This is a genomic window from Citrobacter sp. Ce129 (genome assembly GCF_030334545.1).
GTDB lineage: Bacteria > Pseudomonadota > Gammaproteobacteria > Enterobacterales > Enterobacteriaceae > Citrobacter > Citrobacter europaeus.
Genome location: NZ_JAOWDS010000073.1, coordinates 227,562 through 285,232, shown reverse-complemented (window position 1 = coordinate 285,232; position 57,671 = coordinate 227,562). Strand labels below are relative to the sequence as shown.

The 57,671-nt window shown below is 51.9% G+C and carries 53 protein-coding genes (2 of these 53 cut by a window edge); 29 read left to right on the top strand and 24 right to left on the bottom strand.

Features of this window, described 5'->3' with window-relative positions:
- Together OGV77_RS20990 and OGV77_RS20985 are read right to left on the bottom strand one after the other, a co-directional pair.
- Nucleotides 1-516, bottom strand: the 5' portion of a protein-coding gene (locus OGV77_RS20990; RefSeq protein ID WP_047409913.1) for a CobW family GTP-binding protein. 471 nt of this gene lie to the left of the window's left edge; only the first 516 of its 987 coding nucleotides appear in the window; its start codon is at nucleotides 514-516; the stop codon falls past the left edge of the window.
- A gap of 119 nt (nucleotides 517-635) precedes the next feature.
- A complete protein-coding gene (locus OGV77_RS20985; RefSeq protein WP_087052513.1) occupies nucleotides 636-2,102 on the bottom strand; it encodes a mannitol dehydrogenase family protein in 1,467 nt (488 codons plus the stop codon).
- Between the two features lie 202 nt (nucleotides 2,103-2,304).
- Here OGV77_RS20985 and uxuA point away from each other — a divergent pair, with 202 nt between their 5' ends.
- The gene (uxuA, locus tag OGV77_RS20980) at nucleotides 2,305-3,495 is read left to right on the top strand and encodes a mannonate dehydratase (protein ID WP_043016983.1); all 1,191 of its coding nucleotides are present in this window, start codon (nucleotides 2,305-2,307) and stop codon (nucleotides 3,493-3,495) included.
- A 42-nt stretch (nucleotides 3,496-3,537) separates the two neighbouring features.
- Here uxuA and pdxR read toward each other — a convergent pair whose 3' ends face one another.
- Nucleotides 3,538-5,013 carry a MocR-like pyridoxine biosynthesis transcription factor PdxR gene (gene pdxR, locus OGV77_RS20975; protein WP_080624910.1) on the bottom strand — a complete coding sequence of 492 codons (1,476 nt, stop codon included), beginning with the start codon at nucleotides 5,011-5,013 and terminating at the stop codon, nucleotides 3,538-3,540.
- 165 nt (nucleotides 5,014-5,178) lie between these two features.
- On the opposite strand from pdxR, the gene torC reads away from it, so the two are divergent.
- The 3 genes from torC to torD are packed head-to-tail and all read left to right on the top strand — an operon-like array spanning nucleotide 5,179 to nucleotide 9,442.
- Nucleotides 5,179-6,312, top strand: coding sequence for a pentaheme c-type cytochrome TorC (gene torC, locus OGV77_RS20970; RefSeq protein WP_087051317.1), 1,134 nt, complete (start codon nucleotides 5,179-5,181; stop codon nucleotides 6,310-6,312).
- 9 nt (nucleotides 6,313-6,321) lie between these two features.
- Nucleotides 6,322-8,820 carry a trimethylamine-N-oxide reductase TorA gene (gene torA, locus OGV77_RS20965; RefSeq protein WP_286502973.1) on the top strand — a complete coding sequence of 833 codons (2,499 nt, stop codon included), beginning with the start codon at nucleotides 6,322-6,324 and terminating at the stop codon, nucleotides 8,818-8,820.
- The gene (torD, locus tag OGV77_RS20960; protein WP_286502972.1) at nucleotides 8,810-9,442 is read left to right on the top strand and encodes a molecular chaperone TorD; all 633 of its coding nucleotides are present in this window, start codon (nucleotides 8,810-8,812) and stop codon (nucleotides 9,440-9,442) included. Before torA ends, torD begins: the two co-directional genes overlap by 11 nt.
- A 462-nt stretch (nucleotides 9,443-9,904) precedes the next feature.
- Here the strand turns inward: torD and yeiP are convergent, their stop codons facing one another.
- Nucleotides 9,905-10,477 carry an elongation factor P-like protein YeiP gene (gene yeiP, locus OGV77_RS20955; protein ID WP_005129255.1) on the bottom strand — a complete coding sequence of 191 codons (573 nt, stop codon included), beginning with the start codon at nucleotides 10,475-10,477 and terminating at the stop codon, nucleotides 9,905-9,907.
- 157 nt (nucleotides 10,478-10,634) lie between these two features.
- On the opposite strand from yeiP, the gene OGV77_RS20950 reads away from it, so the two are divergent.
- Nucleotides 10,635-10,889, top strand: coding sequence for a YkgJ family cysteine cluster protein (locus OGV77_RS20950; protein WP_016153739.1), 255 nt, complete (start codon nucleotides 10,635-10,637; stop codon nucleotides 10,887-10,889).
- Here the strand turns inward: OGV77_RS20950 and setB are convergent.
- Nucleotides 10,886-12,067 (bottom strand): sugar efflux transporter SetB, encoded by a 1,182-nt coding sequence (gene setB, locus OGV77_RS20945; RefSeq protein WP_043016978.1) that lies wholly within the window; start codon nucleotides 12,065-12,067, stop codon nucleotides 10,886-10,888. The genes OGV77_RS20950 and setB overlap by 4 nt on opposite strands.
- Nucleotides 12,068-12,435: 368 nt before the next feature.
- Between setB and fruB the strand changes: the two genes are divergently transcribed.
- From fruB to OGV77_RS20925, 4 genes are all read left to right on the top strand, one after another.
- On the top strand, nucleotides 12,436-13,566 hold the full coding sequence (gene fruB, locus OGV77_RS20940) for a fused PTS fructose transporter subunit IIA/HPr protein (protein WP_087051319.1): 1,131 nt from the start codon (nucleotides 12,436-12,438) through the stop codon (nucleotides 13,564-13,566).
- Nucleotides 13,566-14,504 carry a 1-phosphofructokinase gene (gene fruK / locus OGV77_RS20935; protein WP_003834544.1) on the top strand — a complete coding sequence of 313 codons (939 nt, stop codon included), beginning with the start codon at nucleotides 13,566-13,568 and terminating at the stop codon, nucleotides 14,502-14,504. The genes fruB and fruK overlap by 1 nt, the downstream gene beginning before the upstream one ends.
- 16 nt (nucleotides 14,505-14,520) lie before the next feature.
- The gene (gene fruA, locus OGV77_RS20930; protein ID WP_043016975.1) at nucleotides 14,521-16,209 is read left to right on the top strand and encodes a PTS fructose transporter subunit IIBC; all 1,689 of its coding nucleotides are present in this window, start codon (nucleotides 14,521-14,523) and stop codon (nucleotides 16,207-16,209) included.
- Nucleotides 16,210-16,355: 146 nt separating this feature from the next.
- Nucleotides 16,356-16,592, top strand: coding sequence for a YgdI/YgdR family lipoprotein (locus OGV77_RS20925; protein WP_075145905.1), 237 nt, complete (start codon nucleotides 16,356-16,358; stop codon nucleotides 16,590-16,592).
- Nucleotides 16,593-16,653: 61 nt separating this feature from the next.
- Here OGV77_RS20925 and OGV77_RS20920 read toward each other — a convergent pair whose 3' ends face one another.
- Together OGV77_RS20920 and cuyB are read right to left on the bottom strand one after the other, a co-directional pair.
- Complete coding sequence (locus OGV77_RS20920; protein WP_043016973.1) at nucleotides 16,654-17,952, bottom strand: anaerobic C4-dicarboxylate transporter; 1,299 nt, start codon at nucleotides 17,950-17,952, stop codon at nucleotides 16,654-16,656.
- A gap of 76 nt (nucleotides 17,953-18,028) precedes the next feature.
- Nucleotides 18,029-18,748 carry a cysteate racemase gene (gene cuyB / locus OGV77_RS20915; protein ID WP_043017952.1) on the bottom strand — a complete coding sequence of 240 codons (720 nt, stop codon included), beginning with the start codon at nucleotides 18,746-18,748 and terminating at the stop codon, nucleotides 18,029-18,031.
- Nucleotides 18,749-19,092: 344 nt separating this feature from the next.
- Here cuyB and hypT point away from each other — a divergent pair, with 344 nt between their 5' ends.
- The 4 genes from hypT to OGV77_RS20895 all read left to right on the top strand — a co-directional run bounded on the left by hypT (nucleotide 19,093) and on the right by OGV77_RS20895 (nucleotide 23,528).
- Complete coding sequence (hypT, locus tag OGV77_RS20910; RefSeq protein ID WP_256145798.1) at nucleotides 19,093-20,013, top strand: hypochlorite stress DNA-binding transcriptional regulator HypT; 921 nt, start codon at nucleotides 19,093-19,095, stop codon at nucleotides 20,011-20,013.
- Nucleotides 20,014-20,316: 303 nt separating this feature from the next.
- Nucleotides 20,317-21,258 (top strand): pseudouridine kinase, encoded by a 942-nt coding sequence (locus OGV77_RS20905; protein ID WP_047409937.1) that lies wholly within the window; start codon nucleotides 20,317-20,319, stop codon nucleotides 21,256-21,258.
- Complete coding sequence (locus OGV77_RS20900; RefSeq protein ID WP_043016971.1) at nucleotides 21,246-22,181, top strand: pseudouridine-5'-phosphate glycosidase; 936 nt, start codon at nucleotides 21,246-21,248, stop codon at nucleotides 22,179-22,181. The genes OGV77_RS20905 and OGV77_RS20900 overlap by 13 nt, the downstream gene beginning before the upstream one ends.
- Nucleotides 22,182-22,277: 96 nt before the next feature.
- Nucleotides 22,278-23,528 carry a NupC/NupG family nucleoside CNT transporter gene (locus tag OGV77_RS20895; RefSeq protein ID WP_043016970.1) on the top strand — a complete coding sequence of 417 codons (1,251 nt, stop codon included), beginning with the start codon at nucleotides 22,278-22,280 and terminating at the stop codon, nucleotides 23,526-23,528.
- A 43-nt stretch (nucleotides 23,529-23,571) separates the two neighbouring features.
- On the opposite strand, the gene OGV77_RS20890 is transcribed toward OGV77_RS20895, so the two are convergent.
- The 3 genes from OGV77_RS20890 to OGV77_RS20880 form a co-directional block, all read right to left on the bottom strand.
- A complete protein-coding gene (locus OGV77_RS20890) occupies nucleotides 23,572-24,660 on the bottom strand; it encodes a sugar kinase (RefSeq protein ID WP_075145907.1) in 1,089 nt (362 codons plus the stop codon).
- Between the two features lie 2 nt (nucleotides 24,661-24,662).
- Nucleotides 24,663-25,520: a deoxyribonuclease IV gene (gene nfo / locus OGV77_RS20885; protein ID WP_043016968.1), complete on the bottom strand. Its 858-nt coding sequence runs from the start codon at nucleotides 25,518-25,520 to the stop codon at nucleotides 24,663-24,665.
- A 71-nt stretch (nucleotides 25,521-25,591) separates the two neighbouring features.
- Nucleotides 25,592-26,641 carry a YeiH family protein gene (locus tag OGV77_RS20880; protein ID WP_043016967.1) on the bottom strand — a complete coding sequence of 350 codons (1,050 nt, stop codon included), beginning with the start codon at nucleotides 26,639-26,641 and terminating at the stop codon, nucleotides 25,592-25,594.
- Nucleotides 26,642-26,885: 244 nt separating this feature from the next.
- Between OGV77_RS20880 and yieE the strand changes: the two genes are divergently transcribed.
- Together yieE and lysP are read left to right on the top strand one after the other, a co-directional pair.
- Complete coding sequence (gene yieE / locus OGV77_RS20875) at nucleotides 26,886-27,767, top strand: DNA-binding transcriptional regulator YeiE (RefSeq protein ID WP_043016966.1); 882 nt, start codon at nucleotides 26,886-26,888, stop codon at nucleotides 27,765-27,767.
- Nucleotides 27,768-27,961: 194 nt separating this feature from the next.
- Nucleotides 27,962-29,431 (top strand): lysine-specific permease, encoded by a 1,470-nt coding sequence (gene lysP, locus OGV77_RS20870; protein WP_003027419.1) that lies wholly within the window; start codon nucleotides 27,962-27,964, stop codon nucleotides 29,429-29,431.
- Nucleotides 29,432-29,503: 72 nt separating this feature from the next.
- On the opposite strand, the gene OGV77_RS20865 is transcribed toward lysP, so the two are convergent.
- The 3 genes from OGV77_RS20865 to serB form a co-directional block, all read right to left on the bottom strand.
- Nucleotides 29,504-31,489, bottom strand: coding sequence for a ligand-gated channel protein (locus OGV77_RS20865; protein WP_047409946.1), 1,986 nt, complete (start codon nucleotides 31,487-31,489; stop codon nucleotides 29,504-29,506).
- A 333-nt stretch (nucleotides 31,490-31,822) separates the two neighbouring features.
- The gene (locus OGV77_RS20860; protein ID WP_047409949.1) at nucleotides 31,823-33,145 is read right to left on the bottom strand and encodes an MFS transporter; all 1,323 of its coding nucleotides are present in this window, start codon (nucleotides 33,143-33,145) and stop codon (nucleotides 31,823-31,825) included.
- A 31-nt stretch (nucleotides 33,146-33,176) separates the two neighbouring features.
- On the bottom strand, nucleotides 33,177-34,064 hold the full coding sequence (gene serB / locus OGV77_RS20855) for a phosphoserine phosphatase SerB (protein ID WP_087051320.1): 888 nt from the start codon (nucleotides 34,062-34,064) through the stop codon (nucleotides 33,177-33,179).
- Nucleotides 34,065-34,280: 216 nt separating this feature from the next.
- Between serB and OGV77_RS20850 the strand changes: the two genes are divergently transcribed.
- Nucleotides 34,281-35,645: an L-serine ammonia-lyase gene (locus tag OGV77_RS20850; RefSeq protein ID WP_087051321.1), complete on the top strand. Its 1,365-nt coding sequence runs from the start codon at nucleotides 34,281-34,283 to the stop codon at nucleotides 35,643-35,645.
- Nucleotides 35,642-36,031 carry a helix-turn-helix domain-containing protein gene (locus tag OGV77_RS20845; protein WP_043016962.1) on the top strand — a complete coding sequence of 130 codons (390 nt, stop codon included), beginning with the start codon at nucleotides 35,642-35,644 and terminating at the stop codon, nucleotides 36,029-36,031. The genes OGV77_RS20850 and OGV77_RS20845 overlap by 4 nt, the downstream gene beginning before the upstream one ends.
- Here OGV77_RS20845 and fghA read toward each other — a convergent pair whose 3' ends face one another.
- Nucleotides 36,032-36,868, bottom strand: coding sequence for an S-formylglutathione hydrolase (gene fghA, locus OGV77_RS20840; protein WP_087051322.1), 837 nt, complete (start codon nucleotides 36,866-36,868; stop codon nucleotides 36,032-36,034). It lies immediately after the preceding gene.
- A gap of 321 nt (nucleotides 36,869-37,189) precedes the next feature.
- On the opposite strand from fghA, the gene folE reads away from it, so the two are divergent.
- The 6 genes from folE to mglC all read left to right on the top strand — a co-directional run bounded on the left by folE (nucleotide 37,190) and on the right by mglC (nucleotide 44,110).
- Entirely contained in the window at nucleotides 37,190-37,858 is a 669-nt protein-coding gene (gene folE / locus OGV77_RS20835) for a GTP cyclohydrolase I FolE (protein ID WP_003027410.1), read from the top strand.
- Nucleotides 37,859-37,872: 14 nt separating this feature from the next.
- The gene (gene yeiB / locus OGV77_RS20830) at nucleotides 37,873-39,030 is read left to right on the top strand and encodes a DUF418 domain-containing protein YeiB (RefSeq protein WP_286502971.1); all 1,158 of its coding nucleotides are present in this window, start codon (nucleotides 37,873-37,875) and stop codon (nucleotides 39,028-39,030) included.
- A gap of 144 nt (nucleotides 39,031-39,174) precedes the next feature.
- On the top strand, nucleotides 39,175-40,200 hold the full coding sequence (gene galS, locus OGV77_RS20825; protein WP_043016959.1) for an HTH-type transcriptional regulator GalS: 1,026 nt from the start codon (nucleotides 39,175-39,177) through the stop codon (nucleotides 40,198-40,200).
- A 293-nt stretch (nucleotides 40,201-40,493) separates the two neighbouring features.
- Nucleotides 40,494-41,492 (top strand): galactose/glucose ABC transporter substrate-binding protein MglB, encoded by a 999-nt coding sequence (gene mglB, locus OGV77_RS20820; RefSeq protein WP_043016958.1) that lies wholly within the window; start codon nucleotides 40,494-40,496, stop codon nucleotides 41,490-41,492.
- Between the two features lie 71 nt (nucleotides 41,493-41,563).
- Nucleotides 41,564-43,084 (top strand): galactose/methyl galactoside ABC transporter ATP-binding protein MglA, encoded by a 1,521-nt coding sequence (gene mglA / locus OGV77_RS20815; protein WP_003027396.1) that lies wholly within the window; start codon nucleotides 41,564-41,566, stop codon nucleotides 43,082-43,084.
- 15 nt (nucleotides 43,085-43,099) lie between these two features.
- Nucleotides 43,100-44,110, top strand: coding sequence for a galactose/methyl galactoside ABC transporter permease MglC (mglC, locus tag OGV77_RS20810; protein ID WP_005129205.1), 1,011 nt, complete (start codon nucleotides 43,100-43,102; stop codon nucleotides 44,108-44,110).
- A gap of 58 nt (nucleotides 44,111-44,168) precedes the next feature.
- Here the strand turns inward: mglC and preA are convergent, their stop codons facing one another.
- The 8 genes from preA to OGV77_RS20770 all read right to left on the bottom strand — a co-directional run bounded on the left by preA (nucleotide 44,169) and on the right by OGV77_RS20770 (nucleotide 51,167).
- Complete coding sequence (gene preA, locus OGV77_RS20805; RefSeq protein ID WP_075145910.1) at nucleotides 44,169-45,404, bottom strand: NAD-dependent dihydropyrimidine dehydrogenase subunit PreA; 1,236 nt, start codon at nucleotides 45,402-45,404, stop codon at nucleotides 44,169-44,171.
- Nucleotides 45,398-46,639, bottom strand: a complete 1,242-nt coding sequence (locus tag OGV77_RS20800; protein ID WP_087051325.1) for an NAD(P)-dependent oxidoreductase — start codon at nucleotides 46,637-46,639, stop codon at nucleotides 45,398-45,400. The genes preA and OGV77_RS20800 overlap by 7 nt, the downstream gene beginning before the upstream one ends.
- 233 nt (nucleotides 46,640-46,872) lie before the next feature.
- Nucleotides 46,873-47,112 carry a DUF2542 family protein gene (locus tag OGV77_RS20795; RefSeq protein ID WP_047409976.1) on the bottom strand — a complete coding sequence of 80 codons (240 nt, stop codon included), beginning with the start codon at nucleotides 47,110-47,112 and terminating at the stop codon, nucleotides 46,873-46,875.
- Nucleotides 47,113-47,114: 2 nt separating this feature from the next.
- Complete coding sequence (sanA, locus tag OGV77_RS20790; RefSeq protein WP_043016954.1) at nucleotides 47,115-47,834, bottom strand: outer membrane permeability protein SanA; 720 nt, start codon at nucleotides 47,832-47,834, stop codon at nucleotides 47,115-47,117.
- A gap of 169 nt (nucleotides 47,835-48,003) precedes the next feature.
- Nucleotides 48,004-48,888, bottom strand: a complete 885-nt coding sequence (cdd, locus tag OGV77_RS20785; RefSeq protein ID WP_043016953.1) for a cytidine deaminase — start codon at nucleotides 48,886-48,888, stop codon at nucleotides 48,004-48,006.
- Nucleotides 48,889-49,036: 148 nt separating this feature from the next.
- Complete coding sequence (locus OGV77_RS20780; protein WP_043016952.1) at nucleotides 49,037-49,732, bottom strand: CidB/LrgB family autolysis modulator; 696 nt, start codon at nucleotides 49,730-49,732, stop codon at nucleotides 49,037-49,039.
- On the bottom strand, nucleotides 49,729-50,127 hold the full coding sequence (locus OGV77_RS20775; protein ID WP_043016951.1) for a CidA/LrgA family protein: 399 nt from the start codon (nucleotides 50,125-50,127) through the stop codon (nucleotides 49,729-49,731). The genes OGV77_RS20780 and OGV77_RS20775 overlap by 4 nt, the downstream gene beginning before the upstream one ends.
- Nucleotides 50,128-50,258: 131 nt before the next feature.
- Nucleotides 50,259-51,167 carry a LysR substrate-binding domain-containing protein gene (locus tag OGV77_RS20770; RefSeq protein ID WP_043016950.1) on the bottom strand — a complete coding sequence of 303 codons (909 nt, stop codon included), beginning with the start codon at nucleotides 51,165-51,167 and terminating at the stop codon, nucleotides 50,259-50,261.
- Nucleotides 51,168-51,293: 126 nt separating this feature from the next.
- On the opposite strand from OGV77_RS20770, the gene mhbT reads away from it, so the two are divergent.
- The 6 genes from mhbT (at nucleotide 51,294) to dusC (ending at nucleotide 57,285) form a co-directional block, all read left to right on the top strand.
- On the top strand, nucleotides 51,294-52,652 hold the full coding sequence (gene mhbT, locus OGV77_RS20765) for a 3-hydroxybenzoate transporter MhbT (RefSeq protein WP_043016949.1): 1,359 nt from the start codon (nucleotides 51,294-51,296) through the stop codon (nucleotides 52,650-52,652).
- Nucleotides 52,653-52,663: 11 nt separating this feature from the next.
- Entirely contained in the window at nucleotides 52,664-53,701 is a 1,038-nt protein-coding gene (gene gtdA, locus OGV77_RS20760) for a gentisate 1,2-dioxygenase (protein ID WP_043016948.1), read from the top strand.
- Between the two features lie 15 nt (nucleotides 53,702-53,716).
- Nucleotides 53,717-54,418, top strand: a complete 702-nt coding sequence (locus tag OGV77_RS20755; RefSeq protein ID WP_286502970.1) for a fumarylacetoacetate hydrolase family protein — start codon at nucleotides 53,717-53,719, stop codon at nucleotides 54,416-54,418.
- A gap of 8 nt (nucleotides 54,419-54,426) precedes the next feature.
- Nucleotides 54,427-55,071 (top strand): maleylacetoacetate isomerase, encoded by a 645-nt coding sequence (gene maiA, locus OGV77_RS20750; protein ID WP_043016946.1) that lies wholly within the window; start codon nucleotides 54,427-54,429, stop codon nucleotides 55,069-55,071.
- Nucleotides 55,072-55,085: 14 nt separating this feature from the next.
- Nucleotides 55,086-56,279, top strand: coding sequence for a 3-hydroxybenzoate 6-monooxygenase (locus OGV77_RS20745; RefSeq protein ID WP_043016945.1), 1,194 nt, complete (start codon nucleotides 55,086-55,088; stop codon nucleotides 56,277-56,279).
- Nucleotides 56,280-56,340: 61 nt separating this feature from the next.
- The gene (gene dusC, locus OGV77_RS20740) at nucleotides 56,341-57,285 is read left to right on the top strand and encodes a tRNA dihydrouridine(16) synthase DusC (protein WP_043016944.1); all 945 of its coding nucleotides are present in this window, start codon (nucleotides 56,341-56,343) and stop codon (nucleotides 57,283-57,285) included.
- 103 nt (nucleotides 57,286-57,388) lie between these two features.
- Here dusC and yohP read toward each other — a convergent pair whose 3' ends face one another.
- Nucleotides 57,389-57,472, bottom strand: coding sequence for a small membrane protein YohP (gene yohP, locus OGV77_RS24925; RefSeq protein ID WP_015572324.1), 84 nt, complete (start codon nucleotides 57,470-57,472; stop codon nucleotides 57,389-57,391).
- 70 nt (nucleotides 57,473-57,542) lie between these two features.
- Nucleotides 57,543-57,671: the final stretch of a class I SAM-dependent methyltransferase gene (locus OGV77_RS20735; protein ID WP_087051326.1), read on the bottom strand. 606 nt of this gene lie beyond the right edge of the window; 129 of the gene's 735 nt are visible here — the last part of the coding sequence; the start codon falls outside the window, past its right edge — the gene reads right to left on this strand; the stop codon is at nucleotides 57,543-57,545.

The window sequence follows — 57,671 nt, the reverse complement described above, 5'->3', positions numbered from 1 at the left end:
GTAGTGTTGCCACCAGCTTTGCAGGGCATTTTCGCTTTCCATCGTGGCCCGGTCGGCTTTGTTGGCAACAATGATATCTGCGGCGGCCAGCTGATCGCGGAAATTGTCATTGGCGACGCTTTTTTCATCCAGCAACAGGCGGGGGTCAAGGATACAGAGAGTTGCGCGCAAGTCGATCCACGGCTCGTAAACCGGCGCGGTGAGTAAATCCAGAATCTGTTTGGGATGTCCGAGGCCGGTGGGTTCAATCAGCAGACGGTCGGGTTTTCCCTGACGCAGCAGCGTATTAAGGCCTACCTGCATTGGCAGACCGTTAACGCAGCACATACAGCCGCCGGGGATCTCTTTTAGCAGTGCGCCGCTGTCGGCCAGCAGTGCGCCATCGATGCCTACTTCGCCAAACTCATTGACCAGCACGGCCCACTTCTCTGCGGGATCTTTGTTCGCCAATAGATGAAGAATAGAGGTGGTTTTGCCACTGCCGAGAAAACCAGTGATGAGATTGGTTTTAGTCACATTTACTCCAGAATCATAAATTACCGTAATGGCATTTAACAATCCTGGCGAAAAACGGGGAAAAAGAGAAGGGGTGGGAGGACGAAGACGTGCTTCGTCCTGCTTAATGGCAGAAATCGTTAATTTTTTAACGTTTCAATGACAGCCTGATGCGCGCCGTATTGGGCAATACGCTGCCAGGCCTGCTGAATGGCCGCGACAAACTGCGGATTCTGTACGAGATCGGCGGCGAAAATCTCATGCAGTGAAAGCAGGGCGCTGACGCGTTCTGATTCAGTGCTCTGTTTAACCAGAGCGGCAATTTTCTCACTTAACGGGTCACGAATATCAATCGCAGTGCCTGAATCATCCACGCCGCTCACGTAGCGCATCCAGCCTGCGACGCCGAGCGCCAGCAGCGGCCACTCGCTTTGACGTGCTAAATGTACGCGGATCCCTTCCAGCATGCGCTGGGGTAATTTCTGGCTACCATCCATCGCTATTTGCCAGGTTTTGTGTTTCAGCGCCGGGTTGGCAAAGCGTTCCAGCAGGCTTAAAGCATACTGGTCTAAATCCACATCGGTAATTTGCAGCGTGGGGGCCTGTTCATTGAGCATCAGCCGGTAAGCGGCTTCACGAAATGCGCTGTCCTGCATACAGTCGCTGATGTGCTGGAATCCGGCCAGATAGCCGAGATAAGCAAGGAACGAATGGCTACCGTTCAGCATCCGCAGTTTCATTTGTTCCCACGGCAACACGTTTTCGACCATCTGGACACCCGCGGTTTCCCATTGCGGACGACCACACACAAAGTTGTCTTCAATCACCCATTGGATAAACGGTTCGCAACTGATTGCGCAAGGATCGGCAACACCCAGCTCGTGGGCGATTTCAGCCAGCGACTCGTCGGTGGCGGCGGGAACAATCCTGTCCACCATGGTTCCCGGAAAACTGACGTGCTCCTGGATCCAGTGCGCCAGCTCAGGTGAGCGTTTTTCCGCCATTCCCAGTACGGCATTTTTTACCACATGGCCATTGTCCGGGATGTTATCGCAGGAGAGGACGGTAAATGGTTGCAGCCCGCGTTCACGTCGGCGGTGCAGCGCTTCTACAATTATTCCGGGCGCGGAGTGCGGTTCAGCCGGCGTCTGCATATCGTGAATAATTCGCGGATTAGAGAGATCCAACGATCCCGTCGCCGGATCGATACAGTAGCCTTTTTCGGTGATAGTTAACGAGACAATCGCCACCTGAGGCTCGCAGAATTTTTCAATAATGGCCGCCAGCGAATCCAGCGTGGCGTTCAGACACTCGTTAACGGCGCCGATGACGATGGGCTGATTGCCGTTTGCTCCTTTTTCTAACACGGTAAATAAATGGTCCTGTTCGCGAAGCTGACGCATCAGCCGATCGCCGCTGAACAGGCTGATCTCGCAAATTCCCCAGTCTCCACCCTGCGCGTTCAGCACCCTGTCGGTTAATAACGCCTGATGGGCGCGATGAAAAGCACCGAAACCAAAATGCACAATCCGCGTTTTTAATTGCTGGCGGTCGTACTGCGGCATCATGACATTTTCCGCCAGTGGCGCTGAGGCAATAGTTTTCATTTAATACACCTGATTAACCATTAATTAACAATGGCAGTATAAAGTTATATGACAGCAAATTGAATTGGTGTGCCTCATTTATCAGGGGAATGTGAGCTGGATCAATCAATGACCGGCCATCTGTTGATCATCCATGGGATGCCTGTATGGTAGTCATCATTCAGGTAGTTTAATTTGGTATAACAACTTGTGAGGTGAAGCAATGGAACAAACCTGGCGTTGGTACGGACCTAACGATCCGGTATCGCTTGATGATGTGCGTCAGGCTGGCGCAACGGGTGTTGTGACTGCCTTGCACCATATTCCTAACGGTGAAGTGTGGCCGGTAGAAGAGATTCAACAGCGTCAGGCCATTCTGGCTGAAAAAGGGCTGACCTGGTCGGTGGTGGAAAGTATTCCTGTTCACGAAGATATCAAAACGCGTTCAGGCCAGTACCAAACATGGATTGCCAACTATCAGCAGAGTATCCGCAATCTGGCGACCTGCGGCATTGATACTGTGTGCTATAACTTCATGCCGATCCTCGACTGGACGCGTACTGACCTGGAATATCAGTTGCCAGACGGCTCCAAAGCGCTACGTTTTGACCAGATTGCTTTTGCGGCCTTCGAACTGCATATTTTGCAACGCCCGGGAGCTGAAGCGGATTACACCGCAGAAGAACAACGTCAGGCGCTGGACTACTTCAATGCCATGAGCGATGCCGCAATTGAAAAGCTAACCCGCAATATCATTGCCGGACTGCCCGGCGCGGAAGAGGGCTATACGCTGGATCAATTCCGTGCGCGCCTCGCTGAATATGACGGCATCAGTAAAGACGATCTGCGCGATAATATGGCGGTATTCCTGCGGGCGATCGTGCCAGTGGCAGAAGAAGTGGGCGTGCGCCTGGCTGTGCATCCTGACGATCCGCCGCGTCCGATCCTTGGCCTGCCGCGCATTGTTTCGACTATCGAAGATATGCAGTGGCTGAAAGAAACCGTCGACAGCATCAATAATGGTTTCACCATGTGCACCGGCTCTTACGGCGTGCGTGCTGATAACGATCTGGTGAAAATGATCGAAACCTTTGGCGATCGAATCCACTTCACGCATCTGCGCTCCACCTGCCGTGAAGATAACCCGAAAACCTTCCACGAAGGTGCGCACCTGCAAGGCGATGTGGATATGGTATCGGTGGTCGCTGCCATCCTGAGTGAAGAACAGCGGCGTAAAAAGGCGGGTGATTTGCGTCCTATCCCGATGCGTCCGGATCACGGACACCAGATGCTTGACGATCTGCACAAGAAAACCAATCCCGGCTACTCCGCAATTGGTCGTCTGAAAGGGCTGGCGGAAGTTCGCGGCGTTGAGCTGGCGCTGAAACAAACTCAGTTCCGCGATCTGCTGTAAGACTTACCACAGGGATTGCGCCACCGGCGCGATCCCTGTTATTCAGCAAGGCTGCGTCAGCGCCTGCTCCAGTACCGACAGTACCCTATTAATCTGCTGTATCTGCAACCCGCCAAAGCCAAAAAACATCACCACGTCGCTGTTCTCCTTACGCCATGCGGTTTCTGACCCATTTTCTATATCCGCCAGAGTGTCAAACCGGATCCCAGCCTGCAGGCAGCGTTGTTGCAGCCTGGCTATCGTATCGGGGTGTCTTTCAACGCGTAACGAGAGATGCAGACCCGCCGTTGCGCCAGCGATTTTCCCTGTGGGAAACAGCGCGGAAAGGCCATCGCGTAACTGGTTGAGGCGCGCCGCATAGCTGCTGGCCAGCTTGCTGATATGCGTATAAAACACCTGGTTTTGCATTAATTCGGCTAAAAATTGCTGCAACAACCACTGACTGCCGTTGTTATTGAGCGCTTTCATATTCTGTACCGCCGGGAGCAATTCATCAGGGCAAATGAGGTAGCCAAGACGCGCCCCCGGTCCCAGCGTTTTAGAAAATGTCCCCATGTAGATAACCCGGTTGTGATAATCCATGGCTTTCAGCGCAGGAAGGTGATTCTCGCCATAGGTAAAAACAGCGTCGTAGTCGTCTTCTATGATATAAGCGCCGACGCGCTGTGCCCACGTTAATAATGCCTGACGGCGCTCCAGCGAAAGTACGCTCCCCATCGGATACTGGTGGGCCGGCGTCACATAGCAAAGCTGAGTTTCATATTCAGGTAAATTATCTGTTTGCAGTCCGTGGTTATCTACGGCAATTGACGTAATGTTTGCGCCGTAATAATTAAACAGATGCCATGCGCCAGAATAACAAGGGGATTCGGTCACAACGTGGCATTTTTTTTGCTGGCTGACGGCATGATGAATAATAAATATCTGACTCAACAGCGACAATCCTTCCTGGATCCCGTTGGTAATAATGATGTTCTCTGCCCGGGTATTAATGCCACGAGATAAATTAAGGTATCTGACCAGTTGTTCACGCAGTGAAAATAATCCGTTTGGTGAATGATACCGGGTAAGCAATTGTTCTTTAAGTACGCTTGGCGCGTTATTCCATTTTCGCCAACTGGCCCAGGGAAAAGCATTGGGATCGGGGACGCCCATCCGGCAGTAACACTCCCGCCCAGGCTCTGCGTAAACATCGGTAGAGACCCCGGCTGCTTTGGGTGTTACTGGCGGAGAGCCCTGGGACATGGGAACATGCGCAGGCGGGATACGAACAGGCGTGGTGAATATCACCTCATAGCCAATGCCGTGTCGGCTCTTAATTAACCCAGCCGCCATAAGCTTATCATAGGCCATCACGACCGTTATTTTGGCTACATTCAATACCTGAGCCTGCTCGCGAATAGAAGGGAGTTTATCTCCACGCAACAAATCTCCCTGCTGAATAGCCTGTAAATAAAATTGAAATATCTGCAACTGTAGCGGAGTACGGCTTTCTCTATTGAGAGTCAGTGTGAGCATGAGAAAATCCTTATTTATAGATGGTCACTATATTACGAATTTCTGCTCTTTACTATTTGACGAATCTCATAGAGTGATTGCTGTTCCTATACTCTGCCTGCGCTGTCTCTATTTTTGATTTTTATTATCCCTTAGCGTGTCGCTATTAAAAAAATGGAGGCTAGCATGTCGTGGATAAGAAAAAATGCACTGTGGTGCGCATTCGTCGGAGCGGTAGTCATGGCCCTGGCGATTTGGGGAGCGTGGCAAGGCGTTCATTACACCAGTACTACCGGGTTTTGTTTATCGTGTCACTCGATGCGCACGGCTGGAGAGGAATATAAAACCAGCGTGCATTTTCGCAATGCTTCTGGCGTGCGTGCGGAGTGTAAGGATTGTCATATTCCGCCGGGCATCGTGCCAACGTTGGTTCGTAAAACGCAAGCCTTAAACGATCTCTACCACACCTTTATTTCTCCTTCGATCGATACCCCCGAAAAATTTGCCGCAAAACGGGCGGAGCTGGCCCAGCGGGAATGGGCGCGCATGAGCGCGAATAATTCAGCGGCGTGTAAATCCTGCCACAGCTATGAGGCGATGGATCACGGCAAACAATCGGCAAATGCGGCGGCACAAATGACTGCGGCGGCGGCAAAAGACAGCAACTGCATTGATTGCCACAAAGGAATTGCCCATCACAAACCCGATATGAGCAGCGGTTTTCGCGATCGCTTTAAGCAGCTACAGCGTCAGGATGCGTCGTCATCGCAGGCGAGCACGCTGTTCTCGTTAAGTGAAAAAGCACTGACGGCAACGGCAGGAAGCCCCGCAGGCAAAGCGCTGTTATTTCCCGCCACCGAGGTCAAGGTGCTGCAAAAAGGAGGCAGTAACGTGCAGGTCGAAATCACGGGCTGGCGTGAAACCAAAGGACGCGGGCGGGTGATCACCCAGTATATGGGTAAGCGCGTGTTTTCCGCCGTTCTCGATGACTCCCTGATGGCTAACGTAAAAGTGCTACAAACCCAGGTCGATCCTGACTCACATCAGGCCTGGCAGCAGGTGAGCGTCACCGCCTGGACCTCCGGGCAGGATCTTATCAGCACGCTTGAGCCCATCTGGGAATACTCAGATCAAATGCTGCAATCCACCTGTAGTGCCTGCCATAGCACTCCTCCTCCCACCCGTTATACCGCTAACGGCTGGATCGCCGGATTGAAAGCGATGTCGACCTATTACCGTCTTAACCCGGTGGAGGAGCGTACGTTGCTGAAATACCTCCAGACCCATGCCAGCGATGTGTCTCAACCCATTAAAAAGTAAGGATAATGTATGGATATTCATGACTTTAATCCGTCTCGCCGCCGTTTTCTGAGCGGTATGCTGGCAGTGGGCGCTGCCAGCGCCCTGGCGCCCAATCCGTTGATATCAAAAGTGTGGGCGGCGGGAGAAAACCCCGAACAGTGGATCCAGTCCGGCTCGCATTATGGCGCTTTTGAAGCCAAAGTGGTCAACGGCGAGTGGACAGAGACCCGCCCATTCAAACATGACAAATATCCCTGCGATATGCTGAACGCGGTGCGGGAAGTGGTCTACAACCCTTCGCGGGTACGCTACCCGATGGTACGTCTGGACTGGCTGCGTAAGCGTGAGAAATCGGATCGCAACCAGCGCGGAGATAACCGTTTTGTGCGGGTAAGCTGGGATCGGGCGCTGGATCTGTTTTACGAAGAGCTGGAGCGGGTGCAAAAAACCTATGGCTCATCAGGCGTATTTACCGGGCTCGCCGACTGGCAAATGGTGGGCAAATACCATAAAGCGGGCGGGGCGATGGACCGGGCACTGGGCTTGCATGGCAGCTATGTGACGACCGTTGGTGACTACTCTGCGGCAGCGGCGCAGGTCATTTTGCCGCATGTCATCGGTTCGCTGGAAGTTTATGAGCAACAAACGTCACTGCCGCTGGTTATCGAGAACAGTAATACCATTGTGCTGTGGGGATGCGATCCGATCAAGAATCTGCAGATCGAGTTTTTGGTTCCCGATCACGATGCGTTTGGCTACTGGCAGCAAATTAAAGAGGCGGTAGCGCAGGGGAAGATGCGCGTTATCAGCGTTGATCCGGTACGCAGCAAATCGCAAAACTATCTTGGCTGTGAACAACTGGCGTTGCGACCGCAAACGGATGTCGCGTTAATGCTGGCGCTGGCGCATACCCTGTACGAAGAAAAACTGCACGACACGGCGTTTATTACCGATTACACCGTCGGCTTTGAACAGTTTTTGCCGTACCTGCTGGGTGAGAGCGATAAACAACCCAAAAACGCTGAATGGGCGGCGGAAATCTGCGGTCTGACGGCCGGGCAGATCCGTGACTTTGCCCGCCTGCTGGTCAAAGGCCGGACACAGTTTATGGGCGGCTGGTGCGTACAGCGCATGCACCATGGTGAGCAGTATCCGTGGATGCTGGTGGTGCTGGCCAGCATGGTTGGACAAATTGGCTTGCCAGGCGGCGGCGTAGGGTTTGGCTGGCACTATAACGGCGGGGGGACGGTGACATCCGCCGGTCCCGTACTTTCTGGGTTGGGGAGTATTGCTAAACCTCCACCGGCGAAATATAAAGCGGATTTTCGCGGCGCGTCTGAGCATATCCCCACCTCGCGCATCGTGGACTGTCTGCTTGAGCCGGGCAAAAAAATTGCCTTCAACGGCGCAACGTTAACCTGGCCTGACATCAAAATGGCGATCTACAGCGCAGCCAATCCGTTCCATGCGCAGCAGGACAGAAACCGCATGATCGACGCGTGGAAGAAGCTGGAAACCGTGGTGGTGTTGGATCATCAATGGACCGCGTCGTGCCGTTTTGCCGATATCGTCCTGCCCGTTACCACTCGCTTTGAACGTAACGATATTGAGCAGTTCGGTACGCATTCGAATAAAGGGCTGATGGCGCTGCATCAAATAGTCAAACCGCAATATGAAGCGCGGCATGATTTCGACGTATTTGCCGGGCTGTGTAAGCGCTTTGACAAGGAGGCTGTGTACCGTGAGAACCGGGATGAAATGCAGTGGATACAGGCGCTTTATGACGAAGGAGTGAAGATGGGCGCATCACTCAGCGTCTCCTTACCGGACTTTACAACGTTCTGGCAGGGGGAAGGATATATTGAATATCCGCCAGGGCAGCCGTGGGTGCGTCACGGTGAGTTTCGCGACCAGCCAGACCTTAATCCGCTGGGAACGCCGTCAGGTCTGATTGAAATCTATAGTAAAACCATCGCGGGCTTCGCCTACGAGGACTGTCCTGGGCATCCGGTGTGGATGGAGCCATTTGAGCGTAGCCATGGCGACAAAACAGATAAATTCCCGCTGCATCTGCAATCCTGCCATCCGGATAAACGTCTGCATTCCCAGTTGTGCTCAAGCGAGGCGTTTCGCAATACCTATGCGGTTGCCGGGAGAGAGCCGCTTTATATCAGCGAACAGGATGCCACCGCGCGTGGCTTGAAAGCCGGTGATATTGCCCGCGTCTTTAACGCGCGTGGCCAGGTGCTGGCAGGCGTGGTTGTCAGTCCGGATTTTCCACCCGGCGTGGTCCGCATTCATGAAGGGGCGTGGTACTCCCCGCAGGAAGGGGGAAAAGCCGGGACGTTATGCACCTATGGCGATCCGAATGTGCTGAGCGCGGATATCGGTACTTCACAGCTGGCGCAGGGCCCTTCAGCGCATACCGTGCTGGTGGAGGTCGAGCGTTATCAGCAGAAAGCTCCGCAGGTAACGGCATTCGGTGGTCCGCAGACAGTGAAAGAGGAGGGGACAAGTGCAGCATAATCAAATTCATCAGCAACGGACGGCGATCTATCAGTGGTTTTCACAGTTGCTATTTCGTGAGCTGGACGAAAAGCAACTTGCCAGCCTGGAAAATGGCGATAACCGGGCGTGGATTGCCTCACTGGCGGCAATTCCCGGATTGTCTGTCGAGGTTAAACATTTTGTGCGTAGCCCGGAGCGGGTTCTGCGGCGTGACTCCCGGCAGTTGGAGCTGGCGGCAGATTTTGCCTCGCTGTTTATGCTGTCTCCGCCTGCCAGTGTTTCTCCCTATGCAGGGCACTATCCACATACGACAGCTGCGGCAGAACGTCGGCAAATGAATGTGCTGTTGGTTGAACAAGGGCTGGCGGCGCGGGAAAATGAATCCTCCGATCATATTGCTGTACAACTGGCATTGATGGCGAGGATGGTTGCTAAAGAGGAGAAGCTCTCCACGCAATATTACTTTTTGCATCATCATATTATGTGCTGGGCGTCGTTGCTGCGCGATAGCTGCCTGGCGCGTGATGAAGAGGGGTTTTATCCTCAGGCGGTTAACCTGGTCGTGCGTTTTATGCGCGAGGATGAACAGTATCTGGAATCACTGCTGATGGATGATTTTTATCTCAGCAGCCAGCGCTGAATATGACAAAGGGACAAACTGTGCTGGCGGAGGTAAAGAACAGGCTATCTCGGAGAAAGAGTTTCGTTCATCTCATGCTCATCGCTTCAACGCTCTGACTTCCAGTTAACACTGTTTTGCTGTTTAAACAAAAAACGCAGATGGTCAGGTGTGGGTTGGTCCGGCTGAAAATTGCCGACGTGTTTTCGTAAGGCCGGGAGAACCCGCTGGGATGCGGGTTCAGGGCGCGCTTTGCAGGGATGCTACCTCGCGCCCGGCCCGGTAGCCTGAAGAAATAAGCGGAGGGGACCACGAAGTGGCAATTTTCCCGCCGGGAGCCGGGATTGTTAAGGGTACGGCGATAGTACCCTTAACACGTTCACAGGCAGTATTGTTTCAGATAAGTGATATCACTAAAGTGAACGGAACATTTTGCCAGAGACAACATGTCATTATCTTTGGTTCACCTGTAACGACAGGAGATTAATCTGCACGGCCCATGTAGCGACGTTCTTCGATATGAATACGGATTTTTTCACCCGCGCTCAGATACTCAGGAACCTGGATCACCAGACCGGTGCTCAGGGTTGCTGGCTTGTTGCGCGCACTCGCTGAAGCACCTTTAATACCCGGTGAGGTTTCAACGATTTCCAGGTCTACGGTCTGCGGCAGTTCAAGCGCCAGTAGCTGGCCATCCCAGGTCAGGACCTGCATGTCCGGCATCCCGCCTTCCGGGATGAACAGCAGCTCTTCTTCAATCTGATCTTTGGTGAAGGTATACGGGGTATAGTCTTCTTTATCCATAAAGACATATTCGTTGCCATCGACGTAGGAAAAATCAACGCCACGACGGCTCAGGGTGACGGTATCGACGATATCGTCGCCTTTGAAGCGCTCTTCAACTTTCAGACCGGTACGGACATCAGAAAAGCGCATTTTGTACAGCGTGGCTGCACCACGTGCGGACGGTGATTGAATATCGATATCTTTTACAATCAGCAGCTTGCCGTTGTAGTTCAGTACCATACCTTTTTTAATTTCGTTCGCTCTTGGCATCGAAAAAATCCTGTAGTGAGGAGTGTCTAAAATATCGCGTAAAACTACTCGCGCCGGGGCATTCAGGCAAGCGGAATTCATGCTTTTGCTGGTGCAAAAAAGGTGGTACTGTGCGCTTCCCACACAATCCGATGGTTTACGATAAAGAGAGTACTGTATGGAATGCCGTCCGGATTGTGGTGCATGCTGCACCGCGCCTTCAATCTCCAGTCCCATCCCCGGTATGCCTGATGGCAAACCCGCTAATACGCCATGCGTTCAGTTGGATGAATCCCTGCGCTGTAAAATTTTTGCATCACCGCTGCGGCCAAAAGTGTGCGCCGGTTTACAGCCCAGTGCGGAAATGTGCGGACAGACGACGCACCAGGCCATGGTTTATCTTATTGAGCTTGAAGCGCTGACCGCGCCTTAAACGTCCTTGATGCGCGCCAGGCACACGACGGTGGCGACGATCATCACCAGCGCAAACCAGAACACCGCGTGATAGTTCCAGATTTCAGCGGCAATCCCCGCCAGCGATCCGGCAATAATCCAGCCTACGCGAATGGTATTCGTGTAGAGAGTCGTGGCTGAACCTGCCTGTCCCGGCATCAGATCCTGAAAATAGAGCATGCCAATCCCGCCGAGGATGCCGATGTAAATCGCGTTCAGCAGCTGTAAGCCGAGCAATATCGCCGGAGAGTGGGCCAACAGCATGCCGGCATAAAAGAAGAATCCGGCGACGACGGCAATCCTCATCAACAGGCGTTTGCCCAGACGCTTAGCGAAGTAGCCGGCAATCAACATGGTTGGGATTTCCAGCCCTGCGGCGGTTCCCATCATGATGCCCGCCAGCTTTTCCGGCAGATGCAGTTCGTTGATGATAAACAACGGCATATTGATGATATAGAGACTGTTCGTGCCCCACATTAATGTGCAAATAACAAATAGCAAAAGCGTGTCGCGTCGATTGCGGCGCGGGGCCTCTACCGCGCCCGTCGCGAGAGGCACGTTTTTACTCATTGAGGGTAAGAACAGCCAGACCATTATGCCGCAAACAATAAACGCCACTGCCGCACTGAGATACATGACCGTAAAGCTGAAACCCATGGCCAGCGCGTAGGCCAGCGGTGGGCCAATCACCCAGGCCAGCGAAACCTGCGCACGTAATATTGAGCTGAACATGACGGCTTCCCGACCCGTACGGTCGGCGTGTTCGCGGGCGAGAGCAAACATTTGCGGGTTGGCAGTCGATCCAAAGCTGCTGAGGAATACCCCGATAAACAGCAGAATAAAATAGTTACGGTTCCAGGCGAACAGCACGCAGGCCAGCATCCCCAGCACGCAGCAAAACACAATCAGGTTTTTGCGATCGCCTTTTTTATCCGAGCGTCCGGCCAGAAACTGACTCACCAAAATGCCGATCACGGCGCTGCCGGTAAAAAAGAAACCGACCATGCCGGGACGGGCATGGACTTCATCCGTCAGAAAAAGGCTAAGCGTTGGCGTCTGCAACGCACCGGCGATACCCGTCAGAAATGCGACAAGCAGGAACGCCGAAGACGTTAAATCAAACGCCTTGGGTGTGGCGGCTACGGGGGTGTTATGCATGTTTTGATATCAATGATGTGAAGAGACGCGGAGTTTACGCTGCTTGTCAGAAAATAAACAGGGAGCCAAATCAAAATCGGCATCAAAAATCAAAATAGCATTTCAGTCAGAGAATGCCGTTTGCTGACGCTGCTGAATCTGACATGCTGACGCCGATTTTTCGTCAGCATTTTTTTCTCCCACGCAGAGAAAGTGTGCGTTATCTCTAAATTCAGCAAGTAATTTGTCAACTTTACTTGTGTGCTGAAGAAAAAAGAGCAAGACTTCTTGAAACGTTTCAGCGTCATCTCGCCATAACTGATGGAGTCAGGTGACGCCTTTTTTCTCATGTTAGCTGAATCGTTTCAAATCAGCGGGAGAGGAGAACCATGTTCCAGTTATCTGTTCAGGATATTCACCCGGGCGAACAGGCCGGGAATAAAGAAGAGGCTATTCGCCAGGTTGCCGCTGCCTTAGTACAGGCGGGTAACGTGGCGGAAGGCTACGTCGATGGCATGCTGGCGCGTGAACAACAGACGTCCACGTTCCTCGGCAACGGTATTGCTATTCCTCACGGTACGACGGACACGCGCGATCGGGTGCTGAAAACCGGCGTGCAGGTGTTCCAGTTTCCGCAAGGCGTGACCTGGGGCGAAGGTCAGGTTGCTTATGTGGCGATCGGCATTGCCGCCAGTTCCGATGAGCACCTTGGTTTACTGCGTCAGCTGACGCACGTGCTGAGCGATGACTCCGTCGCTGAACAGCTGAAATCTGCGACCACGGCGGAAGAGTTGCGCGCGTTGCTGATGGGCGAAAAGCAAAGCGAACAGCTGAAGCTTGATAACGAAACGCTGTCGCTGGATGTCGTGGCTAATTCGCTGGTAACGCTGCAGGCGCTCAACGCGGCGCGACTGAAAGAAGTTGGTGCGGTTGACGCCACCTTTGTGGCCAGAGCAATCAATGAACTGCCGATGAATCTCGGTCAGGGTATCTGGCTGAATGACTGTGCTGAAGGCAATGTACGCAGCGCCGTTGCGGTTAGCCGCGCAGCAACAGCATTCGATGTACAAGGTGAAGCTGCAGCCCTGCTGGTGACCGTCGCTATGAATGACGATCAACCGGTTGTGGTGCTGAAGCGCCTTGGCGATCTGCTGCTGAATAACAAAGCTGACCGTTTGTTGAAAGCCGATGCGGCCACGGTGTTGGCGCTGCTGACCAGCGATGACGCCTTAACTGATGATGTACTGAGCGCCGAATTTATTGTGCGCAACGAGCATGGATTACACGCCCGTCCGGGCACCATGCTGGTGAATACGATTAAACAATTTAACAGTGAAATTACCGTGACAAATCTTGATGGAACCGGCAAACCGGCGAATGGACGCAGTCTGATGAAAGTTGTGGCATTGGGCGTGAAGAAAGGACATCACCTGCGCTTTACTGCCCAGGGCGAAGATGCTGAACAGGCGCTGAAAGCGATTGGCGAAGCCATTGCGGCAGGTCTTGGGGAGGGCGCGTAATGAGCAGACGTGTTGCTACTATCACCCTTAACCCGGCCTACGACCTGGTGGGTTTCTGCCCGGAAATTGAACGCGGTGAAGTGAACCTGGTAAAAACTACCGGTCTGCATGCGGCAGGGAAAGGGATTAACGTCGCTAAAGTTCTGAAAGATTTAGGCATTGATGTCACTGTGGGCGGTTTCCTGGGGAAAGACAACCAGGATGGTTTTCAGCAGTTGTTCAGCGAGCTGGGTATTGCCAACCGTTTTCAGGTTGTACAAGGGCGTACCCGTATCAACGTCAAGCTAACCGAAAAAGACGGCGAAGTGTCCGATTTTAATTTCTCCGGTTTTGAAGTTACCCCGGCTGACTGGGAACGCTTTGTGAATGACTCACTGAGCTGGCTGGGTCAGTTCGACATGGTGTGTGTCAGCGGCAGTTTGCCGACCGGCGTTAGCCCGGAAGCATTCACCGACTGGATGACGCGCCTGCGCAGTCAGTGTCCTTGCATTATCTTTGATAGTAGTCGTGAAGCGCTGGTGGCGGGTCTGAAAGCGGCACCGTGGCTGGTGAAACCAAACCGTCGTGAGCTGGAAATCTGGGCAGGCCGCAAGCTGCCGGAAATGAAAGATGTGATCGAAGCGGCGCATGCGCTGCGCGAGCAGGGTATTGCTCACGTGGTGATTTCGCTCGGTGCGGAAGGTGCGCTGTGGGTTAACGCTTCGGGTGAGTGGATTGCTAAACCGCCGTCAGTTGAGGTGGTAAGCACCGTAGGCGCAGGTGATTCAATGGTTGGCGGTCTGATTTACGGCCTGCTGATGCGTGAGTCCAGCGAACATACCCTGCGTCTGGCGACGGCTGTTGCCGCCCTGGCGGTAAGCCAAAGCAATGTGGGCATTACCGATCGTCCTCAGTTGGCCGCAATGATGGCGCGTGTCGACTTAAAACCGTTTAACTGACAGCAGGAGAGGCATAATGAAAACGCTGCTGATTATTGACGCTAATCTCGGCCAGGCTCGCGCTTACATGGCGAAAACCCTGCTTGGAGCGGCGGCGCAGAAAGCACATCTGGAAATTATTGATAATCCTAATGACGCCGAACTGGCAATTGTTCTGGGCGACACGCTTCCTGCCGACAGTTCGCTGAACGGCAAAAAGGTCTGGCTGGGCGACATTGGTCGTGCGGTAGCGCATCCGGAACTCTTCCTCAGCGAAGCGAAAGGCCATGCAAAACCTTACAGCGCCCCGGTTGCGACAGCGCCTGTGGCCAGCAGTGGTCCAAAACGCGTGGTGGCGGTGACGGCTTGTCCGACCGGCGTTGCCCATACGTTTATGGCCGCTGAAGCTATTGAAACAGAAGCGAAAAAACGTGGCTGGTGGGTGAAGGTTGAAACCCGAGGTTCTGTTGGCGCAGGCAATGCCATTACGCCGGAAGAGGTGGCTCAGGCGGATCTGGTGATTGTAGCGGCTGACATTGAAGTTGATCTGGCGAAGTTTGCCGGAAAACCCATGTACCGTACTTCTACTGGCCTTGCGCTGAAGAAAACCAAGCAGGAACTGGACAAAGCGCTGGAAGAAGCAACGCCGTACCAGCCAACCGGTAAAGCACAGGCTTCAGCAACAGAAGGTAAGAAAGAAAGCGCGGGTGCGTATCGTCACCTGCTGACAGGCGTGTCCTACATGCTGCCGATGGTGGTTGCCGGTGGTTTGTGTATTGCACTCTCATTCGCTTTTGGTATTGAAGCGTTCAAAGAGCAGGGGACGCTGGCAGCGGCGCTGATGCAGATTGGCGGCGGTTCAGCGTTTGCGCTGATGGTGCCCGTTCTGGCGGGTTATATCGCGTTTTCTATCGCTGACCGTCCGGGTCTGACGCCAGGTCTTATCGGTGGTATGTTGGCGGTGAGCACCGGTTCTGGCTTTATTGGCGGGATTATTGCCGGTTTCCTTGCCGGTTATGTGGCGAAGCTCATCAGCACGAAGCTGAAACTCCCACAGAGTATGGAAGCGCTGAAACCGATCCTGATCATTCCGCTGCTCTCAAGCCTGGTGGTGGGTCTGGCTATGATCTACCTGATCGGTAAACCGGTAGCCGGCATTCTGGAAGGTCTGACCCACTGGCTGCAAACCATGGGGACGGCGAATGCGGTACTGCTTGGAGCGATTCTTGGCGGCATGATGTGTACCGACATGGGTGGTCCGGTTAACAAAGCGGCGTATGCTTTCGGTGTGGGCCTGCTGAGTACGCAAACCTATGCGCCGATGGCGGCCATTATGGCGGCAGGTATGGTGCCTCCGCTGGCGCTGGGTCTGGCAACGCTGGTTGCGCGTCGTAAATTCGACAAAGCTCAGCAGGAAGGCGGAAAAGCTGCGCTGGTACTGGGCCTGTGCTTTATCACCGAAGGGGCAATCCCGTTCGCTGCCCGTGACCCAATGCGCGTTTTGCCTTGCTGTATCGTTGGCGGCGCGATTACCGGTGCCATCTCGATGGCTGTAGGGGCTAAGCTGATGGCGCCGCATGGCGGTCTGTTTGTGCTGTTAATCCCTGGTGCAATCACGCCGGTGGTTGGATACCTGCTGGCTATTATTGCCGGTACGCTGGTCGCCGGTCTCTCCTACGCGGTGCTGAAACGCCCGGAAGCAGAGGTTATGGCAAAGGCAGCCTGATTAAACGTTGATAGCCGGGGCAGAGACTTCTCTGCCCCTTTTTTATGCTTTTACCCATACCGTTGCAGCATCGCCACAATAATCCATCCAGCCTTAAGCAAATTCGATAAAGTGCCCTTAAATCAAACTGATCACGGAAATCGAATATGAAAAAAGCGTACATTTTTGCCTCTCTGTCACTCGCGACGCTGCTGCTTACGGGGTGCTCAACCACCTGGGTGATGACAACAACGTCAGGTTCAACGATAGAGACGCAAGGAAAGCCTGAGCAAGACTCCGGGACAGGACTGACAAAATACGCTGACGCCTATGGCTATCACCGCGTGATTAAGAGCAGCGATGTGAAGCAAATAGATAAAGGTAAGACGGTTTTGATGTGGTGAGCTGGCCAGATATGTAATCATTCAGGGGGCGAAATTTATTCGCACCCCTGAATCAAACGGGTCAGGCAATCATTGGCGCGATGATAAAACCAAAGGCAACGCCTGCGATGATCCCACCAAGCCCTGGCAACATAAACGGGTGGTTTAAGACATACTTACCCACGCGCGTTGTCCCGGTGGTGTCGAACTCCATGGCCGCCAGCGAAGTGGGGTAAGTTGGTAGAACAAACACGCCAGTTACTGCTACGTAGGAAGCCAGAATCGCCCAAGTGGGTACGCCGAGCGCGACGGCGAGAGGGATAATCAGCGGCGTGGTAGCTCCCTGCGAATAGAGAAGCGCGCAGGTACCAAACAGCACCAGCGCCAGCAGCATTGGATAAGCCCGTAGAATATCGCCCGCGATATCCTTAATTCCCGTTAAATGGGCGTCAATGAAAGTTGTGCCCAGCGTAACAATCCCCAGAATGACCGCCAGCGAACTCATACCTGCACGGAACGTGGATGTCAGGACAATCGCGTCGGTTGATGTTTTGCACAGCACCACCATCAGGCACGCGGCAGCCAGCATGCAGATAATGATAATATCCCGGGTATTCATTGGGTTACCTGCATCGAATCCGGGGCGTAGTTGAGGACATGCGGCAAGAATAACGATGACGACCGTTGCCAGCATAAACAGGGCGACTGATAATCTGGCTCCCGGCGTGGTGCTGTTCTGCCCTTCATATTTACGCACCAAACCTTTTTGCAAGCGCTCCAGATAGACTTCATCATCCTGTAGTTCGCATCCCTGACGTGAGGCGATAAAAGCGGCGACCATCGCGGCGACAAATGAGGCTGGCAGACATACCGCCATGACCTGAATAAAGCTGACGCCGTTGCCTTCCATAATGGTCAGCATCGCCGCCATTGCGGCACTGATCGGTGAACCGGATATCGCCACCTGAGAGGCGACTACAGATCCTGCGAGCGTACGGGAAGGGCGGATACCTGACTCTTTGGCAACTTCGGCAATTACCGGCAGAGTCGAAAAGACGATAAATCCTGTTCCCGCCATAATGGTCATCGACCAGGTGATGATCGGCGCAATAATGTTGATATATTTAGGATTACGACGCATGAAATTACCGGCAACGCGAACCAGATAATCCATACCTCCGGCGGCCTGTAGCGCTGATGCCGCCACTACCACTGTCATAATAATGAGAATAACGTCAACGGGGGGAGAACCAATTTGCAGCCCAAATCCCAACGTTAATATAGCCAGTCCCAGTCCGCCACATAAACCGATACCAATTCCGCCGAGGCGGATGCCAAAAAATATTGCGCCCAACACTACGATAATTTCCAGCCAAATCATAATGGCCTCCGCCAGAGAATAATTTGTTATTAAAATGGATGTTTATTTAATGCAATAATTAACCATGTGTTGGCTTTCATTGTGCCAAAAGATGATTTTTGCCAACGCGTTTCTCGTACCATTTAATACCAGCACGAACTAACGAACCGGTTGAGTCAATATATTTTTCAGGTGACGTTTTGATTGCTTCAGCAAGTATGACGGGAACTTCAGTACATCCCAGTACGATGACTTGTGCACCGCGTGAGAAGAGTGCTTGAGCCTGTTCATTCATCAATACTTGTGCCCGCTTAGCATCACCGGCCTTTAAGCAATAGATGCTTTCCATCACTTTTTCCTGACTGGCAGAGTCAGGACTGATGCAGGTTAGCCCAAGAGATTCAATGCCTTTTTGATAGAGGCCCATGTACAACGTGGCGTTGGTGGCGAGCAGTCCGATACGCGTTTTTCCACAGTTTTTAACCTCGTTGATGGTCGTTTCAACTATACTGAGCAGTTCTGTATGGCAGCACTCTTTTAATTCATTAAACCAAAAGTGGGCGGTATTACAGGGGATCACAATACACTCGGCGCCAGCATCTTCGAGTTTATGCATATAATCGCGCATGGCCGGAAGTGGGGAATGACCATGGTGCATTAACGCATCGGTTCGGTCAGGTATGTCCGGGATAGAGGAAATAATTAACGGGATATGTTCCTGGTCGCGCTGTGCTGCAGTAAAAGTAACGAATTTATTAAATAGATCGACCGTTGCAGCAGGCCCCATACCACCTAATACGCCAATTAAACCTTTCACAATATATACCTCAATTTCACCGATCATTAATATTCAGAGCAGGGTTGTGTCTGTAGATAATGTTTAACAGCAGTGAGACGTGAGGAGAAATGCAATAATGTATGGTTTAATGCAAAAACCGCATAGCTGTGATTTGTTTTGCCACCTCTGCAGGCTGGTTTTGAGCCATAGGCCTGACGTATTGCGGTGGAGAAGCGGTCGTGGCCGATTGGGAGAGAAACATGTTAATGTTAAATACGAAGGCATGATGCAAAAAACGAATCACCAGGTGTTGTTGATGAATGTCATCCGCGCAAATATTCAGGCATGATGCTAAAGACTCATTGGCATATTTAAATATCTGTGTGACAGGCATGAAAAACATTGAGACAAAATGGTTATATGACTTTCTGACGCTGGAAGCGTGTCGTCATTTTTCCCAGGCGGCTGAGGAGCGCAACATATCTCAACCGGCATTTAGCCGGAGGATCAAAGCGCTGGAATCTGCCGTGGGTGTACTGCTTTTTGATCGCACGACGAGCCCACTGCAACTCACGGAGGAGGGCAAGCTATTCCATTCGCAAACCCGTAGCTTGCTGCAACAGCTGGAGTGCAATCTGGATGAGCTAAGCGGCCACAATCTGCTTGGGGTACCCAATATCAAAATAGCGGCAGCACATTCTTTGTCACTGACGATGTTGCCCAGATTAGTGCACTCAATGGCGGCCTGGGGGGAGGAGTTTGTCTGGCACGTCGAAGCTATTGATGTGGTTCAGGCGGTGAATACTCTGCGCGAGGGAAAAAGTGATTTTATTTTCTCCTTTCGGGATGAGGACTTAATGCAGTCACCTTTCTGCGGCTTGAAGGTTTTTGAGTCTGAACTGTATCCCGTATGTGCTGCTGATGCGCAGGGTAAGGCGTTGTTTGATATCTATCAGCCGCAGGCGCCGATTCTGAATTATACCAGCACATCATACATGGGAAGATTGGTAAACCGTCATCTGGCGGAAGTGGGCGGTATCTCAGCTCGTACGCTGTTTATGTCCTCAATGAGTGAGTTATTGAAAAATATGGCATTGGATGGGCATGGTATCGCCTGGCTGCCGGCATGGACTATCGTGAACGAACTGCGTGATAAGCGGCTGGTTTGTCTGCAGACGCCGGAGTTGATGGTGCCTATTCAGGCTTACATTTACCGGATGGATACCCGGTTAAATAAAACCGCAGAGCACTTCTGGCGGATTTTGTACAACCATATGCCGGAAGATTTGGTTTCGCTTACCTGATATGCGCCTGTTCACCGGGCACACCTGAAAAATCTCCGGTTATGCCGGAGTGATACTTTTCATCCTGCTTGATTTGTGTACTACCTCTCATTTTCTCTCCTCCTGACAAACTGTATCTATAAAAAATTGTGATTCTGTTCATATCTATTGGTTTTAGGTCTTGCAGATGGATTTACTTTATCAAAAACACGCTTACTATGAACACATGTTTGATAGTGAACATTTGCTCTAATAACCTGGTGTGTGGCATTGGTTATTTTTAACGAACTCATTTGTGGCAAGTTAATTGCCAGGGGACGTGCTATGCGTGAAAAGGAATACATAGTAACTATTGGCTCGGCCAATATGGATGTTGCCGGGTGTTCGCATGCTTCTCTAAATTATGCGGATTCAAATCCAGGGAAGATAAAATTCACCCCAGGAGGCGTTGGGCGTAACATTGCACATAATCTCGCGCTATTGGGTAAAAATTCCTGGCTGCTAACGGCGGTTGGTAATGATTTTTACGGGCAATCGTTATTGGCGCAAACCAATCAATCCGGAGTTCATGTTGATAAGTGCCTTATCGTTTCCGGAGAGAATACATCCAGTTATTTATCACTGCTTGATAACACCGGCGAAATGTTGGTGGCCATTAATGATATGAGCATTACCGAACATATTTCAGCAGCGTTTTTATCGCAGCATTATGATTTTATTCGGCAGGCGAAAGTGATCGTCGCCGATTGCAATATCAGCGAAGACGCCATGGCATGGGTACTGGAAAATGCCGGGGATGTTCCGGTGTTTGTTGACCCTGTGTCGGCATGGAAGTGCGTCAAAATTCGCGAGCGTCTGGGACAAATCCACACCCTCAAACCAAACCGCCTTGAAGCCGAAACGCTGAGTGGTATTGCGCTTTCCGGGCGTGATGACGTTGGCAGCGTCGCCGCGTGGTTTCACGATCGCGGCTTAAATCGGCTGGTGCTCAGCATGGGGGGGGACGGCGTTTATTACAGCGATATTACGGGGAATAGTGGTTGGTCGCCGCCGATTAAAACTCACGTCATTAATGTTACCGGGGCAGGCGATGCAATGATGGCTGGACTGGCTTCCTGCTGGCTAGACGGTATGCCTTTTATTGATTCGGTTCGATTTGCTCAGGGTTGTTCATCAATGGCGTTAGCCTGTGAATATACCAATAACCCTGATTTGTCTGTTGCGAATGTTAGCTCAATAGTGGAGAACACAGAATGTCTGAATTAACTCTTTCCTCTGAATTATTACAAATATCTCCAGAAGTACAGGAAGCATTAAACAGTAAAAAACCGATTGTTGCACTTGAATCAACCATTATTTCTCATGGTATGCCATTCCCGCAAAATGCCCAGACAGCGATTGAAGTAGAAGAAACTATTCGTAAGCACGGAGCAGTTCCTGCAACCATTGCTATTATTGGTGGGGTAATGAAAGTTGGTTTAAGCAAAGATGAAATTGAATTGCTTGGAAGAGAAGGTCATAGCGTTACTAAAGTCAGCCGTCGTGATTTACCGTTTGTGGTCGCGGCAGGAAAAAATGGTGCAACGACTGTTGCCTCAACCATGATTATTGCCGCACTGGCTGGAATTAAAGTATTTGCAACGGGAGGCATTGGTGGTGTTCATCGTGGTGCTGAACATACCTTTGATATTTCTGCCGATCTGCAAGAACTGGCTCATACCAATGTCACGGTTATTTGTGCAGGAGCGAAATCTATTCTTGATCTCGGTTTAACGACCGAATATTTAGAAACTTTTGGCGTGCCATTAATTGGATATCAGACCAACGCGTTGCCGGCATTTTTCTGCCGTACCAGTCCGTTTGAGGTCAGTATCCGTCTGGACAGCGCAAAAGAGATTGCCCGAGCGATGGCGGTGAAATGGCAAACGGGTCTTGACGGCGGTTTGGTTGTTGCGAACCCAATCCCAGAACAGTTTGCGATGGCAGAGGAGAAAATAAATGCGGCAATCGATCGGGCGGTAAAAGAAGCGGAAGAGCAGGGGGTTGTGGGCAAAGAGAGTACGCCGTTCCTGCTGGCGCGAGTTGCGGAGCTGACCGGTGGCGACAGCCTGAAATCAAATATTCAACTGGTGTTCAACAACGCGGTACTGGCCTGTGAAATTGCGAAGGAGTATCAACGTCTCGCCTGACAGAATTTTCCGGGCAGCATGCGGTCGCCCGCGAATATCAAACCTACCAAAACCTGGCGATAACGCCGGGTTTCCTGGCATGAAGGGAATTTCATTATGGATATAATGAGAAGTGTAGTGGGTATGGTGGTATTACTGGCCATCGCGTTTCTGCTGTCAGTAAATAAAAAGCGTATTAGTCTGCGTACGGTCGGAGCAGCACTGGTACTGCAAATTGCAATTGGCGGCATCATGCTGTATTTCCCACCGGGAAAATGGCTGGTTGAACAGGCCGCTCTCGGTGTCCACAAGGTAATGTCATATAGTGATGCGGGTAGCGCATTTATCTTTGGCTCCCTGGTCGGGCCAAAAATGGATGTGTTGTTTGACGGAGCCGGGTTTATCTTCGCCTTTCGTGTGCTCCCGGCCATCATTTTTGTGACTGCATTAATCAGTCTGCTCTACTACATTGGCGTGATGGGGCTGTTGATCCGCATCCTCGGCGGTATTTTCCAGAAAGCCTTGAACATCAGTAAAATCGAGTCATTTGTCGCAGTTACCACGATTTTCCTCGGGCAAAACGAGATCCCGGCAATCGTGAAACCGTTTATTGACCGGCTGAATCGCAATGAGCTGTTTACCGCTATCTGCAGTGGGATGGCCTCGATTGCTGGCTCAATGATGATTGGTTACGCTGGAATGGGCGTTCCGATTGACTACCTGCTGGCGGCATCGTTGATGGCAATCCCGGGCGGTATTTTGTTCGCGCGTATGTTGAGTCCGGCAACTGAAGAATCCCAAGTCACCTTTGAGAATCTGTCATTTACTGAAACGCCGCCGAAAAGCATCATCGAGGCAGCGGCGAGCGGGGCGATGACCGGGCTGAAAATTGCCGCTGGCGTGGCGACGGTAGTGATGGCATTTGTCGCCATTATCGCACTGATTAACGGCATTATCGGCGGGATTGGCGGTTGGTTTGGTTTTGGACACGCCACTCTGGAAGGGATCTTTGGTTATGTATTAGCCCCGTTGGCGTGGATTATGGGGGTGGACTGGAGCGATGCGACGCTGGCAGGTAGCCTGATCGGACAGAAACTGGCAATCAACGAGTTTGTCGCGTATCTCAACTTCTCACCGTATCTGCAAACCGGCGGGACACTGGATGTGAAGACCATTGCGATTATCTCGTTTGCACTGTGCGGTTTCGCTAACTTTGGTTCGATTGGCGTTGTTGTCGGCGCGTTTTCGGCGATAGCACCCCAGCGAGCCCCGGAAATCGCGCAGCTTGGAATGCGGGCGCTGGCAGCAGCAACGTTGTCAAACCTGATGAGCGCCACCATAGCCGGTTTCTTTATCGGTATAGCATAGCGAGAATCATGCCGGATAAGCGTAGCGCCATCCGGCATGACATTTAAGCTGTTTGTAGCAAATACAAGGCGTTATCTGCTGAGAGGGTTGGGTTGTTGATACTGACGCTGGCTCGCGATAGCGCCGCGCAGGCCATGGCAAAGTGAGCGCTTTCACGAAACTCGCTCCCTTCCAGAAAGCTGTACAGTAATCCCGCCATAAATGCGTCATCGGCGCCAAAACTGTCAACAACCGTATGCTCAGGAGGGGTCAGTAAAAATTGTTCCCCGTCCTTTTCGCTGCAAAACACGGATTCATCTTCCAGGCAGACAAAGATCCGTTTTACCCCCTGTTGATGGAGACTATTGACGGCCAGTATGCGATCGGCATCTGAATGGATAGGTTGCCCCCACAGAATCGCCAGCTCTTTTTGCGTGGGTTTCAACGTATGAATGCGCGTAAACCAGGTCTTCATTTTTGCCGCTTTGAACTCTGAAACGGTGTCAATGAATACCGGAATATCATCAGCTATAGTGAAGACCCACTCAATGGCTTCGGCGGTGAGATTGCAATCTGCCAGTACAACACCGGAATGACGAATCAAATCTCGCGAACCGTTCAACAACTGCGGCGTCAATTGTTGCAGGATATGGGTATCATTGATTGCCAGTACGGTCTCTTCCTGCTGATTAGCGATCGACAGGTAAGTTGAGGTGTTATGTCCATGCAGACGTATGCAACTGGAAACGTTAACACCAGCCTGACGCGTTTGTTCCAGCAATGTTTCGCCATAGAAGTCACTGCCAACAGCGGAAATTAAGTGGACATCACGACCCAGCAGCGCAAGGTTGTGGGCGATATTACGTCCTACGCCACCTGCCGAGCAGTGAATGCTGCCAGGGTTAGAGGCGGCCTGAGGATAATGGATGTCTGCCACACCACGAATATCCATATTGATCGCCCCAACAACCACGCAATAATCCTGTTCGGTAAGGATATAACCTTTACCTTTGATCATACCTTTACGCATTAAATCCATAATATGCGCAGCGACGCGTGAACGGCTTATCTGCAGAATATCGGCGATTTCATTCTGCTGAATCAACGGATTGCGACGCAGGATCTTAAGGATCTGCTTTTCCCTGTCGTTCATGATTATGCCACCGCTTTTTCTGTTTGCTGGGCTTTCAGCCAGGCAATCTCTTCTGCCCAGATATCCGGATTAATGGTTTCCAGTACCAGCGGAATGCCGTCAAAACGATTGTCCTGCATGATCCAACGGAAGGCATCGTGGCCAATATTGCCTTCACCTAAGCTGTGGTGACGGTCAACGCGACTGCCAAATGCGCTCTTGGCGTCGTTCAGGTGCATACCGCGCAGATACTTAAAGCCGACAATACGTTCAAATTCCGCAAACGTCTTTTCGCATTCCTCGGCGGAACGCAAATCGTATCCGGCGGCGAAGGCATGGCAGGTATCAATACAAACGCCGACACGGGATTTATCTTCGACGCCGTCGATAATGGCGGCAAGGTGCTCAAACTTAAAGCCAAGATTACTGCCCTGTCCGGCGGTATTTTCGATAACTGCCGTCACCCCCTGAGTCTGAGCGAGGGCGATGTTGATGGATTCGGCAATGCGCGCCAGACATTCATCTTCAGGGATCTGCATCAAATGGCTGCCCGGGTGAAAGTTCAGCAGGGATAAGCCAAGCAGTTCACAGCGCTGCATTTCATCGAGAAACGCATCGCGGGATTTTTCCAGCGCTTCGCTGACCGGGTGACCGAGGTTAATCAGGTAACTATCGTGAGGCAGGATCTGGGCGGAAGTATAGTGGTACTTCTCGCAAGCGGATTTGAAATCATCAATGATGTCGGTGGTCAGCGGCGCGGCACGCCACTGGCGCTGATTTTTGGTGAACAGGGCGAATGCGGTCGCTTCGATTTCTGCGGCTCGAATAGCGGCGTTAGCCAGACCGCCAGCGGCGCTTACGTGCGCTCCGATATATTTCATAAATTTAACCCGCCATACTCAAATACAAAAAGGGAGAGTATAGCGGGTTAATGGAGGTGAGTCGTGATCGTTTATGCCATCAGGGCGTGGACAGCGACGTTAATCGCAGCACCACCCACAATCAGCCAGACAAACAGCAGCAGGGCCATCAGTAACGGTTTGGCACCGGCTTTTTTCAGCGCGCTAACGTGAGTGGTCAGCCCCAGAGCAGCCATCGCCATTGCCAGCAAAATAGTGTCCAGCGTTACCAGCATGTTCACTACCGACTGCGGCAGCAGGTGGAACGAGTTAAAAATCGCGACCACAATGAACAGGATGGCAAACCATGGAATGGTGATTTTGCTCTTCTCACCGCCTGTGGCAGGAGACAGTTGTTTTACGCGAGCGGCCAGGAGGATGAGGAACGGTGCCAGCATCATGACGCGCAGCATTTTGGCAATAACCGCGGCGTTTTCCGCATCCGGGTTAATGGCGTGCCCTGCAGCCACTACCTGTGCCACTTCATGCATGGTGGAGCCAATGTAAATGCCGTAGGTTTCTGGACTAAACCAGTGCGCCAACAGCGGATACATCGCCGGATACAGGAAGATAGCGATGGTACCGAAGATCACCACGGTAGCGACAGCGACGGTTACCTTACTGGCTTCCGCTTTCACCACCGGTTCGGTTGCCAGCACGGCGGCGGCACCACAAATGCTGCTCCCCGCGCCAATCAGCCAGCTGGTGTGGCGGTCCAGACCAAACACTTTCTGCCCCAGGAAGCAGGCAATCATAAAGGTACTGCTTAGCGTTAACACATCAATCACGATACCGCTGACGCCGACGTCAGCAATTTGCGCGAAGGTGAGGCGGAAACCGTAGAGGATAATCCCCAGACGTAATAAATGTTGTTTAGCAAACAGCACGCCGCCGTCACAGCTTTTCCAGATGTGCGGATAGACGGTGTTGCCGAGAACCATCCCCAACAAAATTGCTAAGGTGAGGGCGCTGAACCCGGCACCTGCGACGGCGGGAATGGATCCACCCCATAAGGCGACCCCAGTGATAACTGCACTCAGGGCGAGCCCCGGAATAAAATGCCACGCTGTACGACGATGAGTCTGCAAGGTGAGTTCTGTCATATCCTTCTCCTTTATCTGGGTAAAAGAGTACGGCGAAGTGGTTTAAAAATAAAATTGATTATATATTTATAATTAATCTATATAAGTGGTATACCCGCCATACTTCAAGTTGCATGTGCGTTGGCTGCGCTCGTTCACCCCAGTCACGTACTTAAGTACGCTCCCGGGGATGTTCTCTCTTGCCGCCTTCCTGCAACTCGAATTATTTAGGGTATAAGTAACGGATATCCGGTGGAAAACGACTATGCATATCACCCTGCGACAACTTGAAGTGTTTGCTGAGGTACTAAAAAGCGGCTCAACGACCCAGGCGTCTGTCATGTTGGCATTGTCGCAGTCGGCGGTGAGTGCGGCGCTAACCGATCTCGAAGGGCAACTTGGCGTGCAGCTGTTTGACCGTGTCGGCAAACGGCTGGTGGTCAACGAGCACGGGCGCTTGCTTTATCCACGCGCGCTGGCGCTGCTTGAGCAAACGATCGAAATCGAACAGCTTTTTCGCGAAGATAATGGTGCTATTCGGGTCTACGCCAGTAGCACTATTGGCAACTACATTTTGCCCGCCATGATCGCCCGTTATCGCCAGGATTTCCCTGATTTGCCGCTGGAGCTTAGCGTGGGCAACAGCCAGGACGTAATCAATGCGGTGCTGGATTTTCGGGTAGACATTGGGCTGATCGAAGGGCCGTGTCACAGCACGGAAATCATCTCTGAGCCGTGGCTGGAAGACGAACTGGTGGTGTTTGCCGCACCCTCGTCACCGCTCACAAAGGGGTCCGTTACGCTGGAACAGCTGGCGGCTTCGCCGTGGATCCTGCGCGAGCGAGGATCGGGTACGCGCGAACTGGTGGATTACCTGCTGCTGTCCCATCTGCCGAGATTTCAGATGGCAATGGAGTTGGGTAACTCGGAGGCCATTAAGCATGCGGTGCGCCATGGTCTCGGGATCAGCTGTTTGTCGCGCCGGGTTATAGCGGAGCAGTTACAGGCGGGTACGTTGAGCGAAGTTCCTGTGCCGCTGCCGCGTTTAGTCCGCACTCTCTGGCGCGTTCATCACCGGCAAAAACATATCTCTAATGCCATTACGCGTTTTTTACATTACAGCGACCAGGTAGAACTGGGCGATTAAAGCGCTGATTGTCGAAAGGTCCCTCTAAGCATGCTGGCGGTTACGTTTTATCCGCCTTGCGTCGCCCATTTTCTGCTTTACTTATAATCCGCGGCCAGTCATGAAGGTCTCTTATAACTGCGTATTTGTGCCGGAAGAATGCCATTTCGTCTGCTACAATCGCACCTCATTTTTTGGATGGATAGCATTTTCACATGGTTTCCGAAACTAAAACCACAGAAGCGCCCACGCTACGTCGTGAACTGAAGGCGCGTCACCTGACGATGATTGCCATTGGAGGCTCCATCGGTACAGGTCTTTTTGTTGCATCTGGTGCAACTATTTCTGCGGCGGGTCCTGGCGGCGCGTTGTTCTCTTATATATTGATCGGTCTGATGGTGTACTTCCTGATGACCAGCCTCGGTGAACTGGCTGCCTATATGCCGGTTTCCGGCTCGTTTTCCACCTACGGTCAGAACTACGTAGAAGAAGGCTTTGGCTTCGCGCTGGGCTGGAACTACTGGTACAACTGGGCGGTAACGATTGCCGTTGACCTGGTGGCCGCACAGCTGGTGATGAGCTGGTGGTTCCCGGACACGCCAGGCTGGATCTGGAGCGCACTGTTCCTCGGCGTTATCTTCCTGCTGAACTACATTTCCGTTCGCGGATTTGGTGAAGCGGAATACTGGTTCTCACTGATCAAAGTTACCACCGTCATTATCTTCATCGTGGTTGGCGTGATGATGATTTTCGGTATCTTCAAAGGCGCTCAGCCGGTGGGCTGGAGTAACTGGACGACCGGTGATGCACCGTTTGCCGGTGGCTTTGCCGCGATGATTGGCGTGGCGATGATCGTCGGCTTCTCCTTCCAGGGTACGGAGCTTATCGGTATCGCGGCAGGCGAATCTGAAGATCCTGAAAAGAATATTCCACGTGCGGTACGTCAGGTGTTCTGGCGAATCCTGCTGTTCTATGTGTTCGCGATTTTGATTATTAGCCTGATCATTCCGTACACCGATCCGAGCCTGCTGCGCAACGACGTGAAAGACATCAGCGTTAGCCCATTCACGCTGGTATTCCAACATGCGGGTCTGCTGTCTGCGGCGGCGGTGATGAACGCGGTTATCCTGACGGCGGTGTTGTCTGCGGGTAACTCCGGGATGTACGCCTCCACGCGTATGCTTTACACCCTGGCATGCGACGGTAAAGCGCCGCGCATTTTCGGTAAACTGTCTCGTGGCGGCGTTCCGCGTAACGCGCTGTATGCGACCACCGTGGTGGCGGGGCTGTGCTTCCTGACCTCGATGTTTGGCAACCAGACCGTGTACCTGTGGCTGCTGAATACCTCCGGGATGACGGGCTTTATCGCCTGGCTGGGGATCGCCATTAGCCACTATCGCTTCCGTCGTGGTTATGTGCTGCAGGGTCACGATGTGAAGGATTTGCCGTACCGTTCTGGCTTCTTCCCGTTGGGTCCGATCTTCGCCTTTGTGCTGTGTCTGATTATCACTCTCGGCCAGAACTACGAAGCGTTCCTGAAAGACAGCATTGACTGGGGCGGCGTGATGGCAACCTATATCGGTATCCCGCTGTTCCTGATTATCTGGTTTGGCTATAAGCTGACGAAAGGAACCCATTTTGTTCGCTATAGCGAAATGAAATTCCCGGGTCGCGTGAAGAAATAATTCTTAACCAGCTACGGCAGAAAAAACAAAACCCCGGCATGATGAGTGCCGGGGTTTTTTATTGCGCCAGACTTAGAAGCTGTAAGTCATGCCAACCGTGTAACGACGTCCATCAAGAACGGTGTCGTAGGTATCGTAATCGATTTGTTTATCCAGCACGTTATACACGCCAGCGGTCATCAACAGATCCTTGGTGGCATAGTAACGTAAACCAACATCGACCTGAGTATAGGACGGCGTGCCCTGGGCCATGGAGGTACGGCTCAGGTATTCAGACGTTTTCCCGCGCAGATTCAGACGGCTCCAGAAACCGAGATCCTGGGTGGCCTGCCAGTCCAGCGTAGTGTTGAACATATGCTTCGGCATTTTGTTCAACGGCTGGCCGGAGAACTGACCGCTTTTCTGCTCAGATTCCGTATAGGTATAGTTCGCCGTCCAGTTGACGTCGGAGGTGATTTTCCAGCCGAAGGTGGATTCTACGCCGCGCATATTGGCTTTATCGACGTTAACGCGATCGCTGACGAAGTCATAATGGGTATTGCCGATGGTGCAGGCCGGATCGGAACTGCTGTTGCAACGGCGAACTTCGGTGATTTTGTTTTTGAAGTCAGTATTGAACAGCGTAACGCCCGCATTGAGGTCGTTGCCGTTATCCCACAGTAAACCGATCTCTTCGCTGAGGCTTTTCTCTGGTTTCAGGTCCGGGTTGCCGACAATGATTCCGTTCAGACGACCGCCGCCGGTGACCTGTCCCCAACTGGCAGAAGACTGGCGCAGATCCGGGGCGCGATAGCCCGCAGAAACGCCGCCTTTTAAGGTCCATTGATCGCTCAGATGCCATACGCCATAGCCGCGTGGCGTCCAGTTGTCGCCGTAGTTTTCATCTTTATCCATACGCAGACCGCCAGTCAGCGTGAAGGTATCGGTAACGGCCCATTCATCTTCGGCAAATAGCGCCCAGCTCCAGCGAGTCAGTTTGTTCAGTCCATCAGCCGCTTGTAGCTGGTTGCCATTATCGCGCAGTTTTTCATAACGATATTGCCCGCCCAACGTCAGGGTGTGCGCCCCAAGGAAGACCTGGTTCTGGTTATTGAAAATCGTGTTATAAGACTTCATCTGGCGACCGGGGTTGTCGGTCTCTTCCTGCTGGATATAGCTGGTGGAGTTGAAGTCGTCGTAATAACCGCTGTGGGTCAGGGAATACGTCGTGTGCACATACTTGTTTTCGCTTTTACTGTTGGGCTTACAGCTCCCGTTACGGCAGTTTTCCTCGGCCATGGATTTGCCTGGCGTACTGTCGCGATCCTGCAGTTCACGCGCGTAATCGAAGTCGATGTCATTTTTATCATCTGGCGTAAAGTTCAGGGTTAAACCCCCGTTACGCATACGCTGTTCATTGTAGCCATTAAGGATTTTATCTTCGGCCCGGTGGGAGAATAAGCCAGTCACCTTCGCGCCGAGTAATCCGTCAATCAGTGGCCCAGACGCATAGGCGTTAGTCTGGTAAATATCGCCGGAATCTCTGTCTTCCTGGAAGGTGGCATCGCCGTGCAGAGAGCCGGTCCAGGCTTTGGTATTCGACACTTTCTTGGTGATGACGTTAATGACGCCACCCATCGCATCGGAGCCGTAGAGGGATGACATCGGGCCGCGGATTACCTCGATACGCTCGATGGATTCCAGCGGCGGCAGCCAACCTTGCTCAATACCTGAGTTGTCGCTGTTAGGACGTGTGCCGCGTGTGCTAATGCGTTTGCCGTTGACCAGGAAGAGCGTGTATTGCGAAGCCATACCGCGAATACTAATATCGCTGCTGCTCCCCCCGCCGGTGACGACGACGCCAGGGACATCTTTTAGCGCATCGGTAACATCGCGATAGGCTTTGTCCTCAATCTGCTGCTTGGTAATAACAGATATCGACGCGGGTGCATCCTGAATTTTCTGCTCGAAGCCGGTAGCGGTAACGACTACGGTGTCTTGTTCAGCGGCATGGCCGAGTGATGGGAGACTGGCGACGCATACTGCGGCAGCTACAGCCTTAACGTGAGGTATAGTCATTTGTATCATTCCATTTAAATGAATCAAACTGCGTGTCATATGAAAGGCCATGACAATTGTATGTATTTGTCTTTTAAGGACTCTTTTCAGTAAAGAAGCGAATGGATTGTACAAAAGTATGAATGTTTGTAAACACAAATGATAATAGAAATCATTTGTGTTTGATATTGTTTCGATATAAAAGCTTTTTTAATCAATAGGATAATGTGGAAAGAAAAAAGGAGAAAAAGTGAAGGAATGATGGAGGAATGAAGAGGAAGGACACCTTTTTGACGCTGAAAGAGCCTAACCGAAGGACAGCGGCGATGGTGCCACCGTCCTGTTATGGCTGGCTTATAGCCGATGGAATTTGGCGAGTAAGGCCAGTGACAAGGTGGTTAACAGGATTGCGATCACGGCATAGAGATAGACTCCAGACCACTCCCAGTTGTTCTTTACTAATATCACCGGTACGCCTGCTAATGCCGCGCCAACATAGCTAAACAATCCGCGGAAACCGGTTATCGATCCCGCCGCATCTTTGTGAGTGACATCCAGACAACCTACGGCAAAAAGCATATGCGGGCCGTACAGGGCAAAACCCATAATAGTGAAGAGAATGGCCGTAATGGTATATGAAGTATCCTGAACTAGTGGGATTAAGGTAATACACACGCAGAGCATTAATGCGAATATTAATCCTGTCATCCAGCGGTTACTTTTAAACATAAAGTCCGATAAGTAACCCGCCAGTAACCCCCCGGCAAGTCCTCCGGCTTCAAACCACGAGATAATGGAGTTGGCTTTAATCAGGCTCCAGCCATGTACCTGAGAATAGTAAATTTGTGGCCAGTCGTTGAGGATGGTGCGGGCAATATAAACCGACATATCGCCAATGATAATAATCCACACCAGCGGGTTAATCAGGATATATTTAACAAAAATCTGCCAAAAGGAGAGGTTAACCGGACTGGCTTTAACCTGGGCTAACTCTGTTGGATCCTTGCGCCATTCGCCAACGTTGGGCAAACCTAAGGTCCCGGGACGGTCTTTAATTGTAAAGAGCGCAATGACCCCCATCAGCAAGGAGATCGCGCCCGGCACATAAAAACCCATTTTCCAGCTACCGCTCCAGACAATCGCGAAACTTGTCAGCAGTGGGGCGAGACTACCGCCAATATTATGCGCCGCTTCAACGACCGCCCACCAACGCCCGCGTTCATTCTTGGAAAACCAGGATGCCATGATCTTTGCCATTGGCGGAAAACTGGTGCCCTGGAGGATAGCATTGAGGCTGTACAACACATAAAACGCGGCAACGCTGTCGGAAAAACCAAACAGAATATTAACGATCCCCACGCCAATGAGCACCGGTCCGGTCATGGCTTTCGGGTTGATTTTATCAACCAGCATGCCGCCAACAAACTTCATTGAGCCATACAGAATGTAAAACAGTGAAGACATGATGGCAAAATCTTCAGCGGTCAGAGCGGTATCTGACAGCATGGCCGGCATGGCGGCTGAGAAGTTTTTACGTGTTAAATAAAAGACGGCGTAAGAGATAAAAACTGAGGTAATAATCTCTATTCTGAATTTTTTGTAAGTATGGTCGATCTCTTTTTCTTCTTTTACAACCGGCTTATCAGCCTGGCTGAATATAAATGATTTCAAGCTCATATGATTTTCCCTTCAGACAGTGCTCGTGGGGTTATAATCCATTTTCGATAAAGAACAAAAGCGACTCGAATCCGTGAAAGTTAATCTGATTGGCAATTAAATTCCTGACGGCGGGTTTTGCTTGCCAGGCAATACCAGTGCCAGCATACGTCAGCATGGGGATATCGTTGGCGCCATCACCGCAGGCGATAATATTATGCTGAGGTATCTGTAGAGAGTCGGCAAGTATGGCCAACGTTTTCTGCTTATTTTCTGCATTCATGATTGGCGTGGAAATATTATCCGTTAGCATGCCATCCCTGATTGCAACGATATTTGAAAATACATAATCCAGCTGATATTTCTGTTGTAAACGGCGGGTGAAAATATCCAGTCCGCCGGAAATGATCGCTGTTTTAAATCCCTTCTGTTTGAGGAATGGCAAAATGGTGGTGATGCCGGGAGAGGCCGTCATCCGATCGCATACGGCATTGATGACATCGATGTGCGTCCCTTTTAACATTCCGATGCGCTGAGTGAAACTGCTATTGAAATCCAGTTTTCCTTCCATCGCCTGCTGCGTCAATTCCGTTATCCGATCGGTGATGCCTAGCGCGTGGGCGATCTCATCCACACCTTCTTCCTCGATAAACGTCGAGTCCATGTCAAAGGCGATGATCCCGTTCGTCGGGATGATTTGCGGTTTTAGGAAAAAATCAAATTGCTGAGTGAACGATGTAGCTCTTAGTTTCTTGTATATGTCATCGGTGAATACTTCATCGGGTATTGATAATTTTAAATACGGTTTATTGAATGCGGCTATAGATAACTGTTCCAGTGCGCAAGGATATTGTTTGGTCTCGGTATTTAGAAACGTATTGTGCAGCCATGCCTGAAGTTTTTCAGGATCTTTTGCACTAATAAAATAAATAATTGCCATTATCTCACTCCTGTAAATTAAGATTATTGTAATAGTAGAGGGTGGTGATTGAATCCTGCTTTATCACAGATGTGAATGTTAAAAAAAAGATAAAATAGTATTGTTTTTTATACCAACAAATAAACAAAGTCTGAAAGGTATCGTTTTTGATATACGCGTCACGGTCTGCTGCTACTGGCGGTATATTCTATTTTGACTAACAGGGATGGGTCTGAAATGGAAAGTTGTATTGATATTTTTAAAGTCGTTATTGGGCCTTCCAGTTCAAGAACAGTAGGGCCAATGCGTGCCGCGTTTAACTTCATTTCACAATTAAAGCTACAGGAGATCTTACCGCTAACGCGAGAAATCGAGGTTGAGCTATATGGCGCGCTCTCATTAAGCCGCAAGTGTCATAACGTTGATATCGCTCTTTATCTGGGGCTGTTGGGCAACCAGCCGGATGATGTTGATTTACGCCAGCAGATGGATCTCATTAAACGTGCTGAACAGGACGGCACCCTGACGCTTTCTCCTTCAGTTACCGTGACGGTCGCGATTAAGCCGAATCAACACCCGCATTCTGGTCATCCCTATGCGATGACGTTTCGCGCCAGGGATGATTATTTTACGTTGTATGAAGAAACATGGTTTTCAACCGGCGCCGGCCAGGTTCGCAAACCCGGCGAGTCGGTGCCCGAGAGAGCCGCGCAAAAAAACGCATTTCCGTTTGCGTTTCAAAATGCCGCGCAGCTGCAGGCGCTGTGCCAGCGTAATGGATTATCCGTTGCGGCATTAATGATGAAAAATGAGTTACAGATGCATTCTCAGGCGGCGTTGCATGACTATTTCGCGCATGTTTGGGCGGTAATGCAGCAGGCAGTCCATCGTGGTCTGCATACTGAAGGCCTACTGCCCGGCTCGTATCAGGTGCCGCGCAGGGCCTGCTCGCTCTATAAATTACTGGCAATGAAACCCTCTGCTAACGACTTTCTCACCAACCTCAACTGGGTGAATGCGTTTGCGATTGCCGTCAGCGAGGAAAACGCCGCAGGAGGGCGGGTGGTGACCGCGCCGACCAATGGTGCCAGCGGTATCATCCCAGCGGTCCTCAGTTGGTACGATAAGTTTGTCTGTAAGCTGGATAGCGCATCGGTTATCCGCTTTTTCCTCACCGCTGGCGCCATTGCGCTACTGTTCAAACAAAACGCGTCTATTTTGGGTTCTGAGGTCGGGTGTCAGGGAGAGATCGGTGTGGCCAGTTCGATGGCCGCGGCAGGGTTAGCGGAACTGATGGGGGCGTCAGTTGCTCAGGTGCTGAATGCCGCAGAAATCACCATGGAGCATCATCTCGGGCTGACCTGCGATCCGGTTGGCGGGCAGGTACAAATTCCCTGTGTCGAGCGAAATGCGATTTCGTCCGTAAAAGCGATTAACGCCGCAACGATGGCGATGAGCCGCGTCAGCGAGCCATGCGTTTCGCTCGATGAGGTGATTGCAGCCATGTATGAAACGGGTAAAGACATGAGCGCGAAGTACCGCGAAACGTATCACGGCTGCCTTGGGAAAATTCAGCCCAAAAATCGGGGGAGGGCGGCATGAAATATCACACCATGAATAATGATGAAATCATCTTGTCATTATGCGCTCGCATTAGAGAAACGCGGATTTCTCTGGCGCTAACACAGCAGCAGCTTGCTGACAGTGCACAGGTCGGCATTGCGACCATTAAACGCATCGAGAAAGGCGGTGGCCTCAATCTGGACACGCTTATCTCCCTGTTGCGGGCGCTGAAAAAGTTGCACCACCTGGATGCAATCTTATTCGAGTCTGAAGTGCGTAATTTTAACGAAGGTCATGAAGGCGGTGAGAGCGTGGGGCGATTACAGGTACGCCAGCAGGCGGCCGATCTAAATCGTAAAGCGTCCGCGCCGCAGTCAGAAGAGATGAGCTACAGCGCGGCAATAGAAAATACGCTTTACTGGTGATCACTTCAGCAGATACTGGGCATGGAAGCGCAGGTGATCCTCAATAAACGACGCAATAAAGTAATAGCTGTGGTCGTAACCTGGCTGGATGCGCAGCGTCATCGGCCATGCGGTTTGACGGGCCGTTTCGGCCAGTACCGCAGGCTGGAGCTGATCGGCAAGAAACTGGTCGCTGTCGCCTTGATCGATTAGCGTCGGAATCGCATCTGCGGGCTTGCTGGCCAACATTAACGCGCAGCTGTCCCACTCGGCCCACTGTGATTTATCTTCACCCAGATAAGCGCTAAACGCCTTCTCGCCCCACGGAATGCGGCAAGGATTGACGATCGGCGCAAAGGCGGAAATGCTGGTGTATTTCCCGGGATTTTTCAGCGCCATAATCAACGCGCCGTGACCGCCCATGGAATGTCCACTAATGGCGCAGCGATCGCTGACGTTAAACTGCGATTGAATCAGTGCCGGCAGCTCATCACGCAGATAGTCATACATGCGAAAATGCGTTGCCCACGGCGGCTGGGTGGCATTGAGGTAAAATCCCGCGCCCTGGCCTAAATCGTAGCCGTCATCGTTGGCAACCTGCTCGCCGCGCGGGCTGGTGTCCGGCATCACCAGAACAATGCCCAGCTCAGCCGCGATGCGCTGCGCACCGGCTTTGGTGGTAAAGTTTTCATCATTGCAGGTCAGGCCCGACAGCCAGTACAGCACCGGAGGCGGGGCGTTATCGCGGGGTGGCGGAAGAAAAATACTGAAGGTCATGGCGCAATTTAACGTGGTAGAGTCGTGACGCCAGCGTTGCTGCCAGCCTTCAAAACAGCGGTGCTCTTCAAGCATTTCCATGCGTGGCTCCTTATTGTGTTGAACCTGAATGTGTTTGCGAACTCACCATAATACAGATTATTCATAGCACTGTGAGTAACTTTCACTTCCGCATTGAGCAAACATACTTCATCATCTATATAACTTTACATTAACACTCGATGTCACCGGGTTGAATGACAAGTGAAATCGCTACGCTGAAAGGCTGCGCCAATTTCAATAATTATCGCGGTGAATACTGGATTATGTGCGCCGCCTCACGCACAATGTTCTGGCTGTGACACAGCCTAAAAACTTTGCCCCATGCAGGGCAGAGGCGCCCCACCTGCAGGAGAAGAAGAAATGTCATCACTCAGTAAAGAAGCGGCCCTGGTTCATGAAGCGCTGGTCGCACGTGGTCTTGAAACGCCACTACGCCCGCCCGTGCAAGAGATGGATAACGAAACGCGCAAACGTCTTATCTCGGGCCATATGACCGAGATTATGCAGTTGCTCAATCTCGACTTGAGCGATGACAGTTTGATGGAAACTCCGCATCGCATTGCGAAAATGTATGTCGATGAGATTTTCTCCGGCCTCGATTACGCCAACTTCCCGAAAATCACCGTCATTGAAAACAAAATGAAGGTGGACGAGATGGTCACGGTCCGCGATATCACGCTGACCAGCACCTGCGAACACCACTTTGTCACTATCGACGGCAAAGCGACGGTGGCGTATATCCCGAAAGATTCGGTCATTGGTCTGTCGAAGATTAATCGCATTGTGCAGTTCTTTGCACAGCGTCCGCAGGTTCAGGAACGTTTGACCCAGCAGATCCTCACCGCGCTGCAAACGCTGCTCGGAACCAATAATGTGGCGGTGTCGATTGATGCGGTACATTACTGTGTGAAAGCGCGCGGCATTCGTGATGCGACCAGTGCGACCACGACCACGTCTCTTGGCGGATTGTTTAAGTCCAGCCAGAACACGCGTCAGGAATTCCTGCGCGCAGTACGTCATCACAACTGATTAGGGCAGGAACCATGGAGCGTAATGTCACGCTGGATTTTATTCGTGGCGTCGCCATTCTTGGTATCCTGCTTCTCAATATTAGCGCCTTTGGCTTGCCAAAGGCGGCATACCTCAATCCCGCGTGGTATGGCAACATCACCTTATCCGATGCCTGGACCTGGGCGCTGCTCGATCTCTTTGCGCAGGTAAAATTCCTCACGCTGTTTGCATTGCTGTTCGGGGCCGGTCTGCAAATGCTGCTCCCGCGCGGCAAACGCTGGATCCAGTCGCGGCTTACGCTGCTGGTGCTGTTGGGTTTTATACACGGTTTACTTTTCTGGGATGGCGATATCCTGCTGGCATATGGCTTAATTGGCCTGATTTGTTGGCGGCTGATCCGGGATGCGCCGTCGATAAAAAGCTTGTTTAACACCGGCTTACTGCTTTATCTGGTGGGGGTTGGCGTACTGCTGCTGCTGGGGGTTATCTCAGGGAGTGAAACCAGTCGCGCCTGGACGCCGGATGCCTCAGCGTTGCTGTATGAAAAATACTGGAAAGTGAACGGCGGAATGGAAGCAGTCAGCAATCGCGTGGATATGATGTCCAATAGCTTGCTGGCGTTAGGCGCGCAATACGGCTGGCAACTGGCGGGGATGATGCTGCTCGGCGCGGCATTAATGCGCAGCGGCTGGCTAAAAGGGCAGTACAGCTTACAGCATTACCGACGCACCGGCGTGCTGCTGGTTATTATCGGCATGGCGATTAACCTGCCTGCTATTATCATTCAGTGGCAACTGGACTGGACCTACCGCTGGTGTGCCTTCTTGCTGCAAGCCCCGCGAGAGCTGGGCGCGCCGTTGCAGACTATCGGTTACGCCGCGCTGATGTTCGGTTACTGGCCGCAGCTTAGCCGCTTTAAATGGGTCATTGCCATCGCCTGTGTGGGCCGCATGGCATTAACCAACTATCTGTTACAAACCTTAATCTGCACCACGCTGTTTTACCAGGCCGGCTTATTTATGAAATATGACCGGCTGGAGCTGCTGTTTTTCGTCATACCGGTCTGGGCCGTGAATCTACTTTTCTCCATCATATGGCTACGTTTTTACCGCCAGGGCCCGATAGAATGGCTGTGGCGTCAATTAACCCTGCGTGCTGCGGGGACATCATTGCCGCGTACATCCAGATAACGATCTGGATCACATTCATTAACAAAATGGATGTAAGCGCTTTCATTCCTGTGACACCACTCACGCAGTCCGTTTCATTGTGCTGACAAAATACCCAACCTGGGGCGTCTGTGGGTAACCACAATCTAAAACAGGGCAGTGAATATGGTAACCATCCGTGATGTGGCACGACAGTCTGGCGTTTCTGTAGCGACCGTTTCTCGCGTATTAAACAACAGTGCGCTGGTAAGTCCCGATACGCGTGAAGCGGTAATGAAAGCCGTCACGCAATTGGGCTATCGACCTAATGCCAACGCGCAAGCGCTGGCGACGCAGGTAAGCGACACCATTGGCGTTGTGGTCATGGATGTATCAGATGCGTTTTTTGGCGCGCTGGTAAAAGCCGTGGATATGGTTGCCCAGCAACATCAGAAGTACGTCCTGATTGGCAACAGCTATCATGAGGCGGAAAAAGAACGTCATGCCATTGAGGTGTTGATTCGCCAGCGCTGTAACGCACTGATTGTTCACTCTAAAGCATTGAGCGATCGGGAGCTGGCCGAGTTTATGGATCAGATCCCCGGCATGGTGCTGATCAATCGCCTGGTGCCAGGCTACGCTCACCGTTGCGTCTGCCTGGATAACATCAGTGGGGCTAAAATGGCGACCCGAATGCTGCTGAATAATGGTCACCAACGCATCGGTTATCTGGCATCAAGCCATCGCATTGAAGATGATGCAATGCGTAAAGAAGGGTGGTTAACAGCCCTAAAAGAGCAGGAGATTGTTGCGGCAGAAAGCTGGGTCGGCACCGGTTCGCCCGATATGCAGGGCGGAGAGTCCGCGATGGTGGAACTGTTGGGACGTAACTTACAACTGACGGCGGTCTTCGCCTACAACGATAATATGGCTGCCGGCGCGCTGACTGCGCTAAAAGATAACGGCATCGCTATTCCATTACACCTTTCTATCATTGGCTTCGATGATATTCCCATCGCGCGTTACACCGATCCGCAGCTGACCACTGTGCGCTATCCCATTGCCTCAATGGCAAAAATGGCGACGGAGCTCGCGCTGCAGGGCGCGGCAGGCACATTGGATCCGCAGGCGACGCATTGCTTTATGCCGACGCTGGTGCGTCGCCATTCGGTGGCGCTGCGGCAGAATGCGGCACCGATCACTAACTCATAACGTTGCGCGATGTAACCGCTTTCAATATGTGAGTAAATTCACAGTATATTAACAATGCGATAGCTATGATGACACTGTTTGTTGCGCTGTAACTACTATGTAACGGTGAATAATCACTTTCATCGAGGTATAGGTGCCTTAAACAAAAATTAAAGCCTGTTTTTGGAGCGTTGCCAGACACGGAAGAAATATTTTTTAAAAGTGAGCTTCGGCGTTCAGTAACACTTCAGTAACGTTCTGCCTGCCGAGCATTTATCTCAAGTACTACCCTGCATAATAAAACCGGAGATACCATGAATAAGAAGGTGTTGACCCTGTCTGCTGTAATGGCAAGCATGTTATTCGGCGCGGCTGCGCACGCTGCTGATACCCGCATTGGTGTAACTATCTATAAGTATGATGATAACTTTATGTCTGTAGTACGTAAGGCTATCGAAAAAGATGCTAAAGCGGCGCCAGATGTCCAGTTGCTGATGAATGACTCGCAGAACGACCAGTCCAAACAAAACGATCAGATCGACGTGCTGCTGGCAAAAGGCGTGAAAGCACTGGCGATTAACCTGGTTGACCCGGCAGCAGCAGGCACGGTCATTGAAAAAGCACGCGGACAGAACGTACCGATCGTGTTCTTCAACAAAGAACCTTCTCGTAAGGCGCTGGACAGCTATGACAAAGCGTATTACGTCGGTACCGACTCTAAAGAATCCGGTATTATTCAGGGTGATTTGATTGCCAAACACTGGGCTGCAAACCCGAACTGGGACCTGAACAAAGACGGCAAAATTCAGTTTGTTCTGCTGAAAGGCGAACCGGGACACCCGGATGCTGAAGCGCGTACCACTTACGTGATTAAAGAGCTGAACGACAAAGGCATTAAAACTGAGCAGTTGCAGTTAGATACTGCAATGTGGGATACCGCTCAGGCGAAAGATAAGATGGATGCGTGGATGTCCGGTCCAAACGCGAACAAAATTGAAGTGGTTATCGCCAACAACGATGCGATGGCAATGGGCGCAGTTGAAGCGCTGAAAGCACACAATAAAACCAGCGTACCGGTATTTGGTGTGGATGCGCTGCCTGAAGCACTGGCGTTGGTGAAGTCTGGCGCAATGGCCGGTACCGTGCTGAACGATGCCAACAATCAGGCGAAAGCCACCTTCGATCTGGCGAGAAATCTGGCTGACGGCAAAGGTGCAGCTGATGGCACCAACTGGAAAATTGAGAACAAGATTGTTCGCGTTCCGTACGTAGGTGTCGATAAAGATAATCTGGCAGAGTTTACCAACAAATAAATACTCCGTATGTGGGCGCAATTTCATTGCGCCCTTAATTATGCACTCTGCAAGGCCAACAAGGTATAATTATGGTCAGCACACATACTCAGTCGTCAGGCGAATACTTGTTGGAAATGACCGGCATCAACAAGTCCTTCCCCGGCGTTAAGGCTCTTGATAATGTCAATTTAAAAGTCCGCCCGCATTCGATTCATGCCTTAATGGGCGAGAATGGCGCGGGGAAATCCACATTATTGAAATGCCTTTTCGGCATCTATCAAAAAGATTCCGGCAGTATTTTATTTCAGGGTAAAGAAATCGATTTTCATTCTGCTAAAGAAGCGCTTGAGAATGGTATTTCGATGGTCCACCAGGAATTAAACCTGGTATTACAACGTTCTGTGATGGATAACATGTGGTTGGGACGCTATCCCACCAAAGGCATGTTTGTCGATCAGGAAAAAATGTACCGCGATACCAAAGCGATATTCGATGAACTGGATATTGATATCGATCCGCGCGCGCGCGTTGGCACATTATCCGTTTCACAAATGCAGATGATTGAAATTGCGAAAGCATTCTCCTATGACGCCAAAATCGTCATCATGGATGAGCCGACTTCATCGCTAACCGAGAAAGAAGTTAACCATCTGTTCACCATCATCCGTAAGCTGAAAGAGCGTGGATGCGGCATTGTTTATATTTCGCACAAGATGGAGGAAATCTTCCAGCTGTGTGATGAAATTACCGTGCTGCGCGACGGCCAGTGGATAGCGACTCAGCCACTGGAAGGGCTGGATATGGATAAGATTATCGCCATGATGGTTGGGCGTTCACTTAACCAACGTTTTCCGGATAAAGAGAACAAACCCGGTGAAGTTATTCTGCAAGTGCGTAACCTGACTTCGCTGCGTCAGCCGTCGATTCGTGATATCTCGTTTGATTTGCACAAAGGGGAAATTCTCGGGATTGCCGGTCTGGTGGGCGCAAAACGTACTGATATCGTTGAAACGCTTTTTGGTATTCGTGAGAAATCATCGGGTACGATTACGCTCCACGGCAAAAAGATTAATAACCACAGCGCAAATGAAGCCATCAACCACGGTTTTGCGCTGGTCACGGAAGAGCGCCGCTCAACCGGTATTTATGCGTATCTGGATATTGGTTTTAACTCGTTAATTTCCAATATCCAAAATTATAAAAATAAAGTTGGTCTGCTGGATAATTCCCGCATGAAGAGCGATACCCAGTGGGTTATTGACTCAATGAGGGTGAAAACGCCGGGCCATCGTACACAAATCGGTTCACTATCCGGCGGTAATCAACAAAAGGTCGTTATTGGCCGCTGGTTATTAACCCAGCCAGAAATTCTGATGCTGGATGAACCCACGCGTGGTATTGATGTTGGCGCGAAATTTGAAATTTATCAGTTGATTGCCGAACTCGCGAAAAAGGATAAGGGGATTATTATTATTTCCTCTGAAATGCCGGAGCTGCTGGGAATTACCGATCGTATTCTGGTGATGAGCAATGGTCTCGTTGCCGGAATTGTTGACACTAAAACTACAACGCAAAACGAAATCCTCCGTCTTGCGTCTTTGCACCTTTAAGATTAGGGGCTCCTTATGAGTGCGTTAAATAAGAAAAGTTTTCTTACTTACCTGAAAGAAGGCGGAATTTACGTTGTTCTTTTAGTTTTGCTGGCAATTATTATTTTCCAGGATCCCACTTTCTTAAGCTTACTGAACCTGAGTAATATTCTGACGCAATCCTCGGTGCGTATTATTATCGCATTGGGTGTGGCCGGGCTGATCGTTACCCAGGGGACCGACCTGTCTGCGGGACGTCAGGTCGGCCTGGCGGCGGTCGTGGCGGCAACCTTGCTGCAATCAATGGAGAACGCTAATAAGGTGTTTCCTGAGATGGCTACGATGCCAATCATCGTAGTGGTGCTGATTGTCTGCGTGATTGGTGCCGTTATCGGTCTGGTGAACGGCATTATCATTGCTTATCTGAACGTGACGCCGTTTATTACCACTCTGGGTACGATGATTATCGTTTACGGGATCAACTCCCTGTACTACGACTTCGTCGGCGCATCGCCAATTTCTGGCTTTGACAGCGGATTCTCAACCTTTGCGCAGGGCTTTATTGCGCTAGGCAGTTTCCGACTCTCCTACATCACCTTCTACGCGTTGATTGCCGTAGCCTTTGTGTGGGTGCTGTGGAACAAGACCCGCTTCGGTAAAAACATTTTCGCCATCGGCGGAAACCCGGAAGCTGCGAAAGTGTCCGGGGTAAACGTTGCGCTGAACCTGCTGATTATCTATGCCTTGTCTGGCGTGTTCTATGCCTTCGGTGGTTTGCTCGAAGCCGGGCGTATCGGCTCGGCGACCAACAACCTCGGCTTTATGTATGAACTGGATGCGATTGCGGCGTGCGTGGTTGGCGGCGTGTCGTTCAGCGGCGGGGTAGGGACCGTGTTTGGCGTGGTGACCGGTGTGATTATCTTCACCGTTATCAACTATGGTCTGACCTACATCGGCGTGAACCCATACTGGCAGTATATTATCAAGGGCGGCATTATTATCTTCGCTGTGGCGCTGGACTCACTGAAGTACGCGCGTAAGAAGTAAACGTACAACGCAAAAAGCCCGGCACAGCGCAATCTGTACCGGGCTTTTCTTATCAGCGTTACAGCGTTAACGCATGTTCTTTCTCTCCGGTTTTAAATTTCACCTCGCCCAGATCAATACAGGCAACCGGGCAAACGTGACCGCACAACAAGCATCCCACACATTTTTCCGTGTCGCAGTGCGGCGTGCGGGTTTCCTCATTCCATTCCATCGCCTGATGCCCACCGTCATAGCAGGAGATGTAGCAGCGCCCACAACCAACGCATTTATCAAGATGGATGTTCGGATAGACGATGTAGCTACGATCAAGTTCCTCAGCGGGGATGATATTGGCATTGGCCAGACCCACCATCTCCTCCAGTGACTCAAACCCTTGATCGGCGAGGTAATGTGACAATCCGCTGCTCATATCCTCCACAATCCGATATCCATATTGCATGATCGCGGTGGTCACCTGCAGCGTGGCCGCGCCTAACAGTAAAAACTCAGCGGCATCCTCCCAGGTTTCAATTCCCCCGATGCCGCTAATTGGGAAATCTCGCAGTTCAGGGTGCATGCGCAGTTGTTGGATAAAACGCAGGGCGATAGGTTTAACGGCCTTGCCGGAGTAGCCGGAAATGCTGGATTTACCATTGACGACCGGCATCCCGATCTTCCGCTTCAGGTCGATATTGGTGATGGATTTAACCGTATTGATGGTCGCGATACCGTCGGCACCTCCGCGTTTTGCCGCCAGCGCCACCTCGCACATATCACCAATATTTGGCGTCATTTTAGCCAGCATTGGCAGGGTAGAGCCGCGTTTAACCGCCCGACAGTATTTTTCAACCAGCTCAGGGCTTTGCCCCACATCGCTGCCCATGGCATGTGAGGTCATTTGCGGGCACGAGAAGTTACACTCGATCATATCTGCACCCGCTTCTTCAACCAGACGGGCCAGTTCCTGCCATTGCTGCTCATTTTCTCCCATGATCGACGCAATCAGGACCTTGTCAGGGTAGTCCTGTTTCAGTCGGCGGATCGCGGCCAGATTCTCTTCCAGCGGATGCTCGGCAATTTGCTCCATGTTTTTGAAGCCAATGAAGCCAGTATCTTCTTTGGTGAGATGATCAAAACGTGGGGAGACTTCATTCGCAATAAAGAAACCGATCGTTTTAAAAACAATACCGCCCCAGCCGCTATCATAGGCTTTGGCGCACATTTCATAACAGTTGCCTACCGGCGAGGAAGAGAGGCAGAATGGGTTGGGGAATTTGACGCCGCAAAAAGTAATAGAAAGATCTTTCGTTAACATGAGCAAGCTCCCTCTAAATAGTGATGAATGGCCTGAGCGGCTTCCTTACCGGTTTTCACGGCGTAAACCACCGTTTTATCGCCTTCAACAATATCGCCCGCAGCAAACAGGACCGGATCGGCGGTTTGGTAGTTTTGCGTATCAATAAGATTACGCTGTGGCTTTAACGCGGCGAAATTAGCTAGCTGAGCATGTTGGCCGACGGCGAGAATAATGTGTTCGGCTTCAAGCGTGAGTTCGCCCGGCAGGCTTACGTGCTTAAAGGTGACGCGATTTCCGCTAACCGCTACCGGCGTGAAACCGTCAATAATCGATACCCCTAATGCCTGAGTGCTGCTGAATTCTTTGTCGCTGGCCGGGAAGTCGGCCAGTTCTTCACGCGCGACGCAGGTAACTGATGGGCAACCCAGCAGCTTCAATGTACTGGCGACATCCATCGCCACGTCGCCGCCACCGATGATTAATGCACTTTGCGCGACGGTAATATCACCGCTGGCTTGCCGGGCCCGTTGCAGAAAATCGACGGCAATTTCGACGTTTTCCGCATGGTCAAACATGGGTAATGTGGAACCGTAAGACATGCCTACGGTAACCAGTACGGCGCGATATTCTGCTTTGAGTTGCTCAACGGAAAGGGCATTGCCGACTTCACAATTGCACTTGATAGTCACGCCCATTTCAACGATACGGGCAATTTCATGATCCAAAACCGAGTGCGGCAGACGAAACTCTGGAATGCCATGGCGCAACCAGCCGCCTGGCTGGGCCTGTTTTTCGAAGATGGTGACGTCATAACCCAGATTGCTCAGCGTTACGCTGGCCTGTAACCCTGCCGGCCCCGCACCGATGACGGCGACCTTACCCAACGTTTTTGTTGCGGGCTGATAGATTTTCATTGCAGTCTGCTGTTCAAAATCGGTAATAAAACGCTGCAGACGAGCAATATCAATAGGCTTATCAATTCCTGAGCGCGTGCATCCGCGCTGGCATAATTTTTCTGTCGGGCAAACCCGGGCGCACACCGCACCGAGCGCATTATTTTCGCGGATAGTTTCGGCGGCGCCTTTAAAATTACGAAAATAAATGGAGCGAATAAATTTCCCCGGGTCGGTTTGCGCCGGGCAATCCTGACTACAGGGAGCATCGTGACATAATAAACAGCGGGAAGCCTCTTTTATTGCTAATAATGGAGTAAAACCAGGCGTGAGCTCATCCAGATAATTTTGTAGTGGCATATTTTCTTCCTTAATGCTTGAGTAAATTAAGGCAAACCGTTAATAACAAAATATAAAAAGTGAAAGGCTATTCTTAAGGCTAAGCACTGCAGGAAGAGTATTCTGTGAAAGAATTCACAAATAGAAGATAGTTTGAGGGAAATGCTGGGGGACAGCATTAATCCCTTATATTGAAATGGTAACTATTATCAAAATATTAGCTATTCTCAAATGCTAATATAAAGGCAATATCCTTAACGATAAAAAACTAAGTAAATAACCATACCGAAGGATAAACATCCGCATCCGGCATAAACCAGTACATAAGACCAAAATTGCAGGGGCTCTTCATGGCGATAAGCGTAGACCGGTTCGCGCGCATTCTTCTTAATTTTATCTACGGCCCCGGAGCGCCAGCCTTTCCAGGCTTCGCGAAAACAAAATACGGGAATGAGCAGAAAGGCCAACACGACGAAAAGGGTTTGTACATCCATGCTTATTTTCCTTGTTTCTTTTGTAATTCGAGCAGTTGTTCAGGCGTAACCGCCGGATATCCCTGTGCGTCGTCCGGTACCTGATGCATGGTAGGGATAGGCACCAATGGGCCTAAAAAGCGGGGTTCACGTTTAAAAATGTAGAGATCGGCAAGTGCGCCAAAACGGGCGCCAAATTCACGTACCCGCACGGTGAGCATATCCTTTGGCGAAGGTACGGCGTAGCACTGAGCCTGGATACCCATATGCAGCGCAATAAACAAGGCACGCTCGCAGTGGAAGCGCTGGGTAATAATGATGAAATCGTTGGTATCGAACACTTTGCGGGTACGCACGATGGAGTCAAGCGTCCGGAACCCGGCGTAATCAAGCACGATGTCTGCTGGATCGACGCCTGCGGCAATAAGATCCTTACGCATCGTCATGGGTTCGTTATAGTTTTGCTGCGCGTTGTCGCCGCTTAACAGCAGATAGTTTACCTTCCCGCTGTTATAGGCGTTCAATGCGCCCTGAATGCGGTAGCGATAATACTGATTGATGACGCCGGTACGGTAATACTTCGCCGTGCCCAGAACCACACCAACCTGGCGGTAGGGTAAATCCTGCAGTTCGTCGTAGATGTAGGGGGCTGTCTTCCAGCTCATCCAGCGGTCGAGTCCAAGCACAGTCAAAAGCAGCAAGCCTACCAGGACTAACAGGCTGTAAAACACGCGCTTTAACATGCAGAAAACTCGTTATTTGGATGGAATTTCAATCAGGCTACTGTACCGGAAGACGTAGCGCAAGAAACAGCAATCTGATTGAGGGGATTTTCAGCAAAACGGTCATATTGAATGGTCGTCTTGCAGGCCGGACGGCGATATTGGCCGATCCGCCCTGCAGTACGAATTTTTACGCTAACAAAACGCGCTCAATATTATCGCAGCCTAACGCTTTCAGGGTGGCGGAGGTCGCATCCCACTGAATCAACGGCGCATCGGCTTTTTCAGCCAGCACGGCGCGTTGGATGTCCGGGTAGTCATAACCGTTCAAATTCAACAGGTTTAACGCGCCCTGCAGCGGCGGCAGGGTCGGATTGAAGGCGGCGTTCTCAGCATAGCTGCCGCTAAAAATTCGACCATCTTTGCATTCCAGCGCAACGCCGCTTGGGGATTTGCTGTACGGCATATGGCATCTGTTGGCGGCGGTAATTGCCGCCTGGGTCAACGCATCGCCCTGCAGCGCGAAGCCGTGATCCTGATCGTCCATCAGCAGCGTTTTGATCTCCAGATCTTTCGGTCCGAAGGCATCTGGCAGGTAATCGCGCAGCACGTGCGGCGCACGCCCCGGCAGATGAATGCGTAAGTCCAGTCCGCTGTTCAGTTCGTTCATAAACTGGCGACAGTGTCCGCACGGCGTGTAGTTGACGGTGATGGCGGCGAGCCCTTTTTCACCGCGCAACCAGGCGTGGCTGATGGCGCTTTGCTCGGCATGAACGGTTTGCTGCATGGTCGCGCCCAGGAACTCCATGTTCCCACCGAAGTACCAGTTACCGCTGATGCCGCGAGAAATTGCCCCAACGTTGAAATTGGACAGCGGGGTACGCGCGCAGGCCGCAGCCAGCGGCAGCAGAGCGAATGCCAGCGCGTCTTCGTCCAGTCCCGATTCGCGTTTCAGCAAAGAGACCTGCTCAGCAGTCAGCATGGCGGGGAAATGCACATCCGCCAGAACAGGCGCCAGGGCTGATTGCAAGTTATCCGCGAGTTGGGCAAAAGCAGTTTGAAAACGTGGATGCATGGCGATGCCTCATAACAATGTAATGGAATCGTAGTTTACGGGCCTGTTACGGCTTTATATGTGATCCAAATCTCATTGCGTGTGCAACTTATGAAACTTAAATGAAAAATGTGCAACGCATCGCAAATAAATTACCAAAAAATGAAGGTTAACCGACCACCGCCAGAATAATCGGGAACAGGAATGGGGCGACTAACGAGGTGATAATCCCGCAAATAACCAGCGCCAGAGAGCCAAACGCGCCTTCCTGGTAGTCCAGCTCCGCACAGCGAGCGGTGCCGAGGGCATGCGAAGCAGTGCCCATTGCCAGCCCACGTGCGGCTTTGGTGCGAATACGCATCGCATTAAGCAACGTATGTCCAAACACAGCTCCGAGGATACCGACAAAAATGACGCAAACGGCGCTGATAGCCGGAATACCGCCAATACTGCCTCCCACCGCCATAGCGATAGGCGTAGTGACCGATTTCGGCATGATAGACGCGGCAATTTGCGGCGATGCGCCCATTAACAGGGCGACTGTTGTCCCCGTAACCATCGCCACGATGCTTCCCACAAAACAGATAGCGATGATTGATTTCCAGCGGGCGCGGATCTGGTGCAACTGTTCATATAACGGATAGGCCAGCGCGACCACGGCAGGTTGCAACAAATCGTTCAGCACCTCACTGCCTTTGAAATAATGATCGTAGGGAATACCGGTCAGCAGCAGAATGGGAATAATCACCACCATGGCGACCAGCAGCGGGTTCAATAGCGGCATTTTAAATCGTGCAGCCAGCTTACGTGCGCCGAAAAATACCGCCAGCGTCAGAGGTAACGACCACCATATATACGACATCATTCTTTAGACCCTTTTTGCCCAACGATTTTGCGCTCACCGTGCACAATGTGCGAACTCCAGCTCACCACCAGGAAAACGACCAGCGTACTGATGGTGCAGGACACCACCACCGGACCAAATTGTGCGCGGAGCAGATCAAAGTACTGCATGATCCCAACGCCAATTGGGACAAACAGCAGGGCCATATAACGAATCAGCACGTAGCAGCCAGGGTTAACCCATTTTGCTGGTAACACCTGCAAAGCCAGTAAAACAAACAGAATCAGCATGCCGATAATGCTGCCCGGAATGGTGATAGGAAGTAGTGACGCAAGAAAAATACCTGCATAGAGGCAGGCATAAATCAGGACGAATGCGCGCAAATATTGCCAGATAGTGTTCAGTGCTTTGCTCATAGTTGAAACCCTTGACGAGACTGATTCATCATACAATTAAACTTCAAAACGTGCTACCGATCACATCATGAATTCTAAGCATAGAGGAAATAGATATCTGGAACATCGGGCGATGGCCCTAACTATCTACGCTAAACCTGTGCCAGGTAATACAGAAAACGATTCAAAGCGGTAGTGGGCGTTTCATTGTTGCGCCAGAATACGCCTACGCTGCCTTTTTGTTCAATTTTCGGCAGATTCAGAATAGCCAACTGTCCCTGGGCGGCATAACGCTGCGCCAGGCGTAGAGAAAGAATAGAGATCATGTCGCTACTTTGCAGCAGGTTGGTGCTGACGTTGATCGACGCCGATTCAATGATGTTTTCCGGCAGCATGACGCCGTTATCTACTAGCGCGTTATCAATGCTTATCCGGATGGGCGTTCCCGTCGGCCAGACAATCCAGCGCCAGTTAGCCAGATCGTGCCAGGTGAGTAGGGGATATTTTGCCAGCGGATGGTCGGGACGTGCGACGAAGCAGACCGGCTCGGTATACAGCACCTGATAATTGAGCGGCAACTGAAGCGCCCGGCCGCCGACGCGACCGACGACGACATCCACCGAACCCGCAAGCAGATCGTGCAGCAGCGGGGTCATCACCTTTTCTTCAATATTAAGATGCAGGGTGGGCAGTTCTGTGAGTAAACCCAGTATCGCCTGTGAAACGCAGTCGGTCGCCACCGGCGAGCAACCAATCTTCAGGCTCCCTACCAGGCCGCCTTGCTTAAAACGGGCGATTTCATACTGCGAACGTTCCATATCATTGATCAGGCGTTGGGCATGCTGAAGTAGCAGTTTACCGCCTTCGGAAGGACGCAAGCCTTTGCTGTGACGTTCAAAGAGCGTGATGCCAATCTCATCTTCGAGCTGTGATAACCATTTTGACAACGCTGGCTGGGTGATATTCATCATCCGGGCAACGTGAGTCAAATTCCCCTGTTCGCCCAGCGCGATAAGCGTTTGCAGGTGGTGCAACTTCAGTTTCTGCGCCCAGTTAGCCATTTGCTATAACCTCCAGGTTATGCCTCTGCATGAAAAGCCATTGTACATTTCATCTCCAAACATACAAAGTCGCAACATACCTAAAACAAAACAGACATCTACTCTACCTGCACTGAGGCATTCACTATGACTCACCAACGTGATCTACAAGCACTGATCGATTCCGCCCCCGTCGGCAAGACCCAGTGGCGCGTTATCATCTGTTGTTTTCTGGTCGTCATGCTCGATGGTTTTGATACCGCGGCGATTGGTTTTATCGCACCCGACATTCGCACTCATTGGCAACTGACTGCCGGCGATTTGGCGCCGCTGTTTGGCGCGGGCCTGCTGGGTCTGACCGCTGGCGCACTGCTCTGCGGTCCGCTGTCCGATCGTTTTGGTCGCAAACGCGTGATAGAACTCTGCGTGGCGCTGTTCGGCGCATTGAGCCTTTTATCGGCTTTTTCTCCCGACCTACAAACGCTGGTCATTTTGCGCTTCCTTACCGGATTAGGTCTGGGCGGCGCGATGCCAAATACCATCACCATGACGTCAGAATACCTGCCAGCGCGTCGGCGCGGCGCGCTGGTTACCATGATGTTCTGTGGATTTACCCTGGGGTCGGCGATGGGCGGGATTGTCAGCGCGCAGCTGGTGCCGGTCATTGGCTGGCACGGCATCCTGGTGCTGGGAGGCGTTCTACCGCTGATGCTGTTTGTGGCCCTGTTGTTTGCCTTACCGGAATCCCCACGCTGGCAGGTTCGTCGTCAGTTGCCGCAAAACGTGATTGCCAGAACCGTTAGCGCCATCACCCGGGAACGTTATGACAATACCCAATTTTATCTCAACGAGGGCACCGCGATTGCTAAAGGCAGCATTCGCCAGCTGTTCGTCGGGCGACAGCTACCCATTACCCTGATGTTATGGGTGGTGTTCTTTATGAGCTTGCTGATTATTTATCTGCTCTCCAGTTGGATGCCGACGCTGTTAAACCATCGCGGAATAGACCTGCAGCATGCCTCATGGGTGACCGCCGCCTTCCAGATTGGCGGTACGCTCGGCGCGCTGGCGCTGGGAGTGCTGATGGATAAATACAACCCTTTCCGCGTGCTGGCTGTGAGCTATGCGCTGGGTGCGGTGTGTATTGTCATGATTGGCCTGAGCGAAAACGGCTTGTGGCTGATGGCGCTGGCCATTTTTGGCACCGGCATTGGTATCAGTGGTTCTCAGGTGGGCCTCAATGCGTTAACCGCCACGCTTTATCCGACGCAGAGTCGGGCGACGGGCGTCAGCTGGTCTAATGCGATTGGCCGCTGCGGCGCGATTGTCGGCTCGCTATCCGGCGGCGTGATGATGGCGATGAATTTCTCATTCGATAACCTGTTTTTCATTATCGCCGTTCCGGCGGCCATCAGCGCGGTGATGCTAGCCCTGCTGACGGTTGTTATCCGCCAGTCGGCCTCTGCCTCAAATACTCTGCCACGTGCAAGTGTTGTGAATGAATAAGGAGAATCCCTATGTCTGAACTGAATCAGGATGTTAAGAACAGCCGTCAGCAGTTTTACCAGCATATTTCCGGGCAGAATCTGACCCCGTTGTGGGAGTCGCTGCATCGTCTGGTGCCGTCAACGCCGAACGCGAATTGCGCGCCTGCGTACTGGAACTATCAGGAGATCCGTCCGCTACTGCTGGAAAGCGGCGATCTGATTGGCGCGAAAGAGGCGATTCGCCGCGTGCTGGTGCTGGAAAACCCAATGCTGCGCGGACAGTCTTCAATCACCCCGACGCTGTACGCGGGATTGCAGTTAATCATGCCGGGCGAGGTTGCGCCGAGTCACCGCCATAATCAGTCTGCGCTGCGCTTTATTGTCGAAGGGAAAGGGGCATTTACCGCCGTGGATGGTGAGCGTACCCAGATGCATGAAGGCGATTTTATTCTGACCCCGCAGTGGCGCTGGCACGATCACGGCAACCCAGGCAGCGAACCGGTGGTGTGGCTGGACGGTCTGGATCTGCCGCTGGTGAATCTGCTGGGCTGCGGCTTTGCAGAAGACTACCCGGAAGATCAACAGCCGGTCACGCGCAAAGAAGGGGATTATTTACCGCGCTATGCGGCCAATATGCTGCCGCTGCGTCATCAGAAGGGTAACTCATCGCCCATTTTCAACTATCGCTACGATCGCAGCCGTGAAGCGCTACATGACCTGACCCGCATGGGCGACGCCGATGAGTGGGACGGTTACAAGATGCGTTACGTGAACCCGGTAACCGGTGGTTATCCCATGCCTTCAATGGGGACCTTCCTGCAACTGTTGCCGAAGGGCTTTGCTTCGCGGATGGCGCGTACCACCGACAGCACTATCTACCACGTGGTGGAAGGAAGCGGGCAGGTCACCATCGGCAACGAAACCTTCAATTTTTCACCAAAAGATATCTTCGTGGTGCCAACCTGGCACGGCGTGTCGTTCAGGACCCACGAAGATACCGTTTTATTTAGTTTTTCGGACAGACCGGTTCAGGAAGCGCTGGGGTTGTTCCGTGAAGCACGTTATTAATTTGGGAGAGAGAAAATGACGCAATACGTATTCGAACCACAAGCGCCTGTTACCGTTCCGGTGGTTGGCAGTGATGAACAATTTCCCGTACGCCGCGTGTACTGCGTGGGCCGCAACTATGCCGCTCATGCGCGTGAAATGGGCTTTGATCCGGATCGCGAACCGCCGTTCTTCTTCTGTAAACCTGCCGATGCGGTGGTTCCGGTGGCGGCCGGTCAAACCCTCGAACTGCCATACCCTTCGCAGACCGATAACTATCACTATGAGATAGAGCTGGTGGTGGCGATTGGTAAAAAGGGCAGCGATATACCACTGGAAAAAGCGCACGAATATATCTGGGGCTATGCCACCGGTCTGGATATGACCCGCCGCGACAGGCAGATGGAGATGCGCCAGATGGGGCGTCCGTGGGAAATCGGCAAAGCGTTCGATCTCTCTGCCCCCATCGCGCCGCTGCATAAAGCCTGCGAAAGCTCGGATGTTAACCATGCGCCTATCTGGCTGCAGGTCAACGGCGTCGATCATCAGCGGAGCGATATTCGCCACCTCATCTGGTCCGTTAATGAAACCATTAGCTATCTGTCCGGCTTTTTCGAACTGCAGCCGGGCGATTTGATCTACACCGGTACTCCAGAAGGCGTAGGGGCGGTGGTGAAAGGGGATGTGATCACCGGAAACGTAGACGGTTTAACCCCCATCGCCGTGAAGATTGTCTGAGGTGGATGATGAAGCTGTACAGTTTCTTTAATAGCTCCGCGTCATATCGTGTACGCATTGCGCTGGCGCTGAAGGGGCTCGATTACCAGACGGTGGGCGTCAACATTCGCATCGGTCAGCAGAACGAGTTGGCCTACCGGCGGATGAATCCTGTGGGGCTGGTGCCTACGCTGGTTACCGACGACGGAGAATCACTCGGGCAGTCGCTGGCGATAACCGACTGGCTGGACGGCCACTTTCCGCAGTCGCCGCTGCTGCCTGCCGATTTCCCGGCGCGTAGTAAGGTGCTGGAAATCGTCTATGCCATCGCCTGTGATATCCATCCCGTGAATAACATGCGGGTATTGCGCTACCTGAGCGAAGAATTAAAGGTCAGTGAAGAAGATAAAAAACGCTGGTATGCGCACTGGATCCAGCAAGGGTTAAGCGCGGTGGAACAGATGCTGCGCCAGAGTCATTCGGGGACGTTCTGCGTGGGTGATGCGCCGACGCTGGCGGATTGCTGTCTGATCCCACAGTGGGCGAACGCGTTACGTATGGGCTGCGATCTGAGCGGATATCCGCGTTGTAAGGCGGTATATGATGCCTGTATCCAGCTTCCGGCGTTTATCGCCGCCGCGCCCGAGAATCAACAAGACAAAATTCCAGCCTGATAAGGAGAACGACAATGGCTAAAGTGACACGCGCAATTATCGTGGGTGGTGGGATTGGCGGCGCGGCGACTGCGCTATCGCTGGCCCGTCAGGGCATTAAAGTGATGTTGCTGGAGAAAGCGCACGAGATTGGTGAAATTGGCGCAGGTATTCAGCTTGGACCGAACGCGTTCTCTGCTCTGGACAGTCTTGGCGTGGGTGACGTCGCCCGTCAGCGCGCCGTTTTTACCGATCACATCACCATGATGGATGCGGTAAACGCGAAAGAGGTGGTACATATTGAAACCGGGCAGGCGTTTCGCGATCACTTCGGCGGCCCTTATGCGGTTATCCATCGGGTTGATATTCATGCTTCTGTCTGGGAAGCGGCGCTGGTTCACCCCAACGTTGAGTATCGCACTTCAACGAACGTGGTTGATATTCGCCAGACCGAGAATGACGTGACGGTATTTGATGAGCACGGCAACAGCTGGACGGCGGATATTTTGGTGGGCTGTGACGGTGTGAAATCGGTCGTTCGCCAGTCTCTGATTGGCGATGCGCCACGCGTGACCGGGCATGTGGTCTACCGGGCGGTGATTGATTGCGATGATATGCCGGAAGATTTGCGCATTAACGCGCCAGTGTTGTGGGCCGGACCGCACTGCCACCTGGTTCACTATCCGCTGCGCGGCGGCAAACAGTACAATCTGGTGGTGACCTTCCACAGTCGTCAGCAGGAAGAGTGGGGAGTGAAGGATGGCAGTAAAGAGGAGGTTCTCTCCTATTTCGCCGGAATTCACGCGCGACCGCGCCAGATGCTGGATAAACCCACGTCCTGGCGGCGTTGGTCCACTGCCGACCGCGAACCGGTAGAAAAATGGGGCACCGAACGTATTACGCTGGTGGGTGATGCCGCACATCCGGTGGCGCAATATATGGCGCAGGGAGCCTGTATGGCGCTGGAAGATGCCGTCACGCTTGGTAGGGCGTTACAGCAGTGTGACGGCGATGCGGCTGATGCCTTTGCCCTGTATGAGTCGGTGCGTATTCCGCGTACCGCCAGGATTGTCTGGTCGACGCGCGAAATGGGCCGTGTTTATCACGCTGCGGGAGTCGAACGTCAGGTGCGTAATCTGCTGTGGAAAGGGAAATCACAGGCTGAATTTTATCGTGGTATGGAATGGCTGTATGGCTGGAAAGAAGATAACTGCCTGTTGCCGCGCTGAGCCTCTTTAATCTCCCTAACGGAGGCGCTACCATAGCGCCTCTTTTTTTGCGGGTGACGATATGCGTGTTTTACTGGCGCCGATGGAAGGCGTGCTCGACTCACTGGTGCGCGAGCTGCTGACAGAAGTGAATGATTACGACCTGTGCATCACCGAGTTTGTGCGCGTGGTGGATCAGCTCTTGCCGGCAAAAGTATTTCATCGGCTCTGCCCGGAACTGCATAACGACAGTCGGACGCCATCCGGCACGCGGGTGCGCATACAGCTACTGGGGCAGTATCCGCAGTGGCTGGCGGAGAACGCCGCGCGCGCGGTTGAACTGGGATCGTACGGCGTCGATCTGAACTGCGGCTGTCCGTCGAAGCTGGTCAACGGCAGCGGCGGCGGTGCTACGTTATTGAAAGATCCTGAGCTTATCTACCGGGGCGCAAAAGCCATGCGCGAAGCGGTTCCGGCTCATCTCCCGGTGACGGTGAAAGTGCGTCTGGGCTGGGATAACAGCGACCGGCAGTTTGAAATTGCCGATGCCGTCCAGCAGGCTGGCGCCAGCGAACTGGCCGTGCATGGCCGAACCAAGGAGCAGGGCTATAAGGCCGAACATATCAACTGGCAGGCGATCGGTGAGATCCGCCAGCGGCTTTCCATTCCGGTTATCGCGAATGGCGAAATCTGGGACTGGCAAAGCGCCCAGGATTGCATGGCCATCAGCGGATGCGATGCGGTGATGATTGGACGTGGCGCATTAAATATTCCGAACCTGAGTCGCGTGGTGAAGTACAACGAGCCGCGTATGCCGTGGCCTGATGTGGTGAGGTTGTTGCAAAAATATACCCGTCTTGAAAAGCAGGGGGACACCGGGCTGTACCACGTGGCGCGGATTAAACAATGGCTGGGGTATTTGCGAAAAGAATACTCAGAGGCAACTGCACTGTTTCAGGAGATTCGTGCGTTAAACAATTCGCCGGATATCGCTCGGGCAATTCAGGCCATCGAGATTACCGCCTGACGTCAGTTCCGGTAGGCCGGATAAGGCGTTTACGCCGCCATCCGGCATCAGAGAGAATAATCGCCTGACATTTCTGCTATCAGGCTTGGGCGAAATGACAACATCAGAAAATCATCTTAAACACGCCCGTTACCACCAACAGTCCAATCAGAAAAATAATCAGAATTACCCACAGCAGAATTTTCATTAATTTTCCCTTTTTTGGTAAGTTCAGATTGAGTATAGGAAAGTATCAATCATTCTGCCTGGGGGGACTGTTATGCTGGTTTACGTGCGCTGAGCAAAAACACCATTGGCCGCTCTTTTTCTTCATCCAGCGCCGGGTTTTCAGCAATCTGTTGCGCAGACGGTCCCCATTCATCGACACAGACGATGTCGAATCCGGC

Coding starts and splice junctions, on each gene's coding strand:
- OGV77_RS20985 (WP_087052513.1), bottom strand. CDS start 2,102: ATGAAAACTATTGCCTCAGCGCCACTGGCGGAAAATGTCATGATGCCG.
- uxuA (WP_043016983.1), top strand. CDS start 2,305: ATGGAACAAACCTGGCGTTGGTACGGACCTAACGATCCGGTATCGCTT.
- pdxR (WP_080624910.1), bottom strand. CDS start 5,013: ATGCTCACACTGACTCTCAATAGAGAAAGCCGTACTCCGCTACAGTTG.
- torC (WP_087051317.1), top strand. CDS start 5,179: ATGTCGTGGATAAGAAAAAATGCACTGTGGTGCGCATTCGTCGGAGCG.
- torA (WP_286502973.1), top strand. CDS start 6,322: ATGGATATTCATGACTTTAATCCGTCTCGCCGCCGTTTTCTGAGCGGT.
- yeiP (WP_005129255.1), bottom strand. CDS start 10,477: ATGCCAAGAGCGAACGAAATTAAAAAAGGTATGGTACTGAACTACAAC.
- OGV77_RS20950 (WP_016153739.1), top strand. CDS start 10,635: ATGGAATGCCGTCCGGATTGTGGTGCATGCTGCACCGCGCCTTCAATC.
- setB (WP_043016978.1), bottom strand. CDS start 12,067: ATGCATAACACCCCCGTAGCCGCCACACCCAAGGCGTTTGATTTAACG.
- fruB (WP_087051319.1), top strand. CDS start 12,436: ATGTTCCAGTTATCTGTTCAGGATATTCACCCGGGCGAACAGGCCGGG.
- fruK (WP_003834544.1), top strand. CDS start 13,566: ATGAGCAGACGTGTTGCTACTATCACCCTTAACCCGGCCTACGACCTG.
- fruA (WP_043016975.1), top strand. CDS start 14,521: ATGAAAACGCTGCTGATTATTGACGCTAATCTCGGCCAGGCTCGCGCT.
- OGV77_RS20925 (WP_075145905.1), top strand. CDS start 16,356: ATGAAAAAAGCGTACATTTTTGCCTCTCTGTCACTCGCGACGCTGCTG.
- OGV77_RS20920 (WP_043016973.1), bottom strand. CDS start 17,952: ATGATTTGGCTGGAAATTATCGTAGTGTTGGGCGCAATATTTTTTGGC.
- OGV77_RS20905 (WP_047409937.1), top strand. CDS start 20,317: ATGCGTGAAAAGGAATACATAGTAACTATTGGCTCGGCCAATATGGAT.
- OGV77_RS20900 (WP_043016971.1), top strand. CDS start 21,246: ATGTCTGAATTAACTCTTTCCTCTGAATTATTACAAATATCTCCAGAA.
- OGV77_RS20895 (WP_043016970.1), top strand. CDS start 22,278: ATGGATATAATGAGAAGTGTAGTGGGTATGGTGGTATTACTGGCCATC.
- OGV77_RS20890 (WP_075145907.1), bottom strand. CDS start 24,660: ATGAACGACAGGGAAAAGCAGATCCTTAAGATCCTGCGTCGCAATCCG.
- nfo (WP_043016968.1), bottom strand. CDS start 25,520: ATGAAATATATCGGAGCGCACGTAAGCGCCGCTGGCGGTCTGGCTAAC.
- OGV77_RS20880 (WP_043016967.1), bottom strand. CDS start 26,641: ATGACAGAACTCACCTTGCAGACTCATCGTCGTACAGCGTGGCATTTT.
- yieE (WP_043016966.1), top strand. CDS start 26,886: ATGCATATCACCCTGCGACAACTTGAAGTGTTTGCTGAGGTACTAAAA.
- lysP (WP_003027419.1), top strand. CDS start 27,962: ATGGTTTCCGAAACTAAAACCACAGAAGCGCCCACGCTACGTCGTGAA.
- OGV77_RS20865 (WP_047409946.1), bottom strand. CDS start 31,489: ATGACTATACCTCACGTTAAGGCTGTAGCTGCCGCAGTATGCGTCGCC.
- OGV77_RS20860 (WP_047409949.1), bottom strand. CDS start 33,145: ATGAGCTTGAAATCATTTATATTCAGCCAGGCTGATAAGCCGGTTGTA.
- serB (WP_087051320.1), bottom strand. CDS start 34,064: ATGGCAATTATTTATTTTATTAGTGCAAAAGATCCTGAAAAACTTCAG.
- OGV77_RS20850 (WP_087051321.1), top strand. CDS start 34,281: ATGGAAAGTTGTATTGATATTTTTAAAGTCGTTATTGGGCCTTCCAGT.
- OGV77_RS20845 (WP_043016962.1), top strand. CDS start 35,642: ATGAAATATCACACCATGAATAATGATGAAATCATCTTGTCATTATGC.
- fghA (WP_087051322.1), bottom strand. CDS start 36,868: ATGGAAATGCTTGAAGAGCACCGCTGTTTTGAAGGCTGGCAGCAACGC.
- folE (WP_003027410.1), top strand. CDS start 37,190: ATGTCATCACTCAGTAAAGAAGCGGCCCTGGTTCATGAAGCGCTGGTC.
- yeiB (WP_286502971.1), top strand. CDS start 37,873: ATGGAGCGTAATGTCACGCTGGATTTTATTCGTGGCGTCGCCATTCTT.
- galS (WP_043016959.1), top strand. CDS start 39,175: ATGGTAACCATCCGTGATGTGGCACGACAGTCTGGCGTTTCTGTAGCG.
- mglB (WP_043016958.1), top strand. CDS start 40,494: ATGAATAAGAAGGTGTTGACCCTGTCTGCTGTAATGGCAAGCATGTTA.
- mglA (WP_003027396.1), top strand. CDS start 41,564: ATGGTCAGCACACATACTCAGTCGTCAGGCGAATACTTGTTGGAAATG.
- mglC (WP_005129205.1), top strand. CDS start 43,100: ATGAGTGCGTTAAATAAGAAAAGTTTTCTTACTTACCTGAAAGAAGGC.
- preA (WP_075145910.1), bottom strand. CDS start 45,404: ATGTTAACGAAAGATCTTTCTATTACTTTTTGCGGCGTCAAATTCCCC.
- OGV77_RS20800 (WP_087051325.1), bottom strand. CDS start 46,639: ATGCCACTACAAAATTATCTGGATGAGCTCACGCCTGGTTTTACTCCA.
- OGV77_RS20795 (WP_047409976.1), bottom strand. CDS start 47,112: ATGGATGTACAAACCCTTTTCGTCGTGTTGGCCTTTCTGCTCATTCCC.
- sanA (WP_043016954.1), bottom strand. CDS start 47,834: ATGTTAAAGCGCGTGTTTTACAGCCTGTTAGTCCTGGTAGGCTTGCTG.
- cdd (WP_043016953.1), bottom strand. CDS start 48,888: ATGCATCCACGTTTTCAAACTGCTTTTGCCCAACTCGCGGATAACTTG.
- OGV77_RS20780 (WP_043016952.1), bottom strand. CDS start 49,732: ATGATGTCGTATATATGGTGGTCGTTACCTCTGACGCTGGCGGTATTT.
- OGV77_RS20775 (WP_043016951.1), bottom strand. CDS start 50,127: ATGAGCAAAGCACTGAACACTATCTGGCAATATTTGCGCGCATTCGTC.
- OGV77_RS20770 (WP_043016950.1), bottom strand. CDS start 51,167: ATGGCTAACTGGGCGCAGAAACTGAAGTTGCACCACCTGCAAACGCTT.
- mhbT (WP_043016949.1), top strand. CDS start 51,294: ATGACTCACCAACGTGATCTACAAGCACTGATCGATTCCGCCCCCGTC.
- gtdA (WP_043016948.1), top strand. CDS start 52,664: ATGTCTGAACTGAATCAGGATGTTAAGAACAGCCGTCAGCAGTTTTAC.
- OGV77_RS20755 (WP_286502970.1), top strand. CDS start 53,717: ATGACGCAATACGTATTCGAACCACAAGCGCCTGTTACCGTTCCGGTG.
- maiA (WP_043016946.1), top strand. CDS start 54,427: ATGAAGCTGTACAGTTTCTTTAATAGCTCCGCGTCATATCGTGTACGC.
- OGV77_RS20745 (WP_043016945.1), top strand. CDS start 55,086: ATGGCTAAAGTGACACGCGCAATTATCGTGGGTGGTGGGATTGGCGGC.
- dusC (WP_043016944.1), top strand. CDS start 56,341: ATGCGTGTTTTACTGGCGCCGATGGAAGGCGTGCTCGACTCACTGGTG.
- yohP (WP_015572324.1), bottom strand. CDS start 57,472: ATGAAAATTCTGCTGTGGGTAATTCTGATTATTTTTCTGATTGGACTG.